We start from the raw sequence: 56,640 nt of genomic DNA, 5'->3' as shown, positions 1-56,640 counted from the left end.
CGGGGCCCCGCTGTTGACGGTGGCGGTGGGACCGCAGGCGCCGGCGGCCGACAGCGCGGGGTCGGGCAACGTCCTGGTCGGATACGGCACCTCGGAAGCCCCGGCGCGGCGCCGGAGGGTGCGGCCGGCTCCGGTGGCGGGTGCCGTGAACGGCAGCACCGGCGCGGACAGCGCACGGACCCTGGGCGCGCCCTCCGGCACCGGCCCGGACGGCCGCCGGCGTTTGGCCCCGGCCTCCGGAGCGGCACGAGCGGACGGAACGGCCGCCCCCGGCGGCACGGCGCCCACCGGGACGGCTCACGCGCGCGTGGACGCGCTCCACGCCGAGGGGCCGGTGCCCGTGATCTCCCCCCTGGTCCGCCGGCTGGCCCGCGAGGGCGGGGTGGACCTGCGGCAGCTGGCGGGCTCGGGCCCGGACGGGCTGATCCTGCGCGCGGACGTCGAGGACGCCCTGCGGACCAAGGCGACGGTGGGCAGCCGTACGGCCGAGGCGGCCACCACGGCGGCACACGCCATCGCCACCGCCCCTTCGGCTCCCGCCGCCGCTTCCGCCACGCGCGCCGAGGGCACCCGCATCCCCCTCAAGGGCGTGCGCGGCGCGGTCGCCGACAAGCTCTCCCGCAGCCGCCGGGAGATCCCGGACGCCACCTGCTGGGTCGACGCCGACGCGACCGAGCTCATGCGGGCGCGTGCCGCGATGAACGCGGCCGGCGGACCGAAGATCTCCCTGCTCGCGCTGCTCGCCCGCATCTGCACGGCCGCGCTCGCCCGGTTCCCCGAGCTGAACTCCTACGTCGACACCGAGGCCCGCGAGGTCGTCCGGCTGGACCAGGTCCACCTCGGGTTCGCCGCGCAGACCGAACGCGGGCTCGTCGTGCCGGTCGTCCGGGACGCCCATGCGCGCGACGCCGAATCCCTGACGTCCGAGTTCGCCCGGCTCACCGAGGCCGCCCGCAGCGGGACGCTCACGCCCGGGGAACTCACCGGCGGGACCTTCACGTTGAACAATTACGGAGTCTTCGGCGTCGACGGCTCCACGCCGATCATCAACCACCCCGAGGCGGCCATGCTCGGCGTCGGCCGGATCGTCCCCAAGCCCTGGGTGTACGAAGGCGAGCTGGCCGTGCGTCAGGTCGTCCAGCTCTCGCTCACCTTCGACCACCGGGTGTGCGACGGCGGCACGGCGGGCGGCTTCCTGCGGTACGTGGTGGACTGCGTGGAACAGCCGACGGTGCTCCTGCGCACGCTGTGACGGCACGCGGGGCCCGGAAAGAGGGCCCCGCGGAGGACACCGGAGAGGCCTGCCGGGACATACTCGGGGGGTGACCGACAACGCCCCAGCCGCTCCCGGGACGCCCGTGCCGTACGACGCCGTGGTGCTGGCCGGCGGCGCCGCCCGGCGGCTCGGCGGGGCCGACAAGCCCGGTCTGCGGGTCGGTGGCCGGGCGCTGCTCGACCGGGTGCTCGCGGCCTGCGCGGGCGCCGGGACGACCGTCGTGGTGGCCGACCGGCGGCCCACCGCGCGGCCGGTGCGCTGGGCGCGCGAGGAGCCGCCCGGCGCCGGACCGGTCGCCGCCCTGGACGCCGGCCTGCGGCTCACCACCGCCGAGCACGCGGTCGTCCTCTCCGCCGACCTGCCCTTCCTCCGGCCGGCCACGCTGCGGCGCCTGCTGACCGCCCTCGGCGACACCGGTGCCGACGGCGCGCTGCTCACCGACGGCGACGGCCGCGACCAGCCGCTCGTCGCCGCCTATCGCACCGCCGCGCTCCGCCGCGAGCTGGCCGCCCTCCAGGCCGGACCCGACGGCCTGACCGGTCTGCCCCTGCGCCGGCTGACCGGAGCCCTCCGTCTCACCCGCGTCCCGGACCCGCTCGCGTCCTTCGACTGCGACACCTGGGACGACCTCGTCAACGCCAGGGCACGCATCAGGGAGCATGGGCACGTGTTGGATGAATGGATCTCCGCAGTCAAGGACGAGCTGGGCATCGACCTGGACGTCGACACCGGCGCCCTGCTCGACCTGGCCCGTGACGCCGCGCACGGCGTGGCACGGCCGGCCGCACCGCTGACCACCTTCCTCGTCGGCTACGCCGCGGCCCAGGGCAAGGGCGGCCCGGAAGCGGTCGCCGAAGCCGCCCGCAAGGCGGCCGCGCTCGCGCTGCGATGGGAGGAAGAAGCCGGCAAGGGCGGGGAAGAGAACGGCGGAGGCGGGAAAGAGAACGGCGGGGGCCCGGGCGCCCCGGACGCCGGATGACCGCCCCCGGAACCCGGGCCGAAGCGCCCGCCGAGGACAGCGACGACCTCGACGTCGAGGAGGCTCTGGCCCTCGTGAGGGAAGCCAAGGACGACCGTGCGGGCCAGGTCCCCGCTCCGGCACCGGAAGCACACGGCGAGCGGCACAAGGCCACCCCGTGGGCCCAGGCCCGCGAGACCGCCGCACGCGCCGCACGCGCCCGGCCCCGCCGTGCCCCCGTCGCCGTGCCGCTCGGTGACGCCCTGGGCCTGGTCCTGGCCGCCCCGCTCGACGCGCTCACCGACCTGCCTTCCTTCGACACCTCCGCGATGGACGGCTGGGCGGTCGCCGGACCCGGACCCTGGGGGGTACGGGACGAGGGAGTGCTCGCCGGACAGGCCCAGCCCGAGCCGCTCACCGACGGCGAGGCGGTCCGTATCGCCACCGGCGCCCGCATCCCGGCCGACACCACCGCCGTCCTGCGCAGCGAGCACGGCCGCACCGACACGCAGGGGCGGCTGCACGCCACCCGGGAGATCGTCCACGGCCAGGACATCCGCCCGCGCGGCCAGGAGTGCCGCAGCGGCGACCAGTTGCTGCCCGTCGGCACCCGGATCACCCCCGCCGTGCTGGGGCTCGCGGCGGCGGCCGGATACGACACCGTCACCGTCGTACCACGGCCCCGGGCCGAAGTCCTCGTGCTGGGCGACGAACTGCTGGCCGAGGGGCTGCCCCGCGACGGGCTGATCCGGGACGCGCTCGGCCCGATGCTGCCGCCGTGGCTGCAGGCGCTCGGCGCCGAGGTCGTCAAGGTGCGCCGGATCGGCGACGACGCCAAGGCCCTGCACAAGGCCGTCACCGGCTCCGATGCCGACCTCATCGTCACCACGGGCGGCACCGCCGGCGGACCCGTCGACCACGTGCACCCCATCCTGGAGCGCATCGGCGCCGAACTCCTCGTCGACGGCGTCAAGGTGCGCCCCGGCCACCCCATGCTGCTGGCCCGCACCAAGGACGCCCAGCACCTCGTCGGTCTGCCCGGCAACCCCCTCGCGGCCGTCTCCGGTCTGCTCACACTCGCCGAGCCGCTGTTGCGCACGCTGGCCGCCCACCCGGCGCCGGAGCCGTACACGCTGCCGCTCAGCGAGGCGGTGCAGGGGCATCCGTACGACACCCGGCTGATCCCCGTGGTGCTGCGCGGTGACCGCGCCGTACCGCTGCACTACAACGGTCCGGCCATGCTCCGCGGTATCGCCGCCGCCGATGCGCTGGCCGTCGTACCCCCTGGTGGGGCCCGGCAGGGGGAGGAGGCGGAGCTGCTGGACCTGCCGTGGGCGACGGCCGGGATCGAGGTGTGTTTCACGTGAAACGTCCGGTCCGTGAGGCGTCTGCCCCCGGAGACGCCACCCGCGGGGAGTAGCGTCACGGGCATGCATGCGATCACGATTCCCGAACCTGGTGGTCCAGAGGCGCTGGTGTGGGCGGAGGTCCCCGATCCGGTGCCCGGCGAGGGCGAGGTGCTGGTCGAGGTGGTGGCCAGCGCCGTCAACCGTGCCGACATCCTGCAGCGGCAGGGTTTCTACAACCCGCCGCCCAGCGCCTCCCCCTACCCCGGCCTGGAGTGCTCCGGGAGGATCGCCGCGCTTGGCCCCGGCGTGTCCGGCTGGGCCGTCGGCGACGAGGTGTGCGCGCTGCTCGCCGGCGGCGGATACGCCGAGAAGGTCGTCGTACCGGCCGGACAGCTGCTGCCCGTGCCCGAGGGGGTCGACCTCAAGCGGGCGGCCGCGCTGCCCGAGGTCGTCTGCACGGTCTGGTCCAACGTGTTCATGATCGCCCATCTGCGGCCCGGTGAGACGCTGCTCGTGCACGGTGGGTCCAGCGGCATCGGCACCATGGCGATCCAGCTCGCGAAGGCCGTCGGTGCCAAGGTCGCGGTGACGGCCGGCACGAAGGAGAAGCTGGAGCGGTGTGCCGAGCTGGGCGCGGACATCCTCATCAACTACCGGGAGCAGGACTTCGTCGCCGAGATCAAGGTGGCCACCGCGGGTACGGGGGCCGACGTCATCCTCGACAACATGGGGGCGAAGTACCTGGACCGCAACGTCCAGGCCCTCGCTGTCAGCGGGCGGCTCGCCATCATCGGAATGCAGGGCGGGGTGAAGGGGGAGCTGAACATCGGCACGCTGCTGACCAAGCGGGCCGCGATCAGCGCGACCTCACTGCGGGCACGGCCGCTGAGTGAGAAGGCGGCGATCGTGGCGGCTGTGCGGGAGCATGTGTGGCCGTTGCTGGCCGGGGGGCATGTGCGGCCGGTGGTGGATCGCGAGGTGCCGATGGCGGAGGCGGCCGAGGGGCATCGAGTGGTGGAGGCCAGCGGGCATGTGGGGAAGGTGCTGCTGGTCACGCCGTAACGCCAGGTCTGGAGGGGCGCCCGGTGCGGCGGGTTTGTCTGTGCCGGGTGCCGGGTGCCGGGTGCCGGGTGCCGGTGTTGCATGGGTGCCCTGTGCTGGTGCGGGCGGGGGGTGGGTCGCTTGCCGGCGCCGGCCGGGTGCCGCCTGCGCCCACCCGTGCCGCCCCAGCGGCACGACTGCCCGCAGGCTGCGTGGGTATGGCTGTGGCTGCTGGGTGGGTGTCGCCGTAGCGGCGTGGCGGCTCGCGGGCTGCGTGGGTACGGCTGTGGCTGCTGGGTGGGTGTCGTCGCGGTGGCACGATTGCCCGCGGGTACGCAGGCGTGCCTGTGACCGGCGTGGGCGGGCTCACGGCTGGCTGTGGGCGGGTGGGTCAGTCTCTGCGGAGTTTGAGGCCCAGGAAGGCCAGGGCGAGGCCCAGGCCTATGAGGATCAGGCCGCTGCCCAGGGGGAGGATCTGCAGGACCGGCTGGGAGGCGTTGGAGCCTTCCGTGGCGGGTTTCGGGGCCGGGGGGTGGTCGAGGCCGGCCTTGTCAGGGGCGGTCGAGGGCGTCGGTGTCGAGGTCGGTAGGTCCGCGGTCTCCGGTTCCTCCGCCTGGCCGGTGCGGGGAGTGCGGGCCGGCACGGGGTCGTCGTCGCCCTCGACCTCGGCCGCGGGGCCGTCCGGCCGGCCCGGCCGCATCCGCCCCTCGCCGGCCCGGCTGCCCGCACGGGTCGGTTCGACGGCTGTCGGACGGTACGAGGCCGAGGCGGAATCGGAGGGTATGGGAGGGACGTGTCCGGGGCTGTGCCCGTGACTGTGGCCCTCGCTCTCACCCCGACTCCGGCTGTGGCCGGCGCCGGTGGAGTCCGGGGGCGCCGAAGCGCCACTGTCCGTGGGCCGGCGGCCGTCGTGCGCCGAGGGTTCCGGGCGGCCGGTGCGGGCCGGGCGGCCCGGGTCCGCGGATGCGTGGTGGTCCGTGTTTCCGGGGACGGAGTGGCCCGCCGCAGCGGGGGGCGGCCGGTCAGGTGGGACGGGGCCGGGGTCGGCTGAGCTTCTGGGGTCGGCTGAGCTTCTCGGGGTGAGCTCGGCGGCGTACGTGGTCGCGGCGTGTCCGGCGCCTATGCCGTACGCGGGCAGGGCCACCGCGAGGGTGAGCAGCAGCCGTATGCAGCGGGGCGTGATGCGCGGCCATGGAGTCACGTCGGTGACCTCCCGGAGCCCGGTGTCGTGATCGATGGTTGACCGACAGAAATTAGCCTGACATTCAATGGCAAAGCGGGCATTTCGGATTGGGCCGTCGGGTCTAAACGGTGGATCAGCCCCACGAGGGGGCACCACGGTGATGAGGTGTACGGGTGCGAGAGAATGGCGGCATGGAGATGCCGAGGAACGAACGGTCGCCGGAGAACCCCCAGATCCTCGTCGTGGGCCAGGACGGGATGGCGCTCGGCGGCGGCAACGGGGGCGACGAGTCCCGTGAGACCCCGCTGACGGAGCAGGTGGAACAGCCGGCCAAGGTCATGCGGATCGGCAGCATGATCAAGCAGCTCCTGGAGGAGGTGCGCGCGGCCCCTCTGGACGAGGCGAGCCGGGTGCGGCTGAAGGAGATCCACGCCAGCTCGGTGAAGGAGCTGGAGGACGGCCTCGCGCCGGAGCTGGTCGAGGAACTCGAGCGGCTCTCCCTGCCGTTCACCGACGACGCCACCCCGAGTGACGCGGAACTGCGCATCGCACAGGCGCAGTTGGTGGGCTGGCTGGAGGGCCTCTTCCACGGGATCCAGACGACCCTGTTCGCCCAGCAGATGGCCGCGCGGGCCCAGTTGGAGCAGATGCGCCGCGCGCTTCCGCCCGGCGTGACGGGACACGAGGGCGACGACCCGCGCACGGGCGGCCGGTCCGGCGGCCCGTACCTGTAACGCCCCAGCCGTACCTGCAACGCCCCGGGCCGTATCCCAAACGCCCCGGGGCCACACATGAAACACCCCGGGCCGTACCTGAAACGCCCAGGCCACACCTGAAACGCCCAGGCCACACCTGAAACGACCGGAGCCCGGCACGTGGAGTGCCGGGCCCGACTTTTGTCCGGGAAGCTGTCCGGGAAGCCTGGTGAGGTCAGGCGGGATTGCCGTTGGAGACGCTCAGCTCGATGGTGCCCGGGTTCTTCGGGTCGACCGCCGTGTCCGCGGACGGGAACTGGTCGATCACCGTGCCGTCACCCCAGGTGTTGTCGTTCACCTGCTTGATCGTGTACTTCCACTGCGCGGCCTGGAAGCACGCCTTCACCGAGTTGATGTCCTTGTACCGGAAGTCGGGCAGCTCGACCTTGGTCTCGTCGTCCCAGGACTTGTACGGTTCCGTGCACTTGGTCTTGTCGATCACCCGGGTCCGGTCCGGCCCGCGGTAGCCCGCCGGGTGGGAGGCGGACGCCGAGGCGCTCGCCGAGGCGCTCGCGCGGCCGGTGCCGCCCTTGCCGCCGGTGCCGCCGGTGTTCAGCGTCAGGGCGACGATCAAGGCGACGACCGCGACGAGCGACACCGCGACCGAGCCGATGATCACCGGCTTGTTGCTCTTGCCCCCGCCGGAGCCCGGAGCGGACGGCTGAGCGGCCGTCTGCGGCGAGATCGTGTACGGCGGCGGGGTCGGCGCGACCTGCGGAGCCTGCGGGCCGTAGCCCATCGGAGGCGGCGTCTGGTAGCCGCTCTGCTGCCCCTGCTGCGGATAGCCGTAGCCCGGGGCGGTGGTCTGCGGAGGTGTCTGCGGGGCGCCGTACGGGCCCGGCTGGTACGGCGTCTGGACCGGGCCGGGGGCCGCCTGGGCGGTCCGGTCGACCGGCGGGAACACCGCGGAGCCGACGCCCGCGCCGCTCTGCACCGGCCCGGCGCCCGGCACGATGCTCGGCGCGGCCGCCTGGAAGGACGCGGCGACGCGCAGGCACTCGTCGCGCATGGCCTCGGCGGTCGGGAAACGCTCGTTCGGGTTCTTCTTCAGGGCCCGGGCGACCAGCGCGTCCACCGCGGGCGGCAGCGAACGGTTGATCGAGGAGGGCGCGACCGGCTCCTCCTGCACATGCGCGTACGCGATCGCCAGCGGGGAGTCCGCGTCGAACGGCAGCCGCCCGGTGACCAGCTGGAACAGCATGATGCCGACCGAGTACAGGTCGGAACGGGCGTCCACGCCCCGGCCGAGGGCCTGCTCGGGCGAGAGGTACTGCGGGGTGCCGACGACCATGCCGGTCTGTGTCATCGACGTCACACCGGACTGCATGGCGCGGGCGATGCCGAAGTCCATGACCTTGACCACGCCACGCTTGGTCACCATCACGTTGCCCGGCTTGATGTCGCGGTGGACCAGCCCCATCTCGTGGCTGATCTCCAGCGCGGCCAGCACGTCCGCGGTGACCTTCAGCGCCTTGTCGACGGGCATCGCGCCGTACTGCCGGACGTCCTCGTCGAGGACCGAGCCCAGCGGGCGGCCCTCGACGTACTCCATGACGATGTACGGCGTGGTCAGGCCACCGAGATCGTCCTCGCCGGTGTCGAAGACCGACACGATGTTGGTGTGCGTGAGCTTCGCCACGGCCTGGGCCTCGCGGCGGAAGCGCTCGCGGAACGCCTGTTCCCGGCCGAGTTCCGTGTGGAGGGTCTTGATCGCGACCTGGCGGTCGAGCACGGCGTCGTACGCCAGGTGCACCGAGGCCATGCCGCCCTGGCCGAGCAGGTCCCGCAGCTGGTAGCGACCGCCCGCCAGCGACTGCCCCGCGTGCCGGTCGTGCGCGCCGTCCTGGCTCATCTCTCCCCGTCCCCCACTGGCCGTCCGGCGCCTTCGCTGATCGCAGGGCCCTTGATCGAATGTGTCATTCCCGGCCAAGTCTGCCCCAGGGCACTGACACGTCAAGCTCGGTGCCCGTTCCGTGACCGTACGCGCTAGAAGCGTCGCGCAAGCGTTACAGGGGGCGTACGAGCGGTCCACAGAATTTGCACGACAGCGCGTGCTACGGGTTTCATGGCCGGTCAGGCTTCGGCCGGTCCCGGTTCCGGTTCCCGACCGGTGGCTCATGCCGAGGCTGTAGCGTGGCCGACGGAGACCGTAACAACACCGCGCGCACCGCGGGCAGAAACGACGGCGAGGACTGATGGACCAGACGCAGCGCGCCCAGGGCCCGTCCGACCCCGAGGCGACTGGCGGCGGTATGTCGGACGCGCCGGAGATGTGGGGCAACGCAGGGCTCGTCGGCGACGGCCGGTACCGGCTCACCCACCGGCTGGGCCGGGGCGGCATGGCCGAGGTGTTCGCCGCCGAGGACGTCCGGCTGGGCCGTACCGTCGCGGTGAAGCTGCTCCGCGCGGACCTGGCGGAGGACCCGGTCTCCAAGGCCCGCTTCACGCGCGAGGCGCAGTCCGTCGCCGGCCTCAACCACCACGCGATCGTCGCCGTGTACGACTCCGGCGAGGACTTCGTCGGCGGCCAGTCCGTGCCGTACATCGTGATGGAGCTGGTCGAGGGCCGCACCATCCGCGACCTGCTCCTGAACGCGGAGGCGCCGGGTCCCGAGCAGGCCCTGATCATCGTCTCCGGAGTGCTGGACGCACTCGCCTACTCGCATCAGCACGGCATCGTGCACCGCGACATCAAGCCCGCCAACGTGATCATCACGAACAGCGGCGCCGTCAAGGTGATGGACTTCGGCATCGCGCGTGCCCTGCACGGCGCGTCGACAACGATGACACAGACCGGCATGGTCATGGGCACGCCGCAGTACCTCTCCCCGGAGCAGGCGCTCGGCAAGGCCGTGGACCACCGCTCCGACCTGTACGCGACCGGCTGTCTGCTGTACGAACTCCTCGCCCTGCGGCCCCCGTTCACCGGTGAGACCCCGCTGTCGGTGGTCTACCAGCACGTCCAGGACATCCCGACCCCGCCCTCGGAGTTCTCCGACGGCTGCCCGCCGGAGCTGGACGGCCTGGTCATGCGCTCGCTCGCCAAGGAGCCGGACGACCGGTTCCAGACGGCCGAGGAGATGCGTGGCCTGGTCCAGTACGGCCTGCAGATGCTCTACGAGCAGGGCGGGCACACCGGCACCTGGAACACCGGCCCGGTGGGGGCGCACGACGGCCGGCACACCCCGGCGGGCGGTTTCACGCGGACGACCGCGATGCAGCACCCGGGCGACTTCGGTGCCGGGACGGCGCAGATCCCGCAGCCGATCCTGCCGCAGGGCTACGGCAACGGCGACGACGGCGGCTTCGAGGGGCACGGCAACAAGGGCAGCGGCCGCGGCAAGCTGTGGATCCTCGCCGTCCTCGCGGTCATCGCGATCGCGGCGGGTGTCGCGTTCGCCGTCAAGAACACGGGCAACGGCAGCCACAACAGCACGGACACCAAGCCGCCGACCACGCACTCGACGTCCACCCAGGACCACTCGGACTCCCCGAGCCCGTCGGACGACACCACCGACCAGCCGTCGGACCCCAGCACCGACAACGGCTCGGACTCGGGTTCGGGCAGCACCGGCTACACCCCGTCCGACCCGCAGACCTCGCAGTCGCAGAGCACGGGCCCGACGGACCAGCCGACGGATCCGTCGACCACGCCGTCGCAGTCCTCGGGCAGCACGACGACGGGCGGCACGGACACCGGTGGCACGGGCAACACCGGCGGCACGGCGGACGGCGGCACGACGGACGGTGGCACCAACACCGGCGGCACGAACACCGGTGGCACGAACGCCGGCGCCACGACCAACGGCGGCACCAACACCGGCCCCACGACGAACGGCGGCCTCGACACCGGCGCCACGACCGGCTGAAGGACGCCGACGTCGTCCGCGACGGCGTCCCCGTGAGCGGTTCCCGTCAAGGCGCCGTCACTCGGTGAACGCGTCGCACACGGCGTCGTACTCGCGTGTCCACCACACCACGAGCGCGGACGCGGCCGGGAACTGGCAGTCCGCGCGCGTGTCGCCGCGTTCGTAGTGCCAGCGCAGCATCCAGAAGTCGTTCAGCCGCTCCCACCAGACCCGGCGCACGGCCGCCGCCAGCTCGGACGGCGTGGCACCGGCCGCGCGCCGGTACGCGCGCGCGTACGCGCGTACCTTCGGCAGGTCCAGGGCGCCCACCGGGCGTACGAAGAAGATCGCCGCGGCGCGTACGGCCTCCTCGGCGCGGGGCTGCACGCCGAGCCGGTCCCAGTCGACGATGGCCGCCGGGGCGTCGTCCTTGTAGAGCACGTTGAACGGGTGGAAGTCGCCGTGCACCCAGCCCACCGAGCCGCCGCGCGGCGGGCGCCGGTCGGCGTGCTGCTCCAGGAGCGCCCGGCGTTCCAGCAGCCGGTGCCGGGCCAGCTCGTCGAAGGCGTCGGCGGGCCGGTGCCGGCGCACACGGGCGAGCAGGTCGTCGATGAGGGTGAAGGTGTCGGCCGGGTCGGCGCTCTCCACGGGGTGGGGGCTTGTGGCCGGCCGCGTGCGCCCCTTGGGCGGCATCACGCGCTCCAGACAGGCGTGCACGGCGCCCAGGAGCGCGCCGAGGCGTGCGCTCTCCCCGCGCGTGAGCTGCCCGCCGTGCCGGTGCCTGCCGTCGATCCAGGGATGCAGCGCGTAGGCGTGGCCGCCGACGACGGCGACCGTACGGCCCTCGCGGTGCGCGAGCGGTACGGCGACGGGGACGCCCAGGTCGGCCAGGCGCTGGGTGGCGCGGTGCCGGCGCTCGATCGCGGCCGGGTCGGCGGTGTCCGGATCGAAGTGGTGCTTGAGGAAGTAGCGGCCGCGGGTGGTGCGCAGCCGGTAGCCGCGGTTCAGCAGGCCCTGGTCGACCGGCTCACAGGCGAGGGCGGTGCCGGCGGCGTACAGGTGCAGCAGGGCGCCCAGAGGGGGCGCGTTGGGTACAACGGGTGGTACACATGAGCGCGGCACGCCGCAGATGGTAGGGCACCAAAAACCGCCGTGAGCTGGGGCTTGTCACAGGTGGTCGCCGGTGATCGCTTTCGGTCACGCGGTGGGCAGGCCACGGCCTTTATCAAGGTTTTCCGCTGCTTCCGATCTTCTCGACCTCGATAGGGATGAGATAAGCGGCGCAGCCGGTGTCGCACGCAAACAATTCGACTCTTCCCGTGACCCGGGTGAGCGGGTTAACGTTCCGTTGCTTCGGCGTTGAAGCAGGGCTGTGACCAGCACGCTTCCACACCTCCCCGATTTACTTGGAAATCCAAGCAAAATCGCAGGTCAGGTGGGGTTTCACAGAAATGTGGAGCTGTGGGTAACGTGATGGTTGCAGGGCGCTCGCCGGGGCACCTGTCACGCCTGTACCCGGCCGAGTGGCACCCACCCCGTGCCCGGTGGTCGAAACAGGTGAGCCGCACTGGCCTACCGGCAACCCCGGGGGCCGGAACGACGGAGGAGCACACGTGACCGTGGACAGCAGTGCCGCGCGCAAGCCGCGACGCAGCGCCGCAGGCAAGGCCGGCACCACCGGCAGCAAGACCGGCACGACCGGTACCAAGTCCGGAGCCACCGGCACCAAGCGCACCACCCGCAGCACCCGCGCCACCGCGAAGAGCACCGAGCCGGAGCTCGTACAGCTGCTGACGCCCGAGGGCGAGCGGGTCGAGAACGCCGAGTACGACGGCTACGTCGCCGGCATCACCCCCGAAGACCTGCGCGGCCTGTACCGCGACATGGTGCTCACCCGTCGCTTCGACGCCGAGGCCACCGCCCTGCAGCGCCAGGGCGAGCTGGGCCTGTGGGCCTCCCTGCTGGGCCAGGAGGCCGCCCAGATCGGCTCCGGCCGGGCGCTGCGCGACGACGACTACGTCTTCCCGACCTACCGCGAGCACGGCGTCGCCTGGTGCCGCGACGTCGACCCGACCAACCTGCTCGGCATGTTCCGCGGCGTGAACAACGGCGGCTGGGACCCGAACAGCAACAACTTCCACCTGTACACGATCGTCATCGGCTCCCAGACGCTGCACGCCACCGGCTACGCCATGGGCATCGCCAAGGACGGCGCGGACAGCGCGGTCATCGCCTACTTCGGCGACGGCGCGAGCAGCCAGGGTGACGTCGCCGAATCGTTCACCTTCTCCGCGGTCTACAACGCGCCCGTCGTGTTCTTCTGCCAGAACAACCAGTGGGCGATCTCCGAGCCGACCGAGAAGCAGACCCGGGTGCCGCTCTACCAGCGCGCCCAGGGCTTCGGCTTCCCGGGCGTGCGCGTGGACGGCAACGACGTGCTGGCCTGCCTCGCGGTCACCAAGTGGGCGCTGGAGCGCGCCCGCAGCGGCGAGGGCCCCACCCTGGTCGAGGCGTTCACCTACCGCATGGGCGCCCACACCACCTCCGACGACCCCACCCGCTACCGGGGCGACGAGGAGCGCCTGGCCTGGGAGGCGAAGGACCCGATCCTGCGCCTTCGCCGGTACCTGGAAGCCGCAAACCACGCGGACGAGGGATTCTTCGCGGAACTCGAGGCCGAGTCCGAAGCGTTGGGCAAACGAGTGCGCGAAGCGGTCCGCGCCATGCCCGACCCGGACCACTTCGCCATCTTCGAGAACGTGTACGCGGACGGGCACGCGCTCGTCGACGAGGAGCGCGCGCAGTTCGCCGCCTACCAGGCGTCGTTCGCGGACGCGAGTGAAGGGGGTCGCTGAGATGGCCGAGAAGATGGCGATGGCGAAGGCCATCAACGAATCGCTGCGCCGCGCTCTGGAGGAGGACCCCAAGGTCCTCGTCATGGGTGAGGACGTCGGCAAGCTCGGCGGCGTGTTCCGGGTGACGGACGGCCTCCAGAAGGACTTCGGCGAGAGCCGCGTCATCGACACCCCGCTGGCGGAGTCCGGCATCGTCGGCACCGCGATCGGTCTCGCGCTGCGCGGCTACCGCCCGGTGGTGGAGATCCAGTTCGACGGCTTCGTCTTCCCGGCCTACGACCAGATCGTCACCCAGCTCGCGAAGATGCACGCGCGCTCGCTGGGCAAGGTCAAGATGCCGGTCGTCGTCCGCATCCCCTACGGCGGCGGCATCGGCGCCGTCGAGCACCACTCGGAGTCCCCCGAGGCCCTGTTCGCGCACGTGGCGGGCCTGAAGATCGTCTCCCCCTCGAACGCCTCGGACGCGTACTGGATGATGCAGCAGGCCATCCAGAGCGACGACCCGGTGATCTACTTCGAGCCGAAGCGGCGCTACTGGGACAAGGCCGAGGTGGACGTCGAGGCGATCCCCGCCCCGCTGCACAAGGCCCAGGTCGTCCGCGAGGGCACCGACCTCACCCTGGTGGCGTACGGCCCGATGGTGAAGCTGTGCCAGGAGGTCGCGGCGGCCGCGGCCGAGGAGGGCAAGAGCCTGGAGGTCCTGGACCTGCGTTCGGTCTCCCCGCTGGACTTCGACGCCATCCAGGCCTCGGTGGAGAAGACCCGCCGCCTGGTCGTGGTCCACGAGGCACCGGTGTTCTTCGGCTCCGGCGGCGAGATCGCCGCCCGGATCACCGAGCGCTGCTTCTACCACCTGGAGGCCCCGGTGCTCCGGGTCGGCGGCTACCACGCCCCGTACCCGCCGGCCCGCCTGGAGGAGGAGTACCTGCCGGACCTGGACCGCGTGCTCGACGCCGTCGACCGCTCGCTGGCGTACTGAGGAGAGGGTCGTGACGACGATGACGCAAGCGTCCGTACGCGAGTTCAAGATGCCGGACGTCGGCGAGGGACTCACCGAGGCCGAGATCCTCAAGTGGTACGTCCAGCCCGGTGACACGGTCACCGACGGCCAGGTGGTGTGCGAGGTCGAGACCGCCAAGGCGGCCGTCGAACTGCCCATTCCCTACGACGGCGTGGTCCGCGAACTCCACTTCCCCGAGGGCACCACGGTCGACGTGGGCACGTCCATCATCGCGGTGGAGGTGACCGGCGCGGCAGCCGGCGAAGCCCCGGCCGAGCAGCCGAAGGCAGCTCCCGAGGATCCGGAGCCCGAGGCCAAGCCGGAGGGCCGCCAGCCGGTCCTGGTCGGCTACGGCGTGTCGACGTCCTCCACCAAGCGCCGCCCCCGCAAGGGCCCCGAGCTCACCGTCCCGGCGCCGGCCCAGGCGATCCAGACCGAGCTGAACGGCCACGGTCACGGCACGACCGCCGAGAAGCCCCGCCCGCTGGCCAAGCCGCCGGTGCGCAAGCTGGCCAAGGACCTCGGCGTCGACCTGGCCCTGGTCACCCCGTCCGGCCCGGACGGCATCATCACCCGCGACGACGTCCACGCGGCGGTCACGCCGAAGCCGGCGGAGCCGGCACCGGCCCCGGCCGCCGCGCCCGCGGTGACGCCGGCCCCGGTCGCCTCCTACGACGGCACGCGCGAGACCCGCGTCCCGGTCAAGGGCGTCCGCAAGGCCACGGCGGCGGCGATGGTCGGCTCGGCGTTCACCGCGCCGCACGTCACCGAGTTCGTGACGGTCGACGTGACCCGCACGATGAAGCTGGTCGAGGAGCTCAAGCAGGACAAGGAGATGCAGGGCCTGCGGGTCAACCCGCTGCTGCTGATCGCCAAGGCCCTGCTGGTCGCCATCAAGCGCAACCCGGAGATCAACGCGTCCTGGGACGAGGCCAGCCAGGAGATCGTGCAGAAGCACTACGTCAACCTGGGCATCGCGGCGGCCACCCCGCGCGGCCTGATCGTGCCGAACATCAAGGACGCGCACGACAAGACGCTCCCCCAGCTGGCCGAGGCGCTCGGTGACCTCGTCTCGACCGCTCGCGAGGGCAAGACGTCCCCGGCGGCCATGCAGGGTGGCACGGTGACCATCACCAACGTCGGCGTCTTCGGCGTCGACACCGGCACGCCGATCCTCAACCCCGGCGAGTCGGCGATCCTCGCGATCGGCGCGATCAAGCTCCAGCCCTGGGTCCACAAGGGCAAGGTCAAGCCGCGTCAGGTGACGACCCTGGCGTTGAGCTTCGACCACCGCCTGGTCGACGGCGAACTGGGCTCCAAGGTCCTGGCGGACGTGGCGGCGATTCTGGAGCAGCCGAAGAGGTTGATTACCTGGGCGTGACGACGCCGGATAACCTCGAAGAGTTGAGGGGACGGCCGCAAACTCGACTTGCGGCCGCCCCCTCTTCTTTCAGGCCGGATTGTCAGGCCTTGCTGAGCACGTACACGGGCGCCCCGTCTTCCGCTCCGCCTCGGGAGCGGATGCAGGCGTGCTTGCGCAGCAGGCGCAGACATTCGTTGACGCGGTGCACGGAGAGCCCCGTACGGGCGGCAAGGGATTCGAGCGGCTCCCGCAGCTCACCCTTCTCCACGAGGACGGGCGCGATGACGACGGCTACGGCCCACACGTCCGCCGTGACCGAGAGACGCTGCCGCCAGTCGGCCAGTACGGATTCCGTGGTGGGCAGCACACCGGCGTGCGCGGCAGACATCCGGGGGCCCAGCACCAGGGCGTCGAGCCGGTCAGCGATCCGTTCCATCGCCCGGACCATGGCCTGCTGCACGGCGAGGGTGGCCTTCTGCGTGGCCAGCATCTCCCGTTGCAGAGTCAGCGACTCCTTCTGCAGGGCCAAGGTTTCCCGCTGTACGTCCAGCGTTTCCTGCTGCAGCTCGATCGACTTGCGCTGCCCGTTCGCCAGCTCCTCGTCCAGCTGGAGGTTGTGCGCCTCCAGGCGGACGATGGCCTCGGCGACCTGCTCGGGCATGGCGTAGGCGATCGGGGCGCCCGGCTCGAGGGGCTGCACCTCGGCTTCTTCCAGGGTGTAGGAACCGTCTCGCTGAATGGTCTCGATCACCTCGGCGGCCCACTGCTTGAAGGGAGCGCAGGCTGGCTTGGTGCAGGCGTTGACGAGGAGGATGAGACCCTGCAGAGAGATGACATTCAGGTCTCGCCGCCACTCCCTACCTGCGGGAACACTCAGACCATAACCTCCAGTTAGGGTCTCGAGAGACTCTCGATGGTCGGCCGGCACATGGTCGGAGAGTGCTTTTTGCGGGTTCGTGTGCCCGAGTTCCTTGCACACATCCACCGCCGGAAACCAATGGCTCCCGTCCGGCATGGTCAGCCTGCGCAGGCGGGCTCCCGTCGCCGCGTACACGAAGTCGCTGATGTCGATCGCCTCGTGCCGCTCGGACGAGTCGGATCGCTTGCTGGGTTCGCTCATGTGAACCACCTCCGCTGCGGAACGTAGAGCGGAGGAAATCGAATATGCCAGCTGCAAGCGGGAGTTTCACGATTGAGGGTGAAGTCTGCCGGAAACTGCGGACATGTGAACGGCGGTCAGTCCTCGCCGACCTGGATCAGCACGACGAACCGTCGGCCGTCGGTGCCGGTGACGAGGCCGTCGAAGGTGCAGGCCGAGACGCAGCTCACGCAGCCTTCGAGTTCCGGGTCGAAGGTGGACCACCAGTGGGCATCAGGCCCGAGAAGCTGACCCACGCGGCGGGCGACGGCATCCGCTTCGCACCGTGCCATGAAGCTGGCCCCGGGCCACACCAGGCACTGTGCGGCCAGCCAGGCCATGAGTTCCACCGCCCTCTCCGCGGTGAGCGCTTCCAGTGCCTCCTCGACCTGCTGAGCGGAGGCCGGCCCGCTCCGGTCGCTGGCCCACTGCTCCCAGTCCTTCCACAACATCCGGATGACGACGTGCGCTTCGGCGGCGACAGCGGCCCGAAGCCCGTCCAGGCCGCCGGGCGTAGACGGAATCCGGCCTGACCGGACGTACACGCGTTGGCGGTGCGCGAGCCGCGCCATCAGCTGGGGCAACTCAGCATCACGGCCGCCCATTTCAGCTCCCTTCAGCACCGCACCCGCCTGCGGCCCGGTACGCGGGGTTCGCCTGGGGGAGGTGCTGCTGTGTCCCCGAATCGTTTGATGGCAGCCGCTGACCCCAACTGCCGTAGATTTACCGCATGGTAACGGGGGAGAAGACCACAGCCCGGCACGCGAAACCCAAGGCGGAGGCGGGGGCGGGGCGGGCCTCTGTGCTCATGGCCGGTGGCACCGTCGTGTCGCGGGCCAGTGGGCTGATCCGGCAGGTTCTGCAGGGGGCCGCGCTCGGGCCAGGGCTGCTCGCGACCACGTACAACACTGCCAACATCGTGCCGACCAGCCTGTACACCCTGCTGATCGGCGGCGCGCTGAACGCCGTGCTGGTGCCGCAGCTGGTGCGGGCGCGGGCCACCCATGCCGACGGTGGGCGGGCGTACGAGCAGCGGCTCGTCACCCTCGTCGTCAGCGTGCTGGCCGTCGGGACCGTGCTCGCCGTGTGGGCGGCGCCGGAGATCGTGAGCCTGTACATGAGGGATACGCCCCAGGAGCACGCGGCGTTCCGGCTGACCGTCGTCTTCGCCCGGTTCCTGCTTCCGCAGATCTTCTTCTACGGCCTGTTCGCCATCATGGGCCAAGTGCTGAACGCCCGCGAGAGGTTCGGCGCCATGATGTGGACGCCGGTGCTCAACAACGTCGTCCTGGTGGCGATGTTCGGCGTCTACCTCGGGATGATGACCGGCTCCCGCTCCGTCACCGACGTCACCGATATCACCGACGCCCAGGTCCGCTGGCTCGGAATCGGTACGACCCTCGGGATCGCCGTACAGGCCGTCGCGCTCGTCCCCTTCGCCCGGGCCGCCGGCTTCCGCTTCCGGCCCCGGTTCGACTGGCGCGGCGCGGGGCTCGGTTCCGGGGTCCACGCCGCGAAGTGGACGCTGTTGTTCGTGCTGACCAACCTGGTCGCCCTCACCGTCGTCACCCGCTATGCCAACGCCGCCGACATGGAGCTTTCGAAGGCGGGCGTCGGGTACACCGCCTACAGCTACGCGCAGACCATCTGGATGCTGCCCCAGTCCGTCGTCACCGTCTCCCTGGTCACGGCGCTGCTGCCACGCATGAGCAAGGCGGCGGCCGAGGGCAGGACCGGTGACCTGCGGGCCGATCTGTCCCGGGCGCTGCGGGTCAGCGGGGTCGTCATCGTGCCGGCCGCCGTCCTGTTCACCGTGCTCGGACCGGACATCGCCGTCCTCCTCTTCGCCCACGGCGCCACCGACGCCGCCACGGCCCAGCCCCTGGGGCACATGCTCCAGGCCTTCGGGCTCGGGCTGATCCCGTTCTCCGCGCAGTACCTGTTGCTGCGCGGCTTCTACGCCTTCGACGACACCCGTACGCCGTTCTTCATGGCCGTGTGGATCGGGGCCGTCAACATCGCGCTCGCCACCGCCTGCCATCTGCTGCTGCCCGCGCGGTGGGCGGTCACCGGCATGGCCGGTGCCTACACCGTCTCCTACTTCGCCGGGCTCCTCCTCACCGCACGGCTGCTGGCCCGCCGCACCGGCGGCCGGCTGGACGACGGCACCCTGCGCGGCACCTATGCCAGGCTGCTGTGCGCCGCGGGCGCCGCGGGGGTGGCCGGCTGGGCCGCGGCGCGGGGCTGCGCCGGGGTGCTGGGGTACGGTACGGCGGGGACGGCCCTGACGACCATCGTCGGCACGCTCGCCCTCGCCGTCGTCTATCTGCTGCTGGCCAGGGCCCTGAAGGTGGACGAAGTCCGGCGGATCCGGATTCCCGGGCTCGGCTGAAGACGTACAGGTCTGGGCGGGTGGGCCCGCCCCAGTCCCTGACGTTGTATCAGGGGCGGCTCAGGGTCGGGTGGGTGACGTCACGGATGGTGAGGGAGTGGCCACGGCGGCACGCTGGTGCCATGACGAAAACCGCCGCTCCTCGCCCCGGTCCCGCCTCCCCCGCCCGTCCCCCCTCCACCGTTCGTCGTGCCACCTCCCCCGCCCGTCGTGCCGCCGCACTCGCGGGCGCCGCCGCCGTCCTCGCCGGTACGGCGGTGGTGGGCGCACCGGGTGCCGCCTACTCGGCGCCTCGCGTCTCCGCCGCATCCGCGACCGACTTCGGTGACTGCCCGGCACTGCCCGACGGCGTCGAGCCGGCCCGATGGAGATGCGAAGTGCACTCGGCCGCCCCGCGGTTGACCCTCGGCAAGGTCACGGTGAGCCTCGCCCCGATCACCATGACGCACGCCGAAGGCCCGATGCCGGACGGCAGCAACGGCCAGGTGTGGGGTGCGATGCACAGCTCCCCCACCGCCGTACCGGGAGGACTGACCGGCACGCCCGGGGGCGATCGCGCGGCCGTCCTGGGGCTGGCGATACAGCCGGAGTACGGCGGCCGGTCCGACTTCTACACCGGGCAGTTCAGCCTGCGTTTCCGGCTCCTCGGCCCACTGGTGCCGCACAGCTGCACCATAGGCGCGGACGCTCCCGTCGACTTCCAGCTGAAGCGCTCCGGCCCCTCCAAGTGGGTCTCCCAGGACCCTCCGGTGATCGAGTTCTCCGCCTACGACGACACCTTCACCGCCCCGGCCGCCGAACACTGCGGGCCGCTCACCGGAGCTCTCAACCGGCGCCTCGGCCTGCCGGCGACCGAAGGCAACCTGCTCTCGTACGACGCCTCGTACACCTTCAGGACCTACGACCAGCTTGCCTCTCGCGCTGACGACAAGAGGCAGAACGGAGGGAACCTTTCGCGCTGACGCCGACTCCTGACCCGGCGACGCGGGCCCGACGGGGGACCGCACCGGCCCGAGAGGGGCAGGTATGGCACCGCACACCGACCGTCCACTGCCGAAGGACGAGCGTCCATGGCGAGGGCGTCCCCGCCCTGTGCGGCCCGGACCGGCGCGGCGGCCGTGCCCCAGGGCGACGCCCGGCCGTCGTCCTCTCCTTCGACGCCTTTGACTCGACGCCTTGGAGGTTCTCGATGTCCGTGGTCCGCTCAGTCCCGCCGCCGCAGCGCGTTCAGCAGGGCCGCGCCGCGCTCGGCGTCGTCCACGCTCACGGCGAAGTCCGTACGGCGGCCTCGGGGGCGTACGACCAGGCAGTCGCCGGCGCGGAGCATCACTGTCGTGCCGAGGCCGCTGAGGCGGTAGCCCCAGCCGCCGACCTGGGAGGGCTGCCGGCGCTCCGCGCGGGCGGACTCGATGGCGGCCGGCGGCCAGTGGCGGGCGGGCCAGCCGAGCGGACCGAAGGACACCTTCAGGCCCGATTCCGACACCTTCGCCTGGACCGAGGAGAAGAGGGCACCGGCGAGAGAGGCGATGGCGCAGATGACGCACACCGGGAGCAGTACGGCGGGGCCCGACAGGCCGGCGATCAGTGCCACCAGGGCGCCGACGGCGGTCAGGCCGGTCAGCGCCGCGAGCAGCTGCAGCCAGGGGTTGGCCGCGCGGGAGAACCACACCAGCCGCTCGCCCTCGGGCAGGTCCAGTGCGGGGGTCGGGGCGGGCGGCGTGGTGGAGGCGGTGCGGGTGGTCAGCCACCAGGCCACCACGCCGGCGAGCGCCGCCAGGGCCAGGACGAGCACGACGGCGAGAGCCGGGTCGCGGGCCTCGCGCCAGTCGGTGCGGTCGAGGTTGGCGCGGACGACGCAGGCCTGCGCACCGACGAGTACCGCCGCGGTGGGTGCCAGCGCGATCGCCCGCCAGGGGCGTGCGACCGGCCAGGAACGGCGCCATCGCACGCTCAGTACGAGGGCGATCAGCAGCCAGAGGCCGGCCGGGAACAGGGAGGCCTCCCACAGCGGCATCGAGCTGTCGGGGGCGGCACCTCCGCTCCAGTGGGTCGCCAGCCGGTCGGGCAGCCGGTCCCGCGCGGCCCAGGGCAGGCCCGCGAGCAGCGCGGCCACGGCCACCGTGCACCCGGTGAGCCCCCAGCGCGCGACCCGCCCCCGGGCGCCTGTCCGATCGCGCCCGCCCGGGTCCTCCCGATCGCGCCCGCCCGGGTCCCGGTCCTGCCGGGCCCGGTCGTGCCCGTCCCCGTCGTGCCCGCCCGGGTCCCGGTCGCCCCGTACCCGGTCGTCTCCCTCCCGGTCGTCTCCGTCCCGTTCTTCCCCGTCGGTCATGTCGTCGTCCCCCGGATCATCTCGATGAGGTCGGTGCGGGTGTAGCCGAGCCGGGATGCCTCCGCGACCAGCTCCCGCACCCTGATCTGCAGTCCGGAGCGCCGGGCCGCGCCCTCGGCGACGGTGATCCCCCGGCCCCGGCGGAACTCCAGCAGGCCCTCGTCCCGCAGTTGGCGCAGGCCACGCAGGACGGTGTTGACGTTGATGTCCAGGGCCGTGGAGAGATCGCGGGCGGAGGGCAGCCGGTCGCCGGCGCGGCACTCGCCCTCGGCGATGGCCCGCCGGACCGCCGCCGCGACCTGCTCGTGCAGAGGGCGAGTGTCGGTCGTGTCCAGATGCAGCAGCATGGTGCCAATGAGATTAGCACCATCAGCTTCATGCGGTAGGGGGGCAGCAGAACGGGCCCGCCGCTGGTCGCGACGGGCCCGTGGGTGCCTGGAGGGTGTCAGCCGAGCTTGGCGAAGCCGTAGTCCATGAGCTTCTTGGCGTCCGACTCACGCTGGGGGATGGAGGTGGAGGACAGGACGGTGCCGATGACCGTCTTGCCGTTGCGGGTGGCGGCGAAGACCAGGCAGTAGCCGGCCTCCGGGCCGGAGCCCGTCTTCACACCGATGGTGCCGCTGTAGCTGCTCAGCAGCCCGTTGGTGTTGGTCCACGGGGCCATCGTGCGGGTGCTGCCCGTCTTGGTGATCGTCTTCGCGGTGTACGACTTCGTCTTGACGATCGCGCGGAACGTGGAGTTGCTCATCGCACTGCTGGCGATCTTCGTGAGGTCGCGCGGCGTCGAGTAGTTGTTGCCGTTGCCGATGCCGTCGAAGGAGTCGAAGTGCGTGTTCGTCAGGTGCAGGCTCTTCGCGGCGGCGTTCATCTTGCCGATGAAGTTGCTCACGCGCGCGGCACGGGTGGAGCCCGAGCCGTAGGTGTCGGCGAGCGCGTAGGCGGCGTCGCAGCCGGACGGCAGCATCAGGCCGTACAGCAGCTGGCGGACTGTGACCTTGTCGCCGACGATCAGGTGCGCCTGGGAGGCGTTGTTCTTGACGACGTAGTCGCTGTACGCCTTCTGGATCGTCACCTTCTTGTCGAGGTTGAGGTTCGACTGCGCGAGCACGACCTTGGCGGTCATGATCTTGGTGGTGGAGCCGGTGGAGCGCCGGGTGTCCGCCGCCTTGGTGTAGAGCGTCGAACCGCTCGCGTTGTTCATCACGTAGCCGCCCTTGGCCACGATGGAGGGCGTCGTGACCGCCTGAGCGGGCGCCGCGGTGAGGGCACCGGTGGCGAGCAGCGCGCCGGAGGTGACGGCGACGGCGGCGGCTCTGCGGAGGTGCGTGCTGCGCGTGCCCTTAATGCCGGTAATCAAAGTGATGTACCCCGATTGTCGTAAATGCCCCTGAATGCGGCCGAGTTGAACTGGCAAGAGCAGCGGGCCGCACGTGTGAGACACGTAAGTAGCACAGAAGGTTGTGCGGTCGCCGCGCGCGACGTGCGTCACGTCCGGATGCTGGACGCCGCCGCTCCTTGCGTACGTGTTGTATCTATCCTGTGGGCATGAAGACGGCCGTCCAGCAGCCCGCCCGCCGAGACCCCAAGCCACCGCCCGCCGCCGACCGCGTGTACGCCCATGTCAAGCAGGGCGTCCTCGACCGCCGCTACGAGGGCGGCACCCTGCTCACCGAGGGCGAGCTGGCCGAGGCCGTCGGGGTCTCGCGCACGCCCGTGCGGGAGGCACTGCTGCGGCTGGAGGTCGAGGGCCTGATCCGGCTCTACCCGAAGAAGGGCGCGCTGGTCCTGCCGGTCTCTGCGCAGGAGATCGCCGACGTGGTGGAGACCCGCCAGCTGGTCGAGGAGCACGCCGCCCGCAAGGCCGTACCCGCCCCGCCCGGCCTGCTCGAGCGGCTGACCGAGCTGCTTCAGCTGCAGAAGGCGCAGGCCGCCGCCGGTGACCTGGCCGCGGCCGCGGTGACCGACCGCAACTTCCACGCCGAGATCGTGCGCAGCGGCGGCAACGAGATCCTGTCCCGCCTCTACGACCAGCTGCGCGACCGGCAGCTGCGGATGGGTGTCGCCGTCATGCACTCCCACCCCGACCGGATCGCCAAGACGCTGGCCGAGCACGAGGAGATCCTGGACGCGCTGCGCGCCGGCGACGCGGAGGCGGCGGTCAGGGTCGTGCACCGGCACGTGACCTGGTTCGAGCACCTCGCCCGAGGTGAGGTCCGATGAGCGCGCCGGCGCGGAACGTCACCCTTCCGGGTGATCCGCCGGGCGGTCGGCGTGCCGTCACCGTGTGGTCCATAGGCGTCGCCGTCTACTTCGTCGCCGTCATCTTCCGTACGTCACTGGGCGTGGCGGGGCTGGACGCGGCGGACCGCTTCCATGTGAACGCGTCCGCCCTGGCGACGTTCTCCATCCTCCAGCTGCTGGTCTACGCCGGCATGCAGATACCCGTCGGCCTGCTGGTCGACCGGCTCGGCACCAAGAAGGTGCTGAGCATCGGCGCCGTGCTGTTCACGGCCGGGCAGCTGGGCTTCGCCTTCTCCCCGTCGTACGGCACCGCCCTCGCCTCCCGCGCCCTGCTGGGCTGCGGGGACGCGATGACCTTCATCAGCGTGCTGCGGCTCGGCACCCGCTGGTTCCCGGCCCGGCGCGGTCCGCTGGTCGCGCAGCTCGCGGGGCTGGTCGGCATGGCGGGCAACCTGGTCTCCACGCTGGTCCTCGCCCGGCTGCTGCACGGCATCGGCTGGACCCCCGCCTTCGCGGGCAGCGCGCTCGCGGGTGTCGTCGTCCTCGTGCTGACGCTGCTGTTCCTGAAGGACCACCCCGAGGGACACGAGCCCGAGCCGGCGCCGCACCAGGGTGCCGCATACGTCCGCCGGCAGATCGCGGCGGCCTGGCGGGAGCCCGGCACCCGCCTCGGCCTGTGGGTGCACTTCACCACCCAGTTCCCGGCGATGGTGTTCCTGCTGCTGTGGGGCCTGCCGTTCCTGGTAGAGGCGCAGGGGCTGAGCAGGGCCACGGCCGGTGAACTGCTCACCCTGGTCGTGCTGTCCAACATGGTGATCGGGCTGGTGTACGGCCAGATCGTCGCCCGGCACCACGCGGCCCGGCTGCCGCTGGCGCTGGGCACGGTCGGGGCGACGGCGCTGCTGTGGGCGTCGGTGCTGGCGTATCCCGGTGCGCGTGCGCCGATGTGGCTGCTGGTGGTGTTGTGCGCGGTGCTGGGGGCGTGCGGTCCTGCCTCGATGCTCGGGTTCGACTTCGCGCGGCCGGCCAACCCGCCCGAGCGACAGGGGACCGCGTCGGGAATCACCAACATGGGTGGATTCATCGCCTCGATGACGACGTTGTTCGCGGTGGGGGTGCTGCTGGACGCCACCGGGGACGACTACGCGGTGGCGTTCAGCGCCGTGTTCGTGCTGCAGGCGCTCGGTGTCTCCCAGATCCTGCGGCTGCGGGGGCGGGCTGCCCGGCGTGAGCGTGAGCGGCTGGTTGCCAGCCGGGTCGAGACAGTGCACGTGCCTGCGGCTTAGCCGTCTTCTCCCACGCGCGCACCACCCGTTTCCAGTCGGCTGAAAGGCTGGACGACCTGCTCGGGTGCCCGCCGCCGGCGGCCTCCCGTCACGGCACGACCTACGGCGTCACCGCGAAGTTCCGCAGGATCGCCGCCGCCAGGTCCGGGTCGCCCTCCGTCTTCACCCTGTCGGCGGCCGCCTCCGGCGTCACGCGGCCGCAGGCCAGGCGGACGTAGGTCTCCCAGTCGAGGGTGAGGGTGGCGGCGGGGCCGAGGGCCGGGGCGGTCTCCAGGGTGCCGCGGCCCTGGATGTCGACCCGGATGGTGCGCAGGAACTCCACCGGGCCGTGCACGTCGAGGACGACGGCCGAACTGCGCGGTGCGGCCGCGTCCTTCGCGACGACCTTGGGGAGTGCCTCCAGCAGCACGTCCCGGGCCACGTACGCGCCCGGCGAGTCCAGGTTGCCGGGGCGGCCGAGGGCCGTACGCAGGTCCTGCTCGTGCACCCACACGTCGAAGGCGCGGGCGCGGTAGGCCTGTTCCACCGTGATCTCGCTGCCCAGCGGGCCGCGGACCGTGGTGCCGGGGTCGCGGGACTCGGTGCGCAGCTGGCGGTTGCGGCGGATGACCGTGTACTCCAGCTCGGCCGTCATCTCCGGCGCCGTGTGGTGGCGGCGGACGTCGACCTGCATCTCCATGTAGCGCTGGTGCTCGTTGGTGACGTGGAAGAGGTCACGCGGGAGGGAGTGGATCGGGCGCGGGTCGCCGAGCATCTCGCAGTCCATGCCGATGACGTGCGACACGATGTCCCGGACCGACCAGCCGGGGCAGGGGGTCCGCCGGTTCCACTCGGCCTCCGCGAGCGGCTGGACCATCTCGGATATCGCTTCGATGGAGTGCGTCCAGGCGTCGGCGTAGGGCTGGAGGGTGGGATGCAGACTCACGGAACGGGACCCCTCGGCGGTCGGTACACGGGCAGGTTGTGGCGGCGTTGCCGGCGGCGGCTGCACTTCGGCGGGTGTCTGGGCCTCCCCCGATCCTCGGCTGCGCTCGAATCGGGGGGACCCCCAAGTTACGCTGCTTGCAGGCACCCCGGCAGTGCTTTCGTGTGACGATCGTAGGCCCGTGTGGACGACTCGAATGCCAGGACGGTGGTAGTGTGCGCGCCTCGCTGATCCAGATCGCCGTGAACGAGGACGAATCGGTCGACTCCCGGCGGCAGCGGGTGGCCGCGCTGGTCCGCGAACAGGCCGGTGCCGACCTGGTGGTCCTGCCCGAGCTGTGGACCATCGGAGCCTTCGCCTACGAGGAGTTCGGCCGGGAGGCCGAGCCGCTCGAAGGGCCGACGTACGAGACGATGGCCAAGGCGGCGAGCGACGCGGGCGTGTGGCTGCACGCGGGGTCCATTCCCGAGCGCGACCCTGAGGGGCCCCTCTACAACACCTCTCTCGTCTTCTCCCCCTCCGGTGAGCTTTCCGCCGCCTACCGCAAGATCCATCGCTTCGGCTTCGACAAGGGCGAGGCCGTACTGATGGGCGCCGGGCGGGACCTGGTGACGGTCCGGCTGCCCGGGACCACGCTCGGCGTGGCCACCTGCTACGACCTCCGTTTCCCCGAACTCTTCCGGTCGCTGGTCGACGCCGGCGCCGAGACCCTGGTGATCCCGGCGGGCTGGCCCGAGCGGCGACGCGCGCACTGGACGCTGCTGGCTCAGGCGCGGGCGGTGGAGAACCAGGCGTTCGTGCTCGCCTGTGGAACGGCCGGGACCCATGCGGGAGTTCCGCAGGCGGGTCACTCGATCGTGGTGGATCCCTGGGGCGAGGTGCTCGCGGAGGCGGGCTCCGGCGAGGAGGTCCTCACCGTCGACTTCGACCCGGCGAGGGTGGCGGCCACCCGCGAGCAGTTCCCGGCGCTGAAGGACCGCGTGCTGGGCCTGGAGCCACCGCGCCGCTAGCGGGCCCCGGGCCCTTTCCAGGCCGTCAGTCCTCCTCCCGCTCCTTCTGCGCCAGATGGATCACGCACACCGCCACCGCGATCAGCAGGGCCGGGTCCGCGTCCTCGCGCACGATGTCGACGCCGTAGGTGTCGCGCAGGGACAGGAAGCGGCGGGAGATCACGGCCAGCAGTTCGCCGTCGTACTCGACGGCGAACTCGTGGTCGAGGATCCTGCCGCTGACGTCCAGATCGGTGCCGTCGACCAGGGACACCCGGTAGTGGTTGCGCAGCAGTGACAGCCGTTTGCGCCTGATGGTCGCCAGGCCCTCGCCGTCCCGCTCGATCACCATGGTGTCGCGCAGCGCGAACATCTTCTGGTGGATGTCGATCAGCACGCGCCCGTGGGCGTCCTTCAGCTGGAAGGTGTCCCGCAGCCGCATGGCCTTGCCGTCGACGAGGAAGACCTTGCGGCCGTGCTCGTCCTCGATCCAGTAGTCGTCGCCGATGCCGAGCAGCCGGTCGTGTACGAGGAGTCTCATGCGGGTACCGTTCCCCGCCGCGCGTTGATCATCACGGGGCGGCCGGACCGAACCGTCTCCGGTACGCCGACGGGCTGAGCCCGGTCTCCCGGCGCAGCCGGGCCCGCAGGTTGGCCGCCGTACCCAGGCCGCTGCGGGCCGCGACGACGTCCAGGCGCTCCTCACCCCGCTCGATCAGCCGGCAGGCCAGCGCCACCCGTTCCCCGGTGAGCCAGGCCAGCGGGGTGGTGCCCAGCTGGGCGCGGAAGCGGCGGTGCAGGGTGGCGGGGCTGACGGCCGCGCGGGCGGCGAGGTCCGCCACGGTCAGCGGTTCGCCCAGCCGCTCCTGCGCCCAGGCCAGCAGCGGACCGAGCGACTCGTCGGGCACCTCGGGCACCGGGCGCTCCACGAACTGCCGCTGGCCGCCGTCGCGGTGCGCGGCGAACACCAGGCGCCGGGAGACGGCGGCGGCGAGTTCGGCGCCGTGGTCGCGGCGCCAGAGGTGCAGCCCGAGGTCGAGGGCGGCCGCGCTGCCGGCGGCGGTGAGGAGGTCGCCCTCGTCCACGAAGAGGACGTCCGGCTCCAGCAGCACCTTGGGATGCAGGTCCCGGAAGGCGTCCGCCCACATCCAGTGGGTGGTGGCCCGGCGCCCGTCGAGCAGTCCGGCCTCGGCGAGGGCGAAGCTGCCGGTGCAGAAGCTGACGATGCGCGCCCCGCGCGCGTGCGTGCGCCGGATGGCGTCCAGCACGTCGGCTCCGCGCGGTACGACGTTGTCGGGGCGGCCCGGTACGACGAGGGTGTCGGCCTCGTCCACCGCGTCCAGGCCGGGTACGCCGGTCAGGGTGAAGAAGCCGTGGTTCATCCGGATCCGCGGGGTGGGCGTGCACAGCGTCACCGTGTACGGCGGTCCGGGAACGCCCAGTTCGGGTCTGGGCAGGCCGAACAGCTCCGTCGCGACGCCCACTTCGAAGGGGTTGGTGCCCTCGTCCACGATCACGACGACCCGGTGCGGCACGCTCCCGTGCGGCACGTCCCGGTGCGGCGGCTGAGAGGATCCTTGCGGCATATGCGATTCCTAGCACTCGTCCGGTCGTACCGGAACCCGCAGGATGACCGCATGGAACCCATGGAGCCCAAGGAACCCCTCGCCCTGGACAAGGCGTTCGCCTCCTTCACCGAGTGCTGGAGCCCCCGGATCGTCGCCGCCGTCAACGACTACGACGTCCGCATCGCCAGGTTCGAGGGCGAGCACGTCTGGCATGTGCACGAAAACACCGACGAGTTCTTCCTGGTCCTGGACGGCGAGGTGCACCTCGGCCTGCGCGAGCCGACCGGGGCCCGCACGGTCGTCCTGACCAGGGGCTCGGTGTTCACCGTCCCGCGCGGCACCTATCACAAGCCGTCCGCGCCCGAGCGCGCCGAGGTCCTCCTCTTCGAGCCCGCCGGCACCGTCACGGTCGGCGACCGTCACGAGGAGGTCCCGGCCCACGTGGACGTCACGACGGGCCACGCGCTGACCTGACCGTCCCGTTGGTTGTCCACAGGCGCCTGAAGTTGGTTGTCCACAGGCGCCCGAACGGCTGTCGGAGCCGGGTGGCAGTCTTGGAGCCATGACCGACTCCGCATCCCGACGCGTCCGTGTACGTGCCCCCGAGCTGATCGGCAAGGGCGGCTGGCTGAACACGGGCGAGAAGCAGTACACACTCGCCGACCTGCGCGGACGCATCGTGGTCCTGGACTTCTGGACCTTTTGCTGCATCAACTGCCTGCACGTCCTGGACGAGCTGCGTGAGTTGGAGGAGAGGCACCGGGACACGGTGGTGGTCGTCGGGGTGCACTCGCCGAAGTTCGCGCACGAGGCCGAGCACCGGGCGGTCGTCGACGCCGTGGAGCGGTACGGCGTGGAGCATCCGGTGCTGGACGACCCGGAGCTGGCCACCTGGAAGCAGTACGCGGTGCGGGCCTGGCCGACGCTGGTCGTGATCGACCCGGAGGGGTACGTCGTCGCCCAGCACGCGGGCGAGGGGCACGCGCACGCCATCGAGCGGCTGGTCGAGGAGCTGGAGGCGGAGCACGGGGCGAAGGGCACCCTGCGCCGCGGCGACGGTCCGTACGTGCCGCCGGAGCCGGAGCCGACGACCCTGCGCTTCCCCGGCAAGGCGCTGCTGCTCGAGTCGGGGCACGTCCTGGTCAGCGACACCACCCGGCACCAGCTGGTGGAGCTGGACGAGGACGCCGAGACCGTCGTACGGCGCATCGGCTCCGGCATGCGCGGGTTCGCCGACGGCGGCCCCGAGGAGGCCGCTTTCAGCGAGCCGCAGGGCCTCGCCCTGCTGGCGGACGGCTCGGTGGTGGTGGCCGACACCGTGAACCACGCCCTGCGCCGCCTCGACCCGGGGACCGGCGAGGTGACCACCCTGGCCGGCACCGGCAGGCAGTGGTGGCAGGGGTCCGCCACCTCCGGCCCGGCCCGCGAGGTCGACCTCTCCTCGCCCTGGGACGTGGCGGTGTTCGGCGGCAAGGTGTGGATCGCCATGGCGGGCGTCCACCAGCTGTGGACGTACGACCCGGCCGCGGGCACGGTCGCCGTGGCGGCGGGCACCACCAACGAGGGCCTGGTGGACGGCCCCGGCGCCGAGGCCTGGTTCGCGCAGCCCTCCGGTCTCGCGGCCACCGCCGAGCGGCTGTGGCTCGCCGACTCCGAGACGAGCGCGCTGCGCTGGGTGGACCTGGACGGGCATGTCCACACGGCCGTCGGCACCGGCCTGTTCGACTTCGGCCACCGCGACGGCGCCGCAGGGCAGGCCCTGTTCCAGCACCCGCTGGGTGTCACCGCCCTGCCGGACGGTTCGGTGGCGGTCGCCGACACCTACAACCACGCCCTGCGCCGTTACGACCCGGCGACCGGCGAGGTCACCACGCTGGCCACCGACCTGCGCGAGCCCAGCGACGCCGTGCTCGTGGGCGAGGACATCGTGGTGGTGGAGTCGGCCCGGCATCGGCTGACCCGGCTGCGGCTGCCCGAGGAGGCGGTGCGCGTGGAGGCGGTCGCCCACCGCACCCGGCGCGCGGCGACCGAGGTCGCCCCCGGCAGACTCCGGCTGGACGTCGTCTTCCAGGCCCCCGCGGGCCAGAAGCTGGACACCAGATACGGCCCCTCGACCCGTCTGCTGGTCTCCGCCACCCCGCCCGAGCTGCTGCTCAAGGGTGAGGGGGCGGACACCGACCTGGGCCGGGACCTGGAGCTGAACCCGGCCGTCACGGAGGGCGTACTGCACGTCTCGGCGATGGCCGCGAGCTGCGACGACGACACCGCGAACGCATACCCCGCCTGCCATGTCCACCAGCAGGACTGGGGCGTCCCGCTCCGTGTCACCGAGGGCGGGGCGGACCGCCTGCCGCTCGTCCTGGCGGGAATGGCCGAGCAGTAGGCGTCACGGCACGTCAGATGCCGTAACCGTCGCTGTAGCCGTCGACGCTGTGGCGGTGGTGGTGATGGGGTTCCTCCTCCACCACCGGCGTCGGCGGCATCACCACGCGGCGGCGCCGGGCGATGCCGCTGAAGGTCGCCACGCCGATCAGTCCCACGGCCATCAGGATCAGGCCGACGACCGTGAGGTTGACGCCGTGCATGTGCCAGTCGGTCGCGAACGTGAGGATGGCCCCCACGGCGATGAGGATGATGCATCCTCCGAGCCCCATGAGAAGTCGCCTCCCCTTTCGGTTCCGGAATCTCCGGTGCCGTCCGGGTACCCGCGGCGGTCGCGCCTAGCCCTCGGCTCGTCCCCGGCCCGTCCTCGGTCAGCCCTCCAGAAAGGCCGTCAGGGCGTTCGCCAGCAGGAACGGGTCGTCGGCGCCGCACAGTTCGCGCACGCTGTGCATGGAGAGGATCGCCACGCCGATGTCGACCGTGCGGATGCCGTGGCGGGCGGCGGTGATGGGGCCGATGGTGGTGCCGCACGGCATGGAGTTGTTGGAGACGAACGACTGGAAGGGCACGTTCGCCTTCTCGCAGGCGGCGGCGAACACCGCGCGGCCCGAACCGTCCGTGGCGTAGCGGTTGTTGACGTTGACCTTGAGGATGGGGCCGCCGTTGACCCGGGGGTGGTGCGTCGGGTCGTGCCGCTCGGCGTAGTTGGGGTGGACGGCGTGGCCGGTGTCGGAGGACAGGCAGACCGTGCCGGCGAAGGCCCGGGCCCGGTCCTCGTACGAGCCGCCGCGCGCGAAGACCGAGCGCTCCAGCACGCCGCCGAGCAGCGGGCCGTCCGCGCCGGTGTCCGACTGCGAGCCGTTCTCCTCGTGGTCGAAGGCGGCGAGCACGGGGATACGGGTGAGCGGGGCGCCGGAGGTCGCGACGGCGGCCAGGGCGGCGGCGCCCGCGTGCACCGACAGCAGGTTGTCCATGCGCGGACCGGCGACCAGGTCCCGGTCCCGGCCGAGGTAGGCCGGGGCCTCCACCGGATGCGTCATCAGGTCCCAGCCGGTGACCGAGCCGGCCGCGAGGCCCGCCTCCTGCTCCAGGAAGGCGATCAGATCGCCGTCGCGCACATCGTCGCCGAGACCCCAGACCGGCTGCAGGTGACGCTGCTTGTCCAGCTTGAGCCCCTCGGTGCTGACCGAGCGGTCCAGGTGGATGGCGAGCTGGGGCACGCGCAGCAGCGGCCGGTCCACGTTGACCAGGACCGAGGAGCCGTCCCTGAGGCTCAGCCGGCCGGCCAGGCCCAGGTCGCGGTCCAGCCAGGAGTTCATCAGCGGGCCGCCGTAGATCTCGACGGCGACCTGGCGCCAGCCGTGCGCCCCGCTGTCCGGGCGCGGCTTGATCCTGAGGTTCGGGGAGTCGGTGTGGGCGCCGACGATGTGGAACGGCGTGTGCGCCGCGGCGCCCTCGGGGACGTACCAGGCGATGATCGCGCCGCCGCGCAGCACGTACTTGCCGCCGCTCGTGGAGTCCCAGGCGTCCGTCTCGGCGACCTGCCTGAAGCCCGCCTTCTCCAGCCGTTCGGCGGTGTTCGCCACGGCGTGGTACGGCGACGGGCTCGCCGCCAGGAAGGACATGAGGTCGTCGGTGTGGCCGCGGTCGAAGCGGGATGCTGCGCTCATGGGTTCACCTTAACGACGTGCACGGGCCCGCTCCCGGAAAGGGAGCGGGCCCGCACAGGGAATCCGCAACCACCTTCTAGAACGCGGCCTCGTCCAGCTCCATCAGGTCCAGCTCGACGCCGGAGGCGACCTTGCGGGCGAGGGTGACGCCCGGCAGGACGTTCGCCGCGAAGAACTTCGCCGCGGCGATCTTGCCGGTGTAGAAGGCCTGGTCCTTGGCGGAGGCCGTGGCCAGCTTCTCGGCGGCGATCGCGGCGCCCTTGAGCAGCAGGTAGCCGACGACGACGTCACCGGAGGCCATGAGCAGGCGGGTGGTGTTCAGGCCCACCTTGTAGATGTTCTTGGTGTCCTGCTCGGTGGCGGCGAGGTCGGTCAGCATCAGGCCGACGATCGCCTCCAGCTCCACGGCCGCCTTGGCCAGGTGCTCACGGGCGCCGGCCAGCCCCTCGCCGCCGGTGCCGAGCTCCAGGAACTTCTTGATGTCCTCGGCGAGGGAGTTCAGCGCGGCGCCCTGGTTGCGGACGATCTTCCGGAAGAAGAAGTCCTGGCCCTGGATCGCCGTGGTGCCCTCGTACAGGGTGTCGATCTTGGAGTCCCGGATGTACTGCTCGATCGGGTACTCCTGCAGGAAGCCGGAGCCGCCGAAGGTCTGCAGCGACTGGGCGAGCTGCTCGTAGCCCTTCTCGGAGCCGTAGCCCTTGACGATGGGCAGCAGCAGGTCGTTCAGCGCGTGCTCGGCGGAGGCGTCCTCGCCGGCCGCCTCCTTGATCTGGATCGCGTCCTGGATCGAGGCGGTGTACAGCACCAGGGCGCGCATGCCCTCCGCGTACGCCTTCTGCGTGATCAGCGAGCGGCGCACGTCCGGGTGGTGGGTGATGGTGACCTTGGGCGCGGTCTTGTCCATGAACTGCGCGAGGTCGGGGCCCTGGACGCGCTCCTTGGCGTACTCCAGCGCGTTCAGGTAGCCGGTGGACAGCGTGGAGATCGCCTTCGTGCCGACCATCATGCGGGCGAACTCGATGATGCGGAACATCTGGCGGATGCCGTCGTGCTTGTCGCCGATCAGCCAGCCCTTGGCGGGGTGCCGGTCGCCGAAGGTCATCTCGCAGGTGTTGGAGGCCTTCAGGCCCATCTTGTGCTCGACGTTGGTGGCGTAGACGCCGTTGCGCTCGCCCAGTTCGCCGGTCTCGAAGTCGAAGGTGTACTTCGGGACGAGGAAGAGGGACAGCCCCTTGGTGCCCGGACCGGCACCTTCCGGCCGCGCGAGCACGTAGTGGAGGATGTTCTCCGACATGTCGTGCTCACCGGAGGTGATGAAGCGCTTCACGCCCTCGATGTGCCAGGAGCCGTCCTCCTGCTGGACCGCCTTGGTGCGTCCGGCGCCCACGTCGGAGCCCGCGTCGGGCTCGGTGAGCACCATCGTGGAGCCCCACTGCTTCTCCACGGCGATCTTCGCTATGTGCTTCTGGACCTCGTTGCCCTCCTCGAAGAGGATGCCGGCGAACGCCGGGCCCGAGGAGTACATCCAGACGGCCGGGTTGGCGCCCAGGATCAGCTCGGCGTAGGCCCAGATCAGGGAGCGCGGGGAGGTGGTGCCGCCGATCTCCTCGGGCAGGCCGAGGCGCCAGTACTCCGAGTCCATGAAGGCCTGGTAGCTCTTCTTGAAGGAGGCCGGGACCGGCGCGGTGTTGGTCTCCGGGTCGAAGACCGGCGGGTTGCGGTCGGCGTCGGCGAAGGACTCGGCCAGCTCGTTCTCGGAGAGGCGGGTCAGCTCCTCCAGGACGCTCTTGGCGGTGTCGACGTCCATCTCCTCGAACGGGCCGGTGCCGTACACCTTGTCGCGCCCCAGTACTTCGAAGAGGTTGAACTCGATGTCGCGGAGATTCGACTTGTAGTGCCCCATGGCGACGGCTCCGTAGAGGGATCGGCGAGGCACTGACTCCTCGCACCTAGTTCACGTACCAACAAGTAGCTACGATGATGCTACCCGCCGGTAATAACAAGCAACCCCACTTGCTCGAGTGTGAGCAGCGTCTACTCGACCCCATCGCTGAGCAGCGCCGCCCACCGGTCCGGCTGTTCGGCGAAAGGCAGGTGACCGCCCGGTATCTCCGCCAGCCGGGCCCCCGGGATGCCCGCCGCCACCGCGCGGTGCAGCCGGGGCGGGACCAGCCGGTCGTCGACCGGTGACACGACCAGCGTAGGCACGCCGATCCGGGCCAGGTCCGCGGTCACGTCCAGCCGCTCCACCAGCTCCACGTGCTCCGGCGTCCCTTCCGGCACATCCGCCCCCGTCTCCTTCACCGCCGCCTCCAGCTCCTGAGGGGCCATCGCCTCCAGTGCCGCCGGGCTCAGGGCGTGGGCGAGCAGGAAACGGCCCAGCGTGCCGGGGTCGCCCGACGCGACGAGCGTGCGCCACACGCGCGCGGTGAGCCGTACCTGCGCGTCGGCGCGGGCGAAGGGCGCGGTCAGCACGAGCCCCGTCACCCGGTCCGGATGCCGCGCGGCCAGCCGTATCGCCACCGCCCCGCCCAGCGAGTAGCCGGACACGGCGAACCGCTCGACGCCCGCCGCGTCGGCGGCGGCCGTCAACCGGTCGGCCAGGCCGTCCAGTTCGAGCGGCCCGGTGGCGCGCGGGATGCCGCCCGCGCCCGGATAGTCGGCGCCGATCACCGTGTACCGCGCGGCCAGCCGGTCCATCACCGGGCCGTAGTTGCGGTCGACGGACCCGCCGGCGCCGTGCGCGAGGAGCAGGGCGGGGCGGGAGGTGCTGCCGGGCATGAGGAACCCCCGAAGTCGCTGTCCGTAGCGGTCGATAGCGGTCGTCGTCGCGTTCCGTAGCGGTCGACCCGAAAACCGTAGCAACTTTATCTAGCGATCGCTACATAAATTCTCCCGGGGCCGCCGCGCCGCCGCCGCTCGGTACGCTTGCGCCCATGTACGGCTACGACCAGAACGTCGGTGCTCAGCAGCAGTACGCCGCACCCCAGCAGCCGATGGCCGGCGGCTACGGGCAGCAGCCGCCGCTGTATCCCGAGCCGTCCCCGCCCTCCCTCGCGGACGCGGTGCGCGCCTTCACCACCGGCCAGATGTCCGCCGAGGACTTCCAGCAGATCTTCGCCACGTCGAAGGTGTACTGCCCGCGCGGCGACACCCCCGGCTTCCTCGCCCTGCACAACACCCAGCAGCCGGTGATCCCGATGTTCACCTCGCTCAAGGAGCTGCGCCGGTACGCGGGCAAGGAGTCCAAGTACTTCGTGATCACCGGGGCGGAGGTCATCGACCTCCTCCCGACCGGCTACGGCTTCGTCCTGGACATGGAGGGCGAGCACCGGATGGTCTTCGACGCGAAGGCGGTCGAGCAGATGGTCGACTTCGCGATGCGCCGGATGTACGGCTAGCCGCCCTTGCCGCGCCTGTGGCGCCCGTCCCCTGGAGCCCGGAGGAATGTCCTCCGGGCTCGTTCTGTTAGGGGTGGCATAAAGTTCAACGCTCAACTAAACTGAGTGCACAAGGAGGTCCCCACCATGCCTGCAGTGACCGTCGAGAACCCGTTGACGCTGCCCCGAGTGACCGCTCCCGCCGACGCCGTGGCGCGTCCGGTGCTGGCCGTCTCGACCGCTCCGAGCGGTTACGAGGGCGAGGGCTTCCCGGTGCGCCGGGCGTTCGCGGGGATCAACTACCGCCACCTCGACCCGTTCATCATGATGGACCAGATGGGCGAGGTGGAGTACGCGCCGGGCGAGCCCAAGGGCACTCCCTGGCACCCGCACCGCGGCTTCGAGACCGTCACCTACATCATCGACGGCGTCTTCGACCACCAGGACAGCCAGGGCGGCGGCGGGACCATCACCAACGGCGACACCCAGTGGATGACCGCGGGCTCCGGCCTGCTGCACATAGAGGCCCCGCCCGAGTCACTCGTCGTGTCCGGCGGCCTCTTCCACGGCCTGCAGCTGTGGGTGAACCTCCCGGCCAAGGACAAGATGATGGCCCCGCGCTACCAGGACATCCGCGGCGGCAGCGTCCAGCTGCTGACGACCCCGGACGGCGGTGCGCTGCTGCGCGTCATCGCGGGTGAACTGGACGGCCACAAGGGCCCCGGCATCACCCACACCCCGATCACGATGGTCCACGCGACGCTCGCCCCCGGCGCCGAGATCACCCTGCCCTGGCGGGAGGACTTCAACGGCCTGGCCTACGTCCTCGCGGGGCGCGGCAGCGTCGGTGCGGAGCGGCGGCCGATCCACCTCGGCCAGACCGCGGTGTTCGGCGCCGGGTCCGCGCTGACCGTCCGCGCGGACGAGAAGCAGGACTCCCACACCCCGGATCTGGAGGTCGTCGTGCTGGGCGGACAGCCCATACGGGAGCCCATGGCGCACTACGGCCCCTTCGTCATGAACACCAAGGAAGAGCTGATGCAGGCCTTCGAGGACTTCCAGAAGGGCCGGCTGGGGACGGTCCCGGCGGTGCACGGGATGTCCGCGAACGGTATCTGACCCGCGCAGAAAGGGGACAGGCCGTGGACCCGAGGTCCACGGCCTGTCCCCTTTCACAAGGAGGTCACCAGCACAGCTTGCTGATCGTGTGGCTGTCGCAGATTCCGTTGCCGTGCTCGCCCGCGGAGGCGACGGGGGCTGCCAGCACGGTCAGGAGCGCGGCGGCGAAGAAAGCAGCGATGGTACGCATAGTGATCGATTCCTTTCCTGGGTCCTCCGGCAAGACGCGGCGGTCTTGGGGGAATGCCCTCAGGCTTGCCTAGATCGTCACGCACTGCATCTCGAACGCACACACGGGGTGAACACCCCCGCCGGCCAGGGCGGTCAGGCCCACCCGGGACGCGGTGCGCGCCTCACCCGCCCGGGCCCGTGCGGCAGGACACCCGGCGGTGCGCATGATCCGCTGGACGCGTGCAGTTGTTGCCCGACCCCGTTCGACGCCTTGCCGCCTGGTGCGCCGTGCTGCTGCTGGTCGCCGGGATCGGGTGGGTCGGGGTGCGGCTGTGCGGGGAGTTCCGTACCGCCGTCACACCAGTGCTGCTCGCGCTGCTCGGCACCGCCCTGCTCGGACCGCTGTACCGGCGGCTCGTGCGGGCCGGGGTGCAGGCGTCGGTGGCGGCCGGGCTCACCTGTGTCGCCGTCGTGGCCGTCGTCGGCGGTGCCGTGTACATCGTCGTCGCCGCGCTCATCGACACCGGTGACCAGATCATCGCCTCGCTACGGGACGCCGCCAAAAGTGTCGCCCAGCACTTCGGAGCCGCGGGCACGGGCCTCGACGACCTCGCCACGAACGCGCGCAAGCTGCTGAGCAGGTTCGGGGGCACGGCCGCGTCCAACGTCATCAGCGGGGTCAGCGTCGTCGGCGAGTCCCTCGCGATGGCCGTGCTCGCCCTGCTGCTCGTCTTCTTCTTCCTGCGCGACTCCCACCGGGCCGTGGAGGTCCTGCGGGCCGTCGCGCCCGGCGGCACCGCCGACATCCTGGAGGCCGTCGCCCGGCGCGCCTTCCAGGCGGTCGAGGGGTTCATGCGCGGGACGACGCTCATCGCGCTCATCGACGCCGTGTGCATCACCGTCGGTCTGCTGATCCTCCAGGTGCCCGGCGCGGTCGGGCTCGGCGCGCTCGTCTTCGTCGGCGCCTACATCCCCTACCTCGGTGCCTTCCTCTCCGGCGCGGTGGCCGTCCTGGTCGCCCTCGCCGACCGCGGCTTCGTCATCGCGCTGTGGGTGGTCGGAGTCGTCGTCGCCGTGCAGGTGCTGGAGGGACATGTGCTGCAGCCGGTGATCCAGAGCCGGACCATGCAGATGCACCCGGCCGTGGTGATGCTCGCCATCACCGCCGGGGCGTCCGTGGCGGGCATCCTCGGGATGCTGCTCGCGGTCCCGCTGACCGCGGCCGCCTTCGGGGTCGTACAGGAACTGCGGACCCGTTACGCGGCGCCCTCCGAAACGTCCGGCTCCGGCTCGTCCGGCTCGTCCGGCTCCGGTGACACACCCCCCGGCGCATCCCCGGACACGCCCCCGGCCGCACCCCCCGACTCATAGAGCTCGAACCAGATGCTCTTGCCCTCGCCCCGCGGGTCCACCCCCCAGGCGTCCGCGAGGAGTTCGACCAGCATCAGGCCGCGGCCGGAGGAGGCAAGTTCGCCGGGGCGGCGCTTGTGCGGGAGGTCGTCGCCCGCGTCGGTGACCTGCACCCGCAGGCCACGCGTGCCCGTCTCCCCGGTCACCTCGGCGAGCAGCAGCGCGTCGGTGTCGGTGTGGACGAGGACGTTGGTGACCATCTCGGAGACCAGCAGCACCGCCGAGTCGACCTGCTCGGCCGAGGCCCAGTCGTGCAGCAGCTCGCGCACGTGCCGGCGGGCCTCGGCGATCCGGTCCGGCTCGTCCTGCGCCACCGACAGCAGGGTGCGCCGTACGGCGGGCCGCGCGGCGCCCTCCAGCAGCCGGCACAGCAGCACCAGCGCGATGTCGTCCTCGCGGCGGTCCGCCAGGGGACCGGTGGTGTGGTGGGAGGACGGCCCGTGCACGCCCTGCACCAGGGCGTCGGCCAGCGACTCCAGATCGCCCCCGCCACCGGCTCCGTCATCGGCCCCGCTGCCGGCCCCCTCGCCACCCGGATGCGCCTCCAGGATCGCGCGCAGCCGGCGCCAGCCGCTGTCCAGGTCGTGTCCGCCGGTCTCGAGCAGGCCGTCGGTGCAGAGCATCAGCGTCTCGCCGGGTTCCAGGGTGAACCGGGTCGTCGGATAGTCCGGGTCCGGTTCCACGCCCAGCGGCAGTCCGCCCGCCGTCGGCCGCATCATGACCGTGCCGTCCGCCATCCGGATCGCCGGATCGGGGTGCCCGGCGCGGGCGATCTCCAGCATCCCGGTCGCCGGGTCGGCCTCCACGTACACGCAGGTCGCGAAGCGGACGTCGGTCATCTGGTCGTCGTGGGTGATGCCGTGCAGGAACCGGGAGGCGCGGGTGAGCACGGCGTCCGGGCGGTGGCCCTCGGCGGCGTAGGCGCGCAGGGCGATGCGCAGCTGGCCCATGAGGCCCGCGGCCCGTACGTCATGGCCCTGGACGTCGCCCATGGCCAGCGCGAAGCGGCCGGAGGGCAGCGGGATCATGTCGTACCAGTCGCCGCCGACCTGGAGCCCGCCGCCGGTCGGGATGTACCGGGCGGCCACCTGCATGCCGGGGATCTCCGGGCCCAGCGAGGGCAGCATGGAGCGCTGCAGGCCCTCGGTCAGCTCCCGCTCGGACTCCTCGGCCCCGGCCCGGGACAGCGCCTGGGCGAGCATCCGGGCCACCGTCGTCAGCACGGCGCGCTCGTCGGGCGTGAACGCCACCGGATAGGCGAAGGCCGCCATCCAGGCGCCCATCGTGCGGCCGGCCGCCGTCAGCGGCAGGAAGGCCCAGGAGCGCCGGCCGAAGCGCCGGGCGAGCGGCCAGGTCGCCGGGTAGCGGGCCTTGTACTCCGCGGGGGAGGACAGGTACACCGCGCGGCCCGTGCGGACCACCTCGGCCGCCGGGTAGTGCGTGTGCAGCGACATGTGGGAGAAGGGGCCCATGTCGCCGGGCTGGTGCCCGTGCTGGCCGGTGATCGTCAGCCGGTCGCCCTCCACCCCGAACACCACGAGCCCGTCCGGGGAGAAGCCCGGCATCGACAGGCCGCCGGCCACCCGCAGCACCTCGGCGGTGGACCGTGCCTCGGCCAGCGCCCGGCCCGCGTCCAGCAGGAACGCCTCCCGCGAGCGCCGCCAGTCGCCGGTGACCGCGCTGCGGGCGGCCCGGGTGCCCGGGGCCGGCTCGGTGACCTCCTGCAGGGTGCCGATCAGCTCGTACGCCCGCCGCTCGGGATCGAAGGACGGTTTGGAGCGGCTCCGTACGACCCGCAGGACTTTCCCCTGCTCGTCCATGATCCGGATGCGCACCTCGGCGAGCGTGCCCTCGTCGACGGCCAGCGGGATCACCCCGGTGATCTCGTTCCAGTCCTCGGGGTGCAGCCGGGCCCGGGTCTGGACCTCCGTGAGGGTGGCCGGCTCCGGGGGCAGCCCGAGCAGCCGCGCCGCCTCCGCGTCCACGGTGACTTCTCGGGCGGCCGTGTCCCAGTGCCACAGCCCGGTCGCGAGGGCGGCGAGGACATCCCCGACCGACGGGAGGGGCTCGCCTGTACGCATTCGCCCACTTTAAGAAGATCTGACCGATAGCTGCCACCGTAGGAACAGAGGATCCCGGGCCCTGTGGGCTCGGAGGATCCTCCAGCGCGGGGCGCGCGAAAAGGGTGGGGAGCCGAGCCAGGGGTGCCCGGTACCCTTGGGGTGGCCTAGGCCGTACCCGCCTGGCGACACCCGATCCGCGAAGACTGGAAGAGCGACGATGCATCGGTACAGGTCCCACACCTGCGGGCAGCTCCGCGCCTCTGACGTCGGCACCGACGTCCGGCTGAGCGGCTGGCTGCACAATCGGCGCGACCTGGGCGGCATCCTCTTCATCGATCTGCGCGATCACTACGGCATCACGCAGCTGGTCGCCCGTCCCGGCACGCCGGCGTACGAGGCCCTGGACAGGATCTCCAAGGAGTCCACCGTCCGCGTCGACGGCCGCGTTGTTTCACGTGGAACCGAGAACATCAACCCCGACCTGCCCACCGGTGAGGTCGAGGTCGAGGTCGGCGAGGTCGAACTGCTCGGCGCGGCCGCCCCGCTGCCGTTCACGATCAACACCGAGGACGGAGTCAACGAGGAGCGGCGCCTGGAGTACCGCTTCCTGGACCTGCGCCGCGAGCGCATGCACCGCAACATCATGCTGCGCACCCAGGTCATTTCGGCGATCCGGCACAAGATGGCCGCGATGGGCTTCAACGAGATGGCGACGCCGATCCTGTCCGCCACCTCCCCCGAGGGCGCGCGCGACTTCGTGGTCCCCTCGCGTCTGCACCCCGGCAAGTTCTACGCGCTGCCGCAGGCCCCGCAGCAGTTCAAGCAGCTGCTGATGATCTCCGGCTTCGACCGCTACTTCCAGATCGCGCCCTGCTTCCGTGACGAGGACGCCCGCGCCGACCGCTCGCCGGGCGAGTTCTACCAGCTCGATGTCGAGATGAGCTTCGTCGAGCAGGAGGACGTCTTCCAGCCGATCGAGAAGCTGATGACCGAGCTCTTCGAGGAGTTCGGCGGCGGCCGCCACGTCACCTCCCCCTTCCCGCGGATCCCGTTCCGCGAGGCGATGCTGAAGTACGGCTCCGACAAGCCGGACCTGCGCGCCAAGCTGGAGCTGGTCGACATCACCGATGTCTTCGAAGGCTCGGAGTTCAAGGCGTTCGCCGGCAAGCACGTGCGCGCGCTGGCCGTCCCGGCCGTCCAGGACCAGCCGCGCAAGTTCTTCGACCAGCTCGGCGAGTTCGCGGTCTCGCTCGGCGCCAAGGGCCTGGCCTGGGTCCGGGTCGGCGAGGACGGCGCGCTGTCCGGCCCGATCGCGAAGTTCCTCACCGAGGACAACGTCGCCGAGCTGACCAAGCGCCTGTCGCTGGCCCCCGGCCACGCGGTCTTCTTCGGCGCGGGCGAGTTCGACGAGGTCTCGAAGATCATGGGCGCGGTCCGCGTCGAGGCCGCCAAGCGCGCCGGCCACTTCGAGGAAGGCGTCTTCCGCTTCTGCTGGATCGTCGACTTCCCGATGTACGAGAAGGACGAGGAGACCGGCGCGATCGACTTCTCGCACAACCCCTTCTCCATGCCGCAGGGCGGCCTGGAGGCCCTTCAGACCCAGGACCCGCTGGACATCCTGGGCTGGCAGTACGACATCGTGTGCAACGGCGTCGAGCTGTCCTCCGGCGCGATCCGGAACCACGAGCCGGAGATCATGCTCAAGGCCTTCGAGATCGCGGGCTACGACCGCGAGACCGTCGAGGAGAAGTTCGCGGGCATGCTCCGCGCGTTCCGCTTCGGCGCCCCGCCGCACGGCGGCATCGCCCCCGGCGTCGACCGCATCGTCATGCTCCTCGCGGACGAGCCCAACATCCGCGAGACGATCTCCTTCCCGCTCAACGGCAACGCCCAGGACCTGATGATGGGCGCTCCCACCGAGCTGGAGGAGGCCCGCCTGCGCGAGCTGCACCTGAACATCAGGAAGCCGCAGCCGAAGTAGTACGGCGCCGTCCGTCAGTCCCCCGCGTCGGGACCGGAGTCCGTCTCCGGCTCGATGTCGGGGGACGCGCCGTCTTCCAGGAGGCGCTCGGCGATGTCGTCGGACCAGCGCTGGGCCCAGGCGCGCAGGGCCATGACCTGGTCCTCCGTCAGCCCGTACCGGAAGAAGTCCACGTCGGAATAGAAGTCCGTACCCGTCAGCCGGGACTGCAGGGTCGGCAGATCGAACGGGTCGTGGGCGTGCCGGCGGCCCAGCTCCTCGAGGCCGGGCAGGGAGAACCGGGCGGCGGCGGCCCGCGCGTCGATCAGGTCGACGGCCGCGCCCCGGTCGTACAGCGCCCGGATCTTCGTGCCGACGGCGTCCTCCAGGGAGAGCGCCGGGCCGTACTCGGTGAGCGCCGGCGGCTGCCAGAAGGCCTCCTTGTGCAGCACGAGGGCGCAACTCCCACCGGTCGGCGGGTCGGTGACCGTCAGCTGCGCGGTGAGCGCGGCGACCGCACCGGTCTGCACCTGCCGGCCCCGCGCCTCCAGGGCCGTGCCGAGCGCGGCGGCGATCCGGTCCATGCCCTCGGGGCTCTCCGTGGCGAAGTCCAGGTTGGCGTGCGGGCGTTGCAGCAGCCCGTGCGCCTGGAGGGCGTATCCGCCGGCGAGCACCAGCCCGTACGGGCCGCCCGCGGTGACGACGTCGGCGAGGAGCCGGTGGTGGGGTTCGGGGATGTTCACGACATCGGTACTCTGCCAGACCAGGGGCGTGCGGCACGGCTGCCCCGCCCCCGGTTCACTCAGGCCGACGCCGTTTCGGTGTCCTCCGGCTCGTCGGCGAAGAGGTCGTGGACGCACTGTACGTGGGGCGTCCGGTCCAGCCAGCGGCCGAGGAGGTCCAAGTCGGTGCAGCTGGCGATGCGTTCATGGGCCTCCTCGGGGACGGGGATGCCGCGCGCCTCCAGGAAGCGGAGGATGGCCCTGGCCTCGCCTTCGGCCTTGCCCTCGGCTTTGCCGTCGAGGTAGACCTCCTCGAACATGGTGCCCCGGCCGGGGAAGAAGTTGGTGAAACCCATCAGCTCTCTCCATGTCTCGCGGGCCGGAGTGTCCCCCAGGCCGATCTCCAACAGGCCGCCGAGGTGCCCGGCGGCCTGGCTGTCCCCCATTGCTTTCAGGGCGCCGGCCGTGGCCTCCAGTATGGCCGGGGCCTCCGGATCCCGGCCATGTGTGATGGCCGAGAACACCGCCATCGCGGGGTTCCTGGCGGCCGTGCGCTGGTCGGTGATCTTCGGTACGTTGTCCGGGCCCAGGACCAGGGGATGGGTGCGGTGGGTGGTCCAGCCGCGGACCTCGCAGGTGAACGGCCCGGTCGCCCAGCGCGCGGTGCGCCGGTCCGTGCAGGTGACGAGGAGCAGGACCGGCAGGCAGAACTTCTCCCGCAAGTACGTCACGTAGTACGGCCAGCTCGTCGCCTTGCGCTCGTCGCGCTTCAGCTGTGTCTCGATGGCGAGGAGGAAGTGGTCCCCGTCGGACGGCTCGACGCGCAGGACCGTGTCCACTCGTCGCTCCAGGGGCTGGATCTCCGTCACGTCGGCGCTGAGAACCGCCACCGATGCCTTCGCGGACATCGGGACTCCTAAGAGGTCGAAGACCGGGGTGAGGATCTCCGGCCGGTCCTGGAAGATCCGGTGGGAGGCCTCGTGGGTGGATGTGACCATGCGCGCAACTTATGGGCGCCGAAGGGCCGGTTGGGCGGTGATGCGGATGCGTTCAGCCTTTCGAGTGGCGAAGAAACGTTCATCGTCCTCGGAGGTCCTCGGAGGTTCTCGAAGGTTCCCCGGGGACATTCGGAGATTCTTTCGGGGTTTTGTCACATACTCCCGCGCTGCGGCGTCGAAGAGATGTCCGACTCCGATCGCGTCCCTCCGGGAGCCCCTCATGCACACCGCCCACATCGTCGTCACCCTGCTCGCCGCGCTGATGGCCGGTCTGTCCGGCGTCGTGCTGCTGCTGCGGGTCCAGTGGATCGTCAAGGGGCTCACCGACTACGGGGTGCCGCGGTCGTGGTGGACCTTGCTCGGCCTGGCCAAGGCCGCCGGGGCCGTGGGGCTGGTCGTCGGGCTGTTCGTGCCGGTGATCGGGGTGCTGGCCGGGACCGGGCTGGTGCTCTACTTCCTCGGGGCCGCCGTCACCGTGGCCCGCGCCCGCTGGTACTCCCACATCCCCTTCCCGCTGATCTACGCCGCCCCCGTCGTCGGCGCGCTCGTCCTCGGACACGCCGCCTGAGATTCTGCCCGTGAGGCGGCAACTTCCTTGTGAAGCAGGCGGCGACCATCGTGTTCAAGACCGACCTGGTCGCCGCCTACAACGCCGCGAACTCCGAGAAGATCAGGACGACGGTGAACTGGACGCCGGCGCTCACGGCGGGGGCCGGGGTGCTGAAGTAGCTCCGTACGCCGGTCATCGGGCCGGTCGGCGTAGGAGGTAGCCCGGGACGCCGCCGAGGCTCTCGTCGTCCAGGTGGCGGATGTCGAACCAGTTGCGCCGCTCGACGGGCGCGAGCACGGACTCAGGGGTGCACGACCATGCCTCGCACACGGCGCGAAGGAAGAGCCCGTCAAGCTCTCCCGACATCCGCCACCACGCCTTCTGCCACGTCAGTGTGGTGTGGTGGCGTGCGAATTCGTAGTCGGCGTCGCGGTTCTCCACCGGGGGGAACACCTCCGACAGGGGCGCGGTGGCGGCCCTGCTGCAGATGATGATCCAGTCCTCGGGCAGTCGCACCGACCGCCCCGACAAGTAGTGGTAGACCTTCGGCGGCCGGCTCTGCCATGCCAGGGGAAGGCCGAAGGCCAGGAAGACCTCGTCGCGCCCGGCGACCCAGCCGGCGGCGTCGGCCGGACGGAGCAGGCCCTGGCCCGTGAGGGCGAAGGCGATGTCGTCCGAGATCCCGTTGAAGGCGCCGTACAGGGTGTAGGCGTGTTCCAGCTGGAACGGGTCGCTGAACTGCCCGAGGCTCCGGAGTCGTTGCTCCTGGCTGCGCATCCACGCGCGTATCCCGTCCTGCGTGGCGACCAGCGCGGCCTGGTCGCGCGAGGCCCGGCTGGGCTGACCGGCGAGGTACCCGGCGAAGGAGATCGACTCGTCCGCCAGGAACCCGTTGACCGTGACCTTCCCCTGGTAGTTGCCGCGCCCCGCGTAGTACAGGTCGTTCCCGAGCGTGGCCAGGCCGGTACGCCGTCCCCGGTCGTCGAGGAGTTCCGTGGCCCGGCTCACGAAGTCGTCGCGCAGCTGGAGGCGTTGCTTCTCCTGTCCAGTGCGCCATCCCTGGGTCACCGGCGGATACAGCCGGTCGAAGACCTCGTCCGCCTCTCCCGTGGCCAGGGAGAAGGGGGCGAGGACCTCGGGGCCGGACCCGTCCGGCTCCCAGGTGCGGATGGGTACGGCGTTCTCCAGCACCAGTCGCCGCACCAGCTGGTCGAGACGGTCGTCGTCGGTGTAGTAGAGAAGGCCCCGCACGTCGTTGGGGCTCTTCTTCAGGGTGACGCGGACCGTCGTGCCCTCCGGGACCCAGCCCTGGCCGGTCAGCGGTGTCAGCAAGGGGCGGTTGGACGCGCCGTCGAAGACGAGGCGGCGGGCGTCCTGGGTGCCGGCGTCGTAGCGGCGGGTGATCAGCTCGACCTCGTCGCCGAGCAGGAACACGGAGAAGAAGCCGATGCCGAACCGCCCGCTGGGCGTGAACCCGCCGTCGGCGAGCCCGAGCAGCCGGTTGCGGACGGCGGCGGAACTCCAGCCGCTGTTGCCGAAGTCGAGCAGGCCGTGGATGAGGGTCTCCTCGTCCATGCCGAGGCCGTTGTCGCGGACCTCCAGGCGCCAGGGGCCGTCGGTCCGGGTCAGCCGGACCTCGATGCGCCCGTCGGTGAAGCCGGGTTGCAGGGCCTGGCGGGCCAGCACGGCGTCCTGGGCGTTCTGGATCAGTTCGCGCACCGCGACCTCGGGCTGGTCGCCGTACAGCTGCTCTCCCCCCAGGCTCTTGACCAGGGCGGGGACGTCGGAGACCTTGACCGTCGCGTCGATGGGGCGCCACCCCTGCACGCGGAAGTGCTGGGCGAACCGCTCCGGCGCGTCGACCCCGGCGACCGCGCGGGCCGCGAGCCGGTGCTGCCCGTGGTCGTGCAGGAGCGCGTCGACGGCCTTCAGCTCGCGGTCGACGGCGCGCAGGTGGTCGAGGGCCAGCCACCAGGCACCGGCGTCCTCGGGGAGGAACGGCCGGTTCGAGGAGTACCTGACCCGGTCGCCGTCCAGCACCGGCCGGCTGACGTGCACCTGGAAACGCCAGTGCGCACGGGAGCCGCCCTGCGGATCGCGCAGCGAGAACAGGAACTCCGGAGCGCGCCGGGCGTCGATCTGGGTGGCGTCGGCGAGCCGCAGGACGCAGGCCAGCTTGAGCTTGTCGAGGGTCCACTCGCTCGGCTGCCCGGGAAGCGGTCCGCCGCGGTGGCGGAACTCCTCGGCGAGCCGGTCCACCGACCACCAGTGGCTGGCCGCGAGATCGCCGATCAGCGGGCCGTAGAGGTCGCGCAGCCGGCTGTCCTCGATGAGGTGCATGTCCTGGCCCGTGCTGGACCGCCAGGCCTGGTCGACCAGCCGGCGGGCCTGTTCCGCGTGCGTCTCGCGGATGGCGGTCGCCCGGCACTCCGCCGCGATCTCGGCGGGCGGGTCGTCCAGCTCCTGCCGCTCCGGCCAGCATCCCTCGCGGTGGTAGTAGGCCATCGACACGAGATCGTGCCAGCGGGCCTCGCCCAGGGTGTCCGGCACGCTCGTCCGGTACGCGGCCTCCCCCATCGCGGCGTCGTGCAGCACGAAGGCGCACCCGAGGACGTACGCCTCGGCGGGATTGAGGGTGACCTCGTGTCCGCACACGAGATCGGCCGTCTCCCACAGGGCGTCCACATGGCTGATGTCGTGCACCGTGAAGTCGGGCATGCTGCGGGCGTTCTCCCCGAGGAGCACCGCGGCGTTCCGGCGCAGGTCGAGGTACGACGTGCGCAGCTGTTCGCGCTGCTCGGCGTGGGCGTCACCGTCGTCTCTCGCGGCGAGGGTGCTCCGCCACAGGGCGGTGCTGGTGTAGCCGTGCTCGGGCACCGGGCCGATCACCTCATCGCCGGCAGGAGGAGGAGCCCGGCGAGCAGCCACATCGCGATCACCGAGACGAGGATGAAGAGCAGCACGTACGTCTCGTACCAGCGCACGAAGTTGCCGGGGCGGGGACGCTCGCGGAAGCCGGGGCCGATCAGCTCGTCGGTGATGTCGCACTCTTCGTTGCGGTAGTCGAGCCAGGACAGGACACCGACGACGATCAGGGTGCAGGTGAAGGCGGCGACCACCGTGGTCAGGGTGAGCAGCCCGAGCACACCGCCGCGCGCGGTGGCCGCAGGGATGTCCCACTTCCGGTATCCCACGAAGAGGGCGACGGCGCCGGTCGCGAGTGCGGTGGCGAGCGTCTGGTAGAGGGCGAGGAAGCGGTGGGCGTTCTCGTTCACCGCGTTGATCTGCTGCAGGATGTAGCGGTACCGCTCTAACGCGAACTCCCTGCGGACCGAGGCCGCTTCGGGCCTCGTCTCCCCCGTTGCCGTCATCGTCCCCCACCTGTCCGACCCGTCATCAGGATAGGTAAGACACCGCCCGGCCGCAGCCCGTGCGGGCCACTTGCCGGGCGGTGGGGGAGAGCGGGGTGCGGCGGGGCTACTGCTCCTCGCCGCCGAAGCGCTCCTTGTACGCCGCCAGGTCCTCGTCGGTCAGCTTGGCGAACAGCACCGGCGGGACGGTGAAGGCGGTGCCGGAGGGGACGGAGCCCAGGGACTTCGCCTCGTCGGCGGTGACCCAGGTGGCGGTGTCGTCGGCCAGGGAGAACGCCTCGCGCATCGCCTTCGCCGTGGCCGGGAGCAGCGGCTCGGAGACCACCGCGTACAGGTGGATCAGGTTCATCGCCGTACGCAGGGTGAGGGCCGCGGCGTCCTTGTCGGTCTTGATCTGCAGCCAGGGGGCCTTCTCCTCCAGGTAGGAGTTGCCCGCCGACCACAGGGCACGCAGGGCCGCGGCGGCCTTGCGGAACTGCAGGGACTCCATGTGGCCCTCGTACTCGGCGAGGAGTCCGGCGATCTGCTCGCCGAGCCGCGTCTCGGCCTCACCCGGCGTGCCGCCCGCGGGGACCTCCTCGCCGAAGCGCTTCTTCGAGAAGGACAGCACGCGGTTGACGAAGTTGCCGAGGGTGTCGGCGAGGTCCTTGTTGACCGTGGCGGTGAAGTGCTCCCAGGTGAAGGACGAGTCGTCCGACTCCGGGGCGTTGGCGATGAGGAAGTAGCGCCAGTAGTCGGCGGGCAGGATGTCCAGGGCCTGGTCGGTGAAGACACCGCGCTTCTGGCTGGTGGAGAACTTCCCGCCGTAGTACGTCAGCCAGTTGAAGGCCTTGACGTAGTCGACCTTCTTCCACGGCTCGCGCACGCCCAGCTCGGTGGCCGGGAACATCACCGTGTGGAAGGGGACGTTGTCCTTGGCCATGAACTCGGTGTAGCGCACGGTGTCGTCCGCGTCGTACCACCAGGACTTCCAGTCGCGGTTCTCCGGGTCCTGGTCGGCCCACTCCTTCGTCGCGCCGATGTACTCGATCGGCGCGTCGAACCAGACGTAGAAGACCTTGCCCTCGGCGGCCAGCTCCGGCCAGGTGTCGGCCGGGACCGGGACGCCCCAGTCCAGGTCGCGGGTGATCGCACGGTCGTGCAGGCCCTCGGTCAGCCACTTGTGGGCGATGGAGGAGGCGAGCTGCGGCCAGTCCTTGTCGTGCCGGGCCACCCACTCGCGGACCTCGTTCTCCAGCTTCGACTGCAGCAGGAAGAGGTGCTTGGTCTCGCGGACCTCCAGGTCCGTGGAGCCGGAGATCGCCGAGCGCGGGTTGATCAGGTCGGTCGGGTCCAGCACGCGGGTGCAGTTCTCGCACTGGTCGCCGCGGGCCTTGTCGTAGCCGCAGTGCGGGCAGGTGCCCTCGACGTAGCGGTCGGGCAGGAAGCGGCCGTCGGCGGGGCTGTAGACCTGGCGGATCGCCCGCTCCTCGATGAAGCCGTTCTCGTGCAGCTTGCGGGCGAAGTGCTGGGTGATGTCCCGGTTCTCCGGGGAGGAGCTGCGGCCGAAGTAGTCGAAGGCGAGGTGGAAGCCGTCGTAGACCGCCTTCTGCGCGTCGTGCGCCTGGGCGCAGAACTCGGCGACCGGCAGGCCCTGCTCCTTCGCGGCGAGCTCGGCCGGGGTGCCGTGCTCGTCGGTGGCGCAGATGTACAGGACGTCGTGGCCGCGCTGGCGGAGGTACCGGGCGTACACGTCCGCCGGGAGCATGGACCCCACCATGTTGCCCAGGTGCTTGATCCCGTTGATGTACGGAAGGGCGCTGGTGATGAGGTGTCGAGCCATCGTGGCTGCTCCCAGGTCGCTGCTTTTCTGCGGTTTCGAACCTTGAAATCGTAGCCGACACGGGTGGGCCGCCCGCTTCCCGTTTTACAGCGTGGGAAGGGGCGGCCGGAGGCGTTGCTCGCGGTGACCGAGCGTTACGGGCGCCAGGCGGCGAGTACGCCTTCGTACAGCTCGGTGTCCGTCAGCTCGCGGGGGGTGGGGCCCGCGTGGAAGAAGGACGTGTTGCCGGTCTTCAGCTTGCGGAGGTAGTCGAAGGCCTTGTTGTCGTGCTCTCCGAAGGCGACGAAGGAGAAGAAGACGGTGGGGTGTGACCGCGCCGCGTCGGTGAGGGCCTGGGTGGCGGGGGTCTTCGCGTCCGGGGCGCCGTCGGTCTGGAAGACGACGAGGGCGGGGGTGCGGGGGGTGGTGTCCTTCTCGTACCGGTCGTAGTGGGCGAGTACGGCCTCTACGGCGGCGTGGTAGCTGGTACGGCCCATGCGGCCGAGGCCGGCGTGGACGTCGTCGATCTTCGTCTCGTGGTCCGGGGTGAGGGTGAGGTCGGTGGTGCCGTCGATCTCCGTGGAGAAGAAGACGGTGTGGACCGTGGCCTCGGGGTCCAGGTGGGCGGCGAGGGCGAGGGTCTGGTCGGCGAGGGCCTGGGCGGAGCCGTCCTTGTAGTACGGCCGCATGCTCGCGGAGCGGTCGAGCACGAGGTAGAGCTTCGCTCGGGTGCCGGTGAGGTCGGTCTTCTTCAGCGTGGCTGTGGCGGCCTTGTAGGCGGTGGCGAGGGCGGGGGTGCGGGACTTGACCTTGGCGAGGGGGGTGGCGGGGGTCTTCGTGGCCGACGTCGCGTTGGCCTGCGGCGCTTCGGCGTGAGCGTTCGCCTCGGCTTCGCGGGTTGCCTGCGGCGCTTCGGCGTGGGCTGTGTCCGCCTCGGCTTCGCCTTCGGCGTCCGGGTTCCCACCCGCACCACCCGTGCTGCTTTCGTCGTCGGGTGCGGGTGGCCCCTGTGGGGCGTCCTCGCCGTCGGCGGCTGGCGGGGCGGTGGGCTCGTCGGCTGGTGCGGTCGTCTCGTCGGTCGGTGCGGTGGGCTCCTCCGTCGCCACCGATGCCGCCGCGACGACCTCCTGCGCCCCGGCTTCCGGCTCGACCTGCGCCTCAGCTTCCGGCTCGACCTGGGCGTCGGCCTCGGGCTCGGGCTGCGCGTCGGTCTCGGGCTCGACCTGCGCCTCAGGCTCGGGCTCGGGCTGCGCGGCAGCCTCGGGCTCGGTCTGCGCCTCAGCTTCCGGCTCGGGCTGCGCGTCGGCCTCGGGCTGCGCGTCGGCCTCGGGCTCGGGCTCGGGCTGCGCGGCAGTCTGGGGCTCGGGCTGCGCGGCAGCCGCGACGGCCTTCTGCGTCTCAGCTTCCGGATCGGGCTGTGCGGCAGGCTCGGGTTCGGCCTGTGCCTCGGGCTCGGGCTCCGTCGGTTCCGATGGGTGGGGGACCTTTACCTTGTCGAAGGCGGCCGTTACCAGGTCGTGTTCCTCGGGGGAGGAGCGGCGGGGTTCGGGGACGGTGGGGTCGGTGGTGGGGGGCGTGGTTTCCGGTTGGGTCGGCAGGCGGTGTGCATCCTCTGCCTCGGTGGGGCGTCCCTTGCGGGAGCGGCTGAATGCGTTCCGCAGGCGAGTGAGAATGCCCATTGCGCAACCCTTCGCGTGAGTTGGTGCCCGTCGATCCCTGGCCAGGACGGACACGTAAGGTTAGCGAAGGGCTCAGTGAGGGGAAGCGATCGACCTGGCCGCCGCCACCTCCTGGCGGAGCGGCTCCAGGACGCTGCCCGCGGGACCGGTGAGATCCGTGCGCACCGGCGTCAGGGTTTCCGCGTCCCGTACGCCCTCCGACAGCTCCCGGAGCTGCAGGACCACCTGGGCGATCTCGGCCGGGGCCGGGGGCGGTGCCCCGTGCCGGACGCGGACGCGGGCGGCCGTCGTCGCGTCGACGATCCGTTCCACCGCCACCACCAGCGGCCACCACGCGGCGGCACGCCGGCCGGTCGGCGGTGGTTCGGTCAGGGCCCGCTGGAACTCCGTACGGATCACCGACAGGTCGCGGTAGAGGCGGCGGCGCATGCGGGCGCGGGCGGCGGGGTCGCCGCCGGGGGTGAAGGCCGTTTCCACGTAGCGGGCCGTGTCCGCCACCGCGTCGGCCAGGCGGTCGCCGACCCTGGTGCGCCAGCTCTCCGGCCACAGGAGGTAGCCGGCGGTGAGCGCGATCGCGCAGCCCAGGAGGGAGTCCGTCAGGCGGGGCAGCAGCAGGGCCGTGCCCTGGTGGTTCAGGATGTCGGAGAGGAGGAGGATCACCGGGGTGATCGCCGCCGTCTGGTAGCCGTAGCCCCGGGGGGTCAGGGCCGGGATCAGCGGGGCCAGGAGCAGCATCGCCAGGACGTCCCACCAGCCCAGCGGGACCTCCGCCAGCACCACCGCCGCGATCACCAGGCCCGCCACCGTGCCGAGGGCGCGCAGCAGGGCGCGGGAGAAGACCGAGCCGAAGTCGGGCTTCAGTACGAAGGTGATCGTCAGGGCCACCCAGTAGGAGCGCGGCACGGGGATCAGCGACACCAGGGCCTGGGCGATGCCGATGCAGACCGCGAGGCGCAGGCCGTAGCGCCAGGAGTTGGCCGAGAGGACCACGTTGCGGGCCGCTCTCGCCGTGCGGATGCCCAGTGCCGCCGGGCGGCCCAGGCGGTCGTCGATGCCCCGGGGGTCCACGTCCGGGGCCGTCACCACCTCGGCCGCGTGGCGCAGGGCGTGGTCCACCGCGCGGGCCGTCTCCGTCGTCGGCACCGGGAGGTCCAGGGCCATGGGGCCCGTGTGGCCCGTGGCGACCGCCCGGGCCAGGCGGCGGATCGCCCGCGGGATGCCGGGTGGCAGGGGCCGGCCTGCCAGGTGGGCCGCGGGGGCCGCCTCCACCACCGGGGTGATGGCGTTCAACTGGGCCAGCAGGCGGGTGAGTTCGCGGCTGCGGCCGTGGTGGCGGGCGCGCCGGGCCAGGATCAGGTCGTAGGCCTGGTCGAGGGACTGGGTGACCGCTCGGCGGGCCTCGTCGTACTCGTCGGTCCGGTCGGTGCCGGAGACGGAGAGAAGCGCCGCCGCCGTGTCGTACGCGTCGGCCACCGCCGCGCGTTCGGGCACCCCCGAGCGCAACGGCCAGGCCAGCAGGGCGAGCAGGAGGACCAGCAGGCCTCCGCCGGTCATCAGGGCCGGGGCCAGCCACCAGGGGCGGGGCAGCGGGAGGCCCGCGCCGACCACGCAGTTCAGCAGGAGCAGCAGGCCCGAGACCGAGGCCACCGCGCCGATCGTCGAGATCATGCCGGAGAGCAGGGCGATCCCGGTCACCACGGCGACCGCGTACCAGCCGTGGCCGTACACCAGCGCGCCCAGCGTCACGCCGACCGCGCCGAAGAGCTGCGGGACGGCGATGTTGAGGACGCGCATGCGGTAGGCGTCGGCGGTGTCGCCGATGACGCCGGACAGCGCGCCCATGGAGGCGAGGGCGCCGTACGCCGGGTAGCCGGTGGCGAGGCCGATCGCCAGGGGCAGGGCCATCGCGACGGAGGCGCGGGCGACGGCGGCCTTGTTGACGGGGGCCTGCTGCGGGCGGAGGTTCCGGACCAGCCAGTCGGGAGGGGTGAGGCCGATGGGGAACTCGCGCGACATGCGGTCATTATCGCCGTTTCGTGACCACGGCCCGGTGTCGGCGGTCGTGCAGGGTGAGGTCCACGACGAGGGCGCGGTGGTCGCTGCCGGCCACGGGCAGGAAGCGGGCGCCGGCCGCGGTGAAGTCCGGGGAGAGCAGGACGTGGTCGATCTGGGTGCCGACCACGGCGGCGGTGCGCGCGGGCCAGCTGGCGGCGCGGTCGGCTCCGGCGAGCCGGGCGGCGTCGCTCAGTCCGGTGTCCAGGATGCGCCGGAAGGCCGCGTGGTCCCGGGTGGCGTTGAAGTCGCCGGCCAGCACGGTGGGCGCAGCGGGGTCGGCGGCCGCGAAGGCGCGGAGCCTGCCGAGTTCGCGCCGCCACAGGCCGACCTGGCCCGGCAACGGGGGCATGGGGTGGGCGAGTTGGAGTCGTACGGCGTGCCCGCGCACGTCGGCGACCGCGCCGGGCATGCCCATGGTGCCGGGCACGCCGGCCGTCGGTCTCAGGGGCCGGCGGCTGAGGATGAGCGAGCCGTGGGAGCCGGCCGCGCGCACCGCCCGCCGGTACGGGTAGGTGGTCGCGAAGTCGGTCTCCAGCGTGGCCTGGCAGGTGAACTCGCACTCCTCCACGAAGACGACGTCCGGGCGCAGGTCCCGGATCCACGGGACCAGGGCGGGGGTGCCGCGCCCGAACTCCACGTTGGAGGTCAGCACGCGGAGGGTGGCGAGCGGCGGGCCGCCGGGGCCGGTGGTGCCGTCGTACGGCTGGAGGTACCAGGCGAGCACGCCGAGGACGACGGCCCCGCACACCACGCCCGGCCACCAGCGGGCGAGCAGCGCGCACAGCAGGGCGAAACCGGCCGGCACGAGCAGCCAGGGCAGGAACGCGAGCAACTGGGGCACCGGGGTGACGCCGTCGGTGCCGGCGACCCGGCAACCGGCCACCACGCCGACCCCGGCCAGCAGCAGCCCGGCACACCAGACACCGATCCTGCGCCCGCGGCGACGGTTCACGGGCCGAGCGTACGGGGTGTTCGCCGGCTGGGTGCGGGGATTCGCTGTTGTTCCGGGGGCCGTCTCCCGGCAACCGGGATTCGCCGTTGGTCGGGGCTGTCTTCCGGGTGCGGGGGTTCGCGGTTGGTCGGGGCTGTCTTCTGGGTGCGGGGGTTCGCGGTTGGTCGGGGCCGTCTTCCGGGTGCGGGGATTCGCCGTTGTTCTGGCTGTCGTCTCCCGGCTGCGGGGGCGTCGTTGTTGCTCGCCCCCCGGTGGCGGAGCCGCCGATCGATGCTGCCCCGGCACCCCTCAGGGGTGCCTGGCTCATCCCCAGGTTGTGGATGCCGGGGATGCCGGAGACGGCGTCGTCGCCCCGGTGCCGGGGGCGGAGGGCGGCGCGAGGGGCGTGGTCGGCGTGGCCGTGACGGGTGTGGTGCGGCGGCGGGCCGGGCGGCGTTGGTGCGGACGGCGGGTCAGCCAGGCGGTCAGGGCCACCGTGAGGCCCAGGGCGAGCAGCAGCCAGGACACCGTGCGCAGGGTGCCGGTGAGGGCGTCGTAGACCGCGCCGGCCGCCGGATGGGGCACGTCGGCGGGCAGGCCGGCGAGGGTGAGGCCGCGGCCCACCGTGAGGGCCAGGGCGAGCAGGGCGCCGCCCAGGGCCGTGCCCAGCGCGGTCGCGGCGACGGCGCGCCGGCGGCGGACGGCGAGGGCGATCCCGGTGGCGGCGAAGGCGACCGCCGCCACCGGCAGCCAGAGACCGGCGACTTCGAGCACGTGGAAACCCTTCCGGAAGGAGGCCAGTTGGTCCGCCGGGAGCACGGAGACCGCGGTGTGCTCCACTGGGATGCGCGCGGCCAGCGGCACATGGTCCCGGGTCAGCCGGCGTTTGACCTGGTCGGTGACGGTGGCGAGGTCGACGGTGACCGGCCGCCCCGGCGCCCCGCCGTCCTCCCCGTCGCGCAGGGCGCGCAGGACCGTGTCGTGGAGGACCCGGTTGCCGGTGTCCCAGGCCAGCCGGAAGGCCTCGGTCTGGGTGAAGGAGCGCACCGCGTCGCGCACGAACGGCCGGACGGAGCCTCCCCCGGAGGGGGTACCCCCGGCCCGGCGGACGTCCAGATGCTGGTCCACCGCGCGCAGGATGCCGTCACCGACCGTGTCCGCGACGGCCTCCCGCACGTTCGGGTCGGCGGCCAGCGGAGCCATCGTGGTGACGTACCGGCCCGTGTCGGCGAGCTCGTACGCCGCCCAGGCCGCCAGCGCGCCGAATGGCACGAGCAGGCAGGACAGGGCGAGCAGTACGGCGGACAGGGCGCTCCTGAGGCGTGGGGGCACGCTTCCAGACAACGGCCCTGCGGGCGCGGGCGCGAGCGGTGCGCGTGCGTCCGGGCGAAGGCCCGCCCCCCTTGGCGGAACCGTGCGGACCGGGCTCCGGTGGAGGGTTCACCCGAACGGGTGTTTCCTGGTGTGAGGGGGAGGAGACCGGGGTGAGGGAAGTGGGGTACAGGGGAGGCGTGGGTCCCGGCCCGCCGGGACCCACGCCCGTGCCCGCACCCTCGCGGCCGGCGCGGTTCGGTGGACGCGGCGCCCGGGTTCAGGTGCCCGGGTTCAGTGGACGCGGCGCCCGAACGCGTCCTCGCGCGTGTAGTAGCGGTAGAAGAACGCGCCGAAGGTGCACCCCGCCACGAGCAGCGACATCATCACGGTCCGCCAGACCGAGTGCGGCGTCTGGATGTACAGGAAGCCGAACGCGATGCCGGCGAACGCCGACCACAGCAGCGCGTGCAGCTCCCGCTGCATCCGCGGGGCCAGCCTCAGCAGGGCGATGGACACCCCCGCGAACACCAGCGCGCTCAGCCAGCCGAGCAGCAGGTTCCCGCCGGTG

Annotated in this window: 49 protein-coding genes (2 of these 49 only partly in view); 22 read left to right on the top strand and 27 right to left on the bottom strand. The window is 71.8% G+C overall.

The features are described from left to right. From ABB07_RS19050 to ABB07_RS19035, 4 genes are all read left to right on the top strand, one after another. Positions 1–1,252: the 3' portion of a dihydrolipoamide acetyltransferase family protein gene (locus ABB07_RS19050; RefSeq protein WP_208899841.1), read on the top strand. 212 nt of this gene lie to the left of the window's left edge; the window shows 1,252 of its 1,464 coding nt (coding positions 213–1,464); its start codon lies beyond the left edge, outside the window; it ends in the stop codon at positions 1,250–1,252. Positions 1,253–1,322: 70 nt separating this feature from the next. Next, complete coding sequence (locus ABB07_RS19045) at positions 1,323–2,255, top strand: NTP transferase domain-containing protein (protein ID WP_208899840.1); 933 nt, start codon at positions 1,323–1,325, stop codon at positions 2,253–2,255. Then, entirely contained in the window at positions 2,252–3,601 is a 1,350-nt protein-coding gene (locus ABB07_RS19040; RefSeq protein ID WP_208899839.1) for a molybdopterin molybdotransferase MoeA, read from the top strand. Before ABB07_RS19045 ends, ABB07_RS19040 begins: the two co-directional genes overlap by 4 nt. Positions 3,602–3,664: 63 nt before the next feature. Further along, complete coding sequence (locus ABB07_RS19035; RefSeq protein WP_208899838.1) at positions 3,665–4,645, top strand: NAD(P)H-quinone oxidoreductase; 981 nt, start codon at positions 3,665–3,667, stop codon at positions 4,643–4,645. Between the two features lie 370 nt (positions 4,646–5,015). Here ABB07_RS19035 and ABB07_RS40890 read toward each other — a convergent pair whose 3' ends face one another. Further along, positions 5,016–5,324, bottom strand: coding sequence for a hypothetical protein (locus ABB07_RS40890; protein WP_244189426.1), 309 nt, complete (start codon positions 5,322–5,324; stop codon positions 5,016–5,018). A gap of 674 nt (positions 5,325–5,998) precedes the next feature. Here ABB07_RS40890 and ABB07_RS19025 point away from each other — a divergent pair. Beyond that, on the top strand, positions 5,999–6,541 hold the full coding sequence (locus ABB07_RS19025; protein WP_208899836.1) for a bacterial proteasome activator family protein: 543 nt from the start codon (positions 5,999–6,001) through the stop codon (positions 6,539–6,541). Positions 6,542–6,737: 196 nt separating this feature from the next. Here ABB07_RS19025 and ABB07_RS19020 read toward each other — a convergent pair whose 3' ends face one another. Next, positions 6,738–8,414 carry a Stk1 family PASTA domain-containing Ser/Thr kinase gene (locus ABB07_RS19020; protein WP_208899835.1) on the bottom strand — a complete coding sequence of 559 codons (1,677 nt, stop codon included), beginning with the start codon at positions 8,412–8,414 and terminating at the stop codon, positions 6,738–6,740. 343 nt (positions 8,415–8,757) lie between these two features. Between ABB07_RS19020 and ABB07_RS19015 the strand changes: the two genes are divergently transcribed. Then, complete coding sequence (locus ABB07_RS19015) at positions 8,758–10,431, top strand: protein kinase domain-containing protein (protein WP_208899834.1); 1,674 nt, start codon at positions 8,758–8,760, stop codon at positions 10,429–10,431. 57 nt (positions 10,432–10,488) lie between these two features. Here ABB07_RS19015 and ABB07_RS19010 read toward each other — a convergent pair whose 3' ends face one another. Next, on the bottom strand, positions 10,489–11,532 hold the full coding sequence (locus ABB07_RS19010) for a phosphotransferase (RefSeq protein ID WP_208899833.1): 1,044 nt from the start codon (positions 11,530–11,532) through the stop codon (positions 10,489–10,491). A 491-nt stretch (positions 11,533–12,023) separates the two neighbouring features. Between ABB07_RS19010 and pdhA the strand changes: the two genes are divergently transcribed. The 3 genes from pdhA to ABB07_RS18995 are packed head-to-tail and all read left to right on the top strand — an operon-like array spanning position 12,024 to position 15,646. Next, complete coding sequence (pdhA, locus tag ABB07_RS19005) at positions 12,024–13,265, top strand: pyruvate dehydrogenase (acetyl-transferring) E1 component subunit alpha (RefSeq protein WP_208899832.1); 1,242 nt, start codon at positions 12,024–12,026, stop codon at positions 13,263–13,265. A gap of 1 nt (position 13,266) precedes the next feature. Next, positions 13,267–14,244 carry an alpha-ketoacid dehydrogenase subunit beta gene (locus tag ABB07_RS19000; protein ID WP_208899831.1) on the top strand — a complete coding sequence of 326 codons (978 nt, stop codon included), beginning with the start codon at positions 13,267–13,269 and terminating at the stop codon, positions 14,242–14,244. Between the two features lie 10 nt (positions 14,245–14,254). Next, positions 14,255–15,646 (top strand): dihydrolipoamide acetyltransferase family protein, encoded by a 1,392-nt coding sequence (locus tag ABB07_RS18995; RefSeq protein ID WP_208899830.1) that lies wholly within the window; start codon positions 14,255–14,257, stop codon positions 15,644–15,646. Between the two features lie 82 nt (positions 15,647–15,728). On the opposite strand, the gene ABB07_RS18990 is transcribed toward ABB07_RS18995, so the two are convergent. Next, the gene (locus tag ABB07_RS18990) at positions 15,729–16,748 is read right to left on the bottom strand and encodes a BRO-N domain-containing protein (RefSeq protein WP_208899829.1); all 1,020 of its coding nucleotides are present in this window, start codon (positions 16,746–16,748) and stop codon (positions 15,729–15,731) included. 116 nt (positions 16,749–16,864) lie between these two features. Further along, the gene (locus tag ABB07_RS18985; RefSeq protein WP_208899828.1) at positions 16,865–17,371 is read right to left on the bottom strand and encodes a hypothetical protein; all 507 of its coding nucleotides are present in this window, start codon (positions 17,369–17,371) and stop codon (positions 16,865–16,867) included. Positions 17,372–17,496: 125 nt separating this feature from the next. Here ABB07_RS18985 and murJ point away from each other — a divergent pair, with 125 nt between their 5' ends. Further along, the gene (murJ, locus tag ABB07_RS18980) at positions 17,497–19,158 is read left to right on the top strand and encodes a murein biosynthesis integral membrane protein MurJ (RefSeq protein WP_244189425.1); all 1,662 of its coding nucleotides are present in this window, start codon (positions 17,497–17,499) and stop codon (positions 19,156–19,158) included. A gap of 122 nt (positions 19,159–19,280) precedes the next feature. After that, positions 19,281–20,120, top strand: a complete 840-nt coding sequence (locus ABB07_RS18975; RefSeq protein WP_244189424.1) for a hypothetical protein — start codon at positions 19,281–19,283, stop codon at positions 20,118–20,120. 242 nt (positions 20,121–20,362) lie between these two features. On the opposite strand, the gene ABB07_RS18970 is transcribed toward ABB07_RS18975, so the two are convergent. The 3 genes from ABB07_RS18970 to ABB07_RS18960 all read right to left on the bottom strand — a co-directional run bounded on the left by ABB07_RS18970 (position 20,363) and on the right by ABB07_RS18960 (position 22,844). Continuing rightward, positions 20,363–21,487 (bottom strand): DUF1648 domain-containing protein, encoded by a 1,125-nt coding sequence (locus ABB07_RS18970; RefSeq protein WP_244189423.1) that lies wholly within the window; start codon positions 21,485–21,487, stop codon positions 20,363–20,365. Next, the gene (locus ABB07_RS18965; RefSeq protein ID WP_208899827.1) at positions 21,484–21,834 is read right to left on the bottom strand and encodes a GntR family transcriptional regulator; all 351 of its coding nucleotides are present in this window, start codon (positions 21,832–21,834) and stop codon (positions 21,484–21,486) included. Before ABB07_RS18965 ends, ABB07_RS18970 begins: the two co-directional genes overlap by 4 nt. Before the next feature lie 98 nt (positions 21,835–21,932). After that, positions 21,933–22,844 (bottom strand): D-alanyl-D-alanine carboxypeptidase family protein, encoded by a 912-nt coding sequence (locus tag ABB07_RS18960; protein ID WP_208899826.1) that lies wholly within the window; start codon positions 22,842–22,844, stop codon positions 21,933–21,935. A 188-nt stretch (positions 22,845–23,032) separates the two neighbouring features. On the opposite strand from ABB07_RS18960, the gene ABB07_RS18955 reads away from it, so the two are divergent. Continuing rightward, a complete protein-coding gene (locus ABB07_RS18955) occupies positions 23,033–23,707 on the top strand; it encodes a GntR family transcriptional regulator (RefSeq protein WP_208899825.1) in 675 nt (224 codons plus the stop codon). Further along, positions 23,704–25,014 (top strand): MFS transporter, encoded by a 1,311-nt coding sequence (locus ABB07_RS18950; protein WP_208899824.1) that lies wholly within the window; start codon positions 23,704–23,706, stop codon positions 25,012–25,014. The genes ABB07_RS18955 and ABB07_RS18950 overlap by 4 nt, the downstream gene beginning before the upstream one ends. Positions 25,015–25,114: 100 nt before the next feature. Here ABB07_RS18950 and ABB07_RS18945 read toward each other — a convergent pair whose 3' ends face one another. Then, entirely contained in the window at positions 25,115–25,939 is an 825-nt protein-coding gene (locus ABB07_RS18945) for a maleylpyruvate isomerase family mycothiol-dependent enzyme (protein ID WP_208899823.1), read from the bottom strand. A 215-nt stretch (positions 25,940–26,154) separates the two neighbouring features. Here ABB07_RS18945 and ABB07_RS18940 point away from each other — a divergent pair, with 215 nt between their 5' ends. Continuing rightward, positions 26,155–26,949, top strand: coding sequence for a carbon-nitrogen family hydrolase (locus ABB07_RS18940; protein ID WP_208899822.1), 795 nt, complete (start codon positions 26,155–26,157; stop codon positions 26,947–26,949). A 25-nt stretch (positions 26,950–26,974) separates the two neighbouring features. Here ABB07_RS18940 and ABB07_RS18935 read toward each other — a convergent pair whose 3' ends face one another. Beyond that, positions 26,975–27,469 carry an LURP-one-related/scramblase family protein gene (locus tag ABB07_RS18935; RefSeq protein WP_208899821.1) on the bottom strand — a complete coding sequence of 165 codons (495 nt, stop codon included), beginning with the start codon at positions 27,467–27,469 and terminating at the stop codon, positions 26,975–26,977. Between the two features lie 31 nt (positions 27,470–27,500). Continuing rightward, entirely contained in the window at positions 27,501–28,514 is a 1,014-nt protein-coding gene (locus ABB07_RS18930) for a GlxA family transcriptional regulator (RefSeq protein WP_208899820.1), read from the bottom strand. 51 nt (positions 28,515–28,565) lie between these two features. On the opposite strand from ABB07_RS18930, the gene ABB07_RS18925 reads away from it, so the two are divergent. Continuing rightward, positions 28,566–28,970 (top strand): cupin domain-containing protein, encoded by a 405-nt coding sequence (locus ABB07_RS18925; protein ID WP_244189422.1) that lies wholly within the window; start codon positions 28,566–28,568, stop codon positions 28,968–28,970. A gap of 88 nt (positions 28,971–29,058) precedes the next feature. Further along, entirely contained in the window at positions 29,059–30,879 is a 1,821-nt protein-coding gene (locus ABB07_RS18920; RefSeq protein WP_208899818.1) for a thioredoxin-like domain-containing protein, read from the top strand. 13 nt (positions 30,880–30,892) lie between these two features. Here the strand turns inward: ABB07_RS18920 and ABB07_RS18915 are convergent, their stop codons facing one another. The 4 genes from ABB07_RS18915 to ABB07_RS18900 all read right to left on the bottom strand — a co-directional run bounded on the left by ABB07_RS18915 (position 30,893) and on the right by ABB07_RS18900 (position 35,329). Next, positions 30,893–31,150, bottom strand: coding sequence for a DUF6458 family protein (locus tag ABB07_RS18915; RefSeq protein WP_208899817.1), 258 nt, complete (start codon positions 31,148–31,150; stop codon positions 30,893–30,895). Between the two features lie 99 nt (positions 31,151–31,249). Next, complete coding sequence (locus tag ABB07_RS18910) at positions 31,250–32,548, bottom strand: M18 family aminopeptidase (protein ID WP_208899816.1); 1,299 nt, start codon at positions 32,546–32,548, stop codon at positions 31,250–31,252. Between the two features lie 76 nt (positions 32,549–32,624). Beyond that, the gene (locus ABB07_RS18905; RefSeq protein ID WP_208903513.1) at positions 32,625–34,451 is read right to left on the bottom strand and encodes an acyl-CoA dehydrogenase; all 1,827 of its coding nucleotides are present in this window, start codon (positions 34,449–34,451) and stop codon (positions 32,625–32,627) included. A gap of 131 nt (positions 34,452–34,582) precedes the next feature. Beyond that, positions 34,583–35,329 carry an alpha/beta fold hydrolase gene (locus tag ABB07_RS18900; RefSeq protein WP_208899815.1) on the bottom strand — a complete coding sequence of 249 codons (747 nt, stop codon included), beginning with the start codon at positions 35,327–35,329 and terminating at the stop codon, positions 34,583–34,585. Between the two features lie 155 nt (positions 35,330–35,484). On the opposite strand from ABB07_RS18900, the gene ABB07_RS18895 reads away from it, so the two are divergent. Both ABB07_RS18895 and ABB07_RS18890 read left to right on the top strand, forming a co-directional pair. Then, complete coding sequence (locus tag ABB07_RS18895) at positions 35,485–35,949, top strand: SseB family protein (protein ID WP_031172737.1); 465 nt, start codon at positions 35,485–35,487, stop codon at positions 35,947–35,949. Between the two features lie 126 nt (positions 35,950–36,075). After that, positions 36,076–37,047, top strand: a complete 972-nt coding sequence (locus tag ABB07_RS18890) for a pirin family protein (RefSeq protein ID WP_208899814.1) — start codon at positions 36,076–36,078, stop codon at positions 37,045–37,047. A gap of 64 nt (positions 37,048–37,111) precedes the next feature. Here ABB07_RS18890 and ABB07_RS41540 read toward each other — a convergent pair whose 3' ends face one another. Next, on the bottom strand, positions 37,112–37,237 hold the full coding sequence (locus tag ABB07_RS41540) for a hypothetical protein (protein ID WP_267888674.1): 126 nt from the start codon (positions 37,235–37,237) through the stop codon (positions 37,112–37,114). Between the two features lie 221 nt (positions 37,238–37,458). Here ABB07_RS41540 and ABB07_RS18885 point away from each other — a divergent pair, with 221 nt between their 5' ends. Next, the gene (locus ABB07_RS18885) at positions 37,459–38,589 is read left to right on the top strand and encodes an AI-2E family transporter (RefSeq protein WP_208899813.1); all 1,131 of its coding nucleotides are present in this window, start codon (positions 37,459–37,461) and stop codon (positions 38,587–38,589) included. On the opposite strand, the gene ABB07_RS18880 is transcribed toward ABB07_RS18885, so the two are convergent. Next, the gene (locus ABB07_RS18880; RefSeq protein ID WP_208899812.1) at positions 38,475–40,709 is read right to left on the bottom strand and encodes a SpoIIE family protein phosphatase; all 2,235 of its coding nucleotides are present in this window, start codon (positions 40,707–40,709) and stop codon (positions 38,475–38,477) included. The genes ABB07_RS18885 and ABB07_RS18880 overlap by 115 nt on opposite strands. Before the next feature lie 199 nt (positions 40,710–40,908). On the opposite strand from ABB07_RS18880, the gene aspS reads away from it, so the two are divergent. Next, on the top strand, positions 40,909–42,672 hold the full coding sequence (aspS, locus tag ABB07_RS18875; RefSeq protein ID WP_208899811.1) for an aspartate--tRNA ligase: 1,764 nt from the start codon (positions 40,909–40,911) through the stop codon (positions 42,670–42,672). Between the two features lie 14 nt (positions 42,673–42,686). On the opposite strand, the gene ABB07_RS18870 is transcribed toward aspS, so the two are convergent. Further along, positions 42,687–43,394 carry a nucleotidyl transferase AbiEii/AbiGii toxin family protein gene (locus ABB07_RS18870; RefSeq protein WP_208899810.1) on the bottom strand — a complete coding sequence of 236 codons (708 nt, stop codon included), beginning with the start codon at positions 43,392–43,394 and terminating at the stop codon, positions 42,687–42,689. Positions 43,395–43,453: 59 nt separating this feature from the next. Further along, the gene (locus ABB07_RS18865; protein WP_208899809.1) at positions 43,454–44,371 is read right to left on the bottom strand and encodes a hypothetical protein; all 918 of its coding nucleotides are present in this window, start codon (positions 44,369–44,371) and stop codon (positions 43,454–43,456) included. A 220-nt stretch (positions 44,372–44,591) separates the two neighbouring features. On the opposite strand from ABB07_RS18865, the gene ABB07_RS18860 reads away from it, so the two are divergent. Beyond that, positions 44,592–44,939, top strand: a complete 348-nt coding sequence (locus ABB07_RS18860) for a DoxX family protein (RefSeq protein WP_208899808.1) — start codon at positions 44,592–44,594, stop codon at positions 44,937–44,939. A 29-nt stretch (positions 44,940–44,968) separates the two neighbouring features. Then, complete coding sequence (locus ABB07_RS41535) at positions 44,969–45,100, top strand: hypothetical protein (protein ID WP_279617436.1); 132 nt, start codon at positions 44,969–44,971, stop codon at positions 45,098–45,100. Positions 45,101–45,113: 13 nt separating this feature from the next. Here ABB07_RS41535 and ABB07_RS18855 read toward each other — a convergent pair whose 3' ends face one another. The 8 genes from ABB07_RS18855 to ABB07_RS18820 all read right to left on the bottom strand — a co-directional run. Continuing rightward, on the bottom strand, positions 45,114–47,798 hold the full coding sequence (locus tag ABB07_RS18855) for an HD domain-containing protein (protein WP_208899807.1): 2,685 nt from the start codon (positions 47,796–47,798) through the stop codon (positions 45,114–45,116). 8 nt (positions 47,799–47,806) lie between these two features. Next, on the bottom strand, positions 47,807–48,292 hold the full coding sequence (locus ABB07_RS18850) for a hypothetical protein (RefSeq protein ID WP_208899806.1): 486 nt from the start codon (positions 48,290–48,292) through the stop codon (positions 47,807–47,809). Between the two features lie 106 nt (positions 48,293–48,398). Further along, a complete protein-coding gene (gene metG, locus ABB07_RS18845; RefSeq protein ID WP_208899805.1) occupies positions 48,399–50,114 on the bottom strand; it encodes a methionine--tRNA ligase in 1,716 nt (571 codons plus the stop codon). A gap of 134 nt (positions 50,115–50,248) precedes the next feature. Further along, positions 50,249–51,772 carry a VWA domain-containing protein gene (locus ABB07_RS18840; RefSeq protein ID WP_208899804.1) on the bottom strand — a complete coding sequence of 508 codons (1,524 nt, stop codon included), beginning with the start codon at positions 51,770–51,772 and terminating at the stop codon, positions 50,249–50,251. Positions 51,773–51,844: 72 nt separating this feature from the next. Beyond that, entirely contained in the window at positions 51,845–53,788 is a 1,944-nt protein-coding gene (locus ABB07_RS18835) for an FUSC family protein (protein WP_208899803.1), read from the bottom strand. Positions 53,789–53,795: 7 nt separating this feature from the next. After that, positions 53,796–54,779 carry an endonuclease/exonuclease/phosphatase family protein gene (locus tag ABB07_RS18830; protein WP_208899802.1) on the bottom strand — a complete coding sequence of 328 codons (984 nt, stop codon included), beginning with the start codon at positions 54,777–54,779 and terminating at the stop codon, positions 53,796–53,798. A gap of 303 nt (positions 54,780–55,082) precedes the next feature. Continuing rightward, positions 55,083–56,090, bottom strand: coding sequence for a hypothetical protein (locus ABB07_RS18825; RefSeq protein ID WP_208899801.1), 1,008 nt, complete (start codon positions 56,088–56,090; stop codon positions 55,083–55,085). 273 nt (positions 56,091–56,363) lie between these two features. Beyond that, a protein-coding gene (locus tag ABB07_RS18820) for a hypothetical protein (RefSeq protein WP_208899800.1) crosses the window boundary here: on the bottom strand, positions 56,364–56,640 show its 3' portion. The gene runs 203 nt beyond the window's last position; 277 of the gene's 480 nt are visible here — the last part of the coding sequence; its start codon lies off the right edge, out of view; its stop codon occupies positions 56,364–56,366.

Source organism: Streptomyces incarnatus (genome assembly GCF_001027185.1).
GTDB classification, from domain to species: domain Bacteria; phylum Actinomycetota; class Actinomycetes; order Streptomycetales; family Streptomycetaceae; genus Streptomyces; species Streptomyces puniciscabiei.
This window is presented reverse-complemented; position numbering and strand designations above follow the sequence as displayed.

Coding starts and splice junctions, on each gene's coding strand:
- ABB07_RS18930 (WP_208899820.1), bottom strand. CDS start 28,514: ATGCCGCAAGGATCCTCTCAGCCGCCGCACCGGGACGTGCCGCACGGG.
- ABB07_RS18915 (WP_208899817.1), bottom strand. CDS start 31,150: ATGGGGCTCGGAGGATGCATCATCCTCATCGCCGTGGGGGCCATCCTC.
- ABB07_RS18985 (WP_208899828.1), bottom strand. CDS start 17,371: ATGGGCGGCCGTGATGCTGAGTTGCCCCAGCTGATGGCGCGGCTCGCG.
- ABB07_RS18880 (WP_208899812.1), bottom strand. CDS start 40,709: ATGCGTACAGGCGAGCCCCTCCCGTCGGTCGGGGATGTCCTCGCCGCC.
- ABB07_RS19000 (WP_208899831.1), top strand. CDS start 13,267: ATGGCCGAGAAGATGGCGATGGCGAAGGCCATCAACGAATCGCTGCGC.
- ABB07_RS18955 (WP_208899825.1), top strand. CDS start 23,033: ATGAAGACGGCCGTCCAGCAGCCCGCCCGCCGAGACCCCAAGCCACCG.
- aspS (WP_208899811.1), top strand. CDS start 40,909: ATGCATCGGTACAGGTCCCACACCTGCGGGCAGCTCCGCGCCTCTGAC.
- ABB07_RS18975 (WP_244189424.1), top strand. CDS start 19,281: ATGACGAAAACCGCCGCTCCTCGCCCCGGTCCCGCCTCCCCCGCCCGT.
- ABB07_RS41540 (WP_267888674.1), bottom strand. CDS start 37,237: ATGCGTACCATCGCTGCTTTCTTCGCCGCCGCGCTCCTGACCGTGCTG.
- ABB07_RS18835 (WP_208899803.1), bottom strand. CDS start 53,788: ATGTCGCGCGAGTTCCCCATCGGCCTCACCCCTCCCGACTGGCTGGTC.
- ABB07_RS18970 (WP_244189423.1), bottom strand. CDS start 21,487: ATGACCGACGGGGAAGAACGGGACGGAGACGACCGGGAGGGAGACGAC.
- ABB07_RS18895 (WP_031172737.1), top strand. CDS start 35,485: ATGTACGGCTACGACCAGAACGTCGGTGCTCAGCAGCAGTACGCCGCA.
- ABB07_RS18965 (WP_208899827.1), bottom strand. CDS start 21,834: ATGCTGCTGCATCTGGACACGACCGACACTCGCCCTCTGCACGAGCAG.
- ABB07_RS18910 (WP_208899816.1), bottom strand. CDS start 32,548: ATGAGCGCAGCATCCCGCTTCGACCGCGGCCACACCGACGACCTCATG.
- ABB07_RS18900 (WP_208899815.1), bottom strand. CDS start 35,329: ATGCCCGGCAGCACCTCCCGCCCCGCCCTGCTCCTCGCGCACGGCGCC.
- ABB07_RS18840 (WP_208899804.1), bottom strand. CDS start 51,772: ATGGGCATTCTCACTCGCCTGCGGAACGCATTCAGCCGCTCCCGCAAG.
- ABB07_RS18925 (WP_244189422.1), top strand. CDS start 28,566: ATGGAACCCATGGAGCCCAAGGAACCCCTCGCCCTGGACAAGGCGTTC.
- ABB07_RS18850 (WP_208899806.1), bottom strand. CDS start 48,292: ATGACGGCAACGGGGGAGACGAGGCCCGAAGCGGCCTCGGTCCGCAGG.
- ABB07_RS19040 (WP_208899839.1), top strand. CDS start 2,252: ATGACCGCCCCCGGAACCCGGGCCGAAGCGCCCGCCGAGGACAGCGAC.
- ABB07_RS18950 (WP_208899824.1), top strand. CDS start 23,704: ATGAGCGCGCCGGCGCGGAACGTCACCCTTCCGGGTGATCCGCCGGGC.
- ABB07_RS19015 (WP_208899834.1), top strand. CDS start 8,758: ATGGACCAGACGCAGCGCGCCCAGGGCCCGTCCGACCCCGAGGCGACT.
- ABB07_RS19035 (WP_208899838.1), top strand. CDS start 3,665: ATGCATGCGATCACGATTCCCGAACCTGGTGGTCCAGAGGCGCTGGTG.
- ABB07_RS18860 (WP_208899808.1), top strand. CDS start 44,592: ATGCACACCGCCCACATCGTCGTCACCCTGCTCGCCGCGCTGATGGCC.
- ABB07_RS18865 (WP_208899809.1), bottom strand. CDS start 44,371: ATGGTCACATCCACCCACGAGGCCTCCCACCGGATCTTCCAGGACCGG.
- ABB07_RS18890 (WP_208899814.1), top strand. CDS start 36,076: ATGCCTGCAGTGACCGTCGAGAACCCGTTGACGCTGCCCCGAGTGACC.
- murJ (WP_244189425.1), top strand. CDS start 17,497: ATGGTAACGGGGGAGAAGACCACAGCCCGGCACGCGAAACCCAAGGCG.
- ABB07_RS18905 (WP_208903513.1), bottom strand. CDS start 34,451: ATGGGGCACTACAAGTCGAATCTCCGCGACATCGAGTTCAACCTCTTC.
- ABB07_RS18920 (WP_208899818.1), top strand. CDS start 29,059: ATGACCGACTCCGCATCCCGACGCGTCCGTGTACGTGCCCCCGAGCTG.
- ABB07_RS18935 (WP_208899821.1), bottom strand. CDS start 27,469: ATGAGACTCCTCGTACACGACCGGCTGCTCGGCATCGGCGACGACTAC.
- ABB07_RS19020 (WP_208899835.1), bottom strand. CDS start 8,414: ATGAGCCAGGACGGCGCGCACGACCGGCACGCGGGGCAGTCGCTGGCG.
- ABB07_RS40890 (WP_244189426.1), bottom strand. CDS start 5,324: ATGCGGCCGGGCCGGCCGGACGGCCCCGCGGCCGAGGTCGAGGGCGAC.
- ABB07_RS19025 (WP_208899836.1), top strand. CDS start 5,999: ATGGAGATGCCGAGGAACGAACGGTCGCCGGAGAACCCCCAGATCCTC.
- ABB07_RS18990 (WP_208899829.1), bottom strand. CDS start 16,748: ATGAGCGAACCCAGCAAGCGATCCGACTCGTCCGAGCGGCACGAGGCG.
- metG (WP_208899805.1), bottom strand. CDS start 50,114: ATGGCTCGACACCTCATCACCAGCGCCCTTCCGTACATCAACGGGATC.